At 41.5% G+C, this 40,997-nt stretch carries 43 protein-coding genes; 39 read left to right on the forward strand and 4 right to left on the reverse strand.

Features of this window, described 5'->3' with window-relative positions:
* Positions 1–143: 143 nt before the first annotated feature.
* Positions 144–713 (forward strand): cell wall hydrolase, encoded by a 570-nt coding sequence (locus tag ACFSW4_RS06665; protein WP_377328253.1) that lies wholly within the window; start codon positions 144–146, stop codon positions 711–713.
* Positions 714–866: 153 nt separating this feature from the next.
* On the opposite strand, the gene ACFSW4_RS06670 is transcribed toward ACFSW4_RS06665, so the two are convergent.
* Positions 867–3,062: a YhgE/Pip family protein gene (locus ACFSW4_RS06670; protein WP_377328255.1), complete on the reverse strand. Its 2,196-nt coding sequence runs from the start codon at positions 3,060–3,062 to the stop codon at positions 867–869.
* Positions 3,063–3,763: 701 nt separating this feature from the next.
* Here ACFSW4_RS06670 and ACFSW4_RS06680 point away from each other — a divergent pair.
* The 6 genes from ACFSW4_RS06680 (at position 3,764) to prmC (ending at position 9,772) form a co-directional block, all read left to right on the forward strand.
* Positions 3,764–4,732, forward strand: coding sequence for a nuclease-related domain-containing protein (locus ACFSW4_RS06680; RefSeq protein WP_377328259.1), 969 nt, complete (start codon positions 3,764–3,766; stop codon positions 4,730–4,732).
* Between the two features lie 293 nt (positions 4,733–5,025).
* Positions 5,026–6,306 (forward strand): transcription termination factor Rho, encoded by a 1,281-nt coding sequence (rho, locus tag ACFSW4_RS06685; RefSeq protein WP_377328261.1) that lies wholly within the window; start codon positions 5,026–5,028, stop codon positions 6,304–6,306.
* Between the two features lie 126 nt (positions 6,307–6,432).
* Positions 6,433–6,678 carry a type B 50S ribosomal protein L31 gene (locus ACFSW4_RS06690; RefSeq protein ID WP_054754793.1) on the forward strand — a complete coding sequence of 82 codons (246 nt, stop codon included), beginning with the start codon at positions 6,433–6,435 and terminating at the stop codon, positions 6,676–6,678.
* A 432-nt stretch (positions 6,679–7,110) separates the two neighbouring features.
* Positions 7,111–7,737, forward strand: a complete 627-nt coding sequence (locus ACFSW4_RS06695) for a thymidine kinase (RefSeq protein WP_054754800.1) — start codon at positions 7,111–7,113, stop codon at positions 7,735–7,737.
* A gap of 138 nt (positions 7,738–7,875) precedes the next feature.
* Positions 7,876–8,946 carry a peptide chain release factor 1 gene (gene prfA, locus ACFSW4_RS06700; RefSeq protein WP_054754792.1) on the forward strand — a complete coding sequence of 357 codons (1,071 nt, stop codon included), beginning with the start codon at positions 7,876–7,878 and terminating at the stop codon, positions 8,944–8,946.
* Positions 8,947–8,953: 7 nt separating this feature from the next.
* On the forward strand, positions 8,954–9,772 hold the full coding sequence (gene prmC, locus ACFSW4_RS06705; RefSeq protein ID WP_054754799.1) for a peptide chain release factor N(5)-glutamine methyltransferase: 819 nt from the start codon (positions 8,954–8,956) through the stop codon (positions 9,770–9,772).
* Positions 9,773–9,948: 176 nt separating this feature from the next.
* Here prmC and ACFSW4_RS06710 read toward each other — a convergent pair whose 3' ends face one another.
* A complete protein-coding gene (locus ACFSW4_RS06710) occupies positions 9,949–10,500 on the reverse strand; it encodes a GNAT family N-acetyltransferase (RefSeq protein WP_054754791.1) in 552 nt (183 codons plus the stop codon).
* A 143-nt stretch (positions 10,501–10,643) separates the two neighbouring features.
* On the opposite strand from ACFSW4_RS06710, the gene spoIIR reads away from it, so the two are divergent.
* The 27 genes from spoIIR to spoIIID all read left to right on the forward strand — a co-directional run bounded on the left by spoIIR (position 10,644) and on the right by spoIIID (position 34,122).
* Positions 10,644–11,249, forward strand: a complete 606-nt coding sequence (gene spoIIR / locus ACFSW4_RS06715; RefSeq protein WP_054754790.1) for a stage II sporulation protein R — start codon at positions 10,644–10,646, stop codon at positions 11,247–11,249.
* 99 nt (positions 11,250–11,348) lie between these two features.
* Positions 11,349–11,753 carry a hypothetical protein gene (locus tag ACFSW4_RS06720; RefSeq protein ID WP_377328263.1) on the forward strand — a complete coding sequence of 135 codons (405 nt, stop codon included), beginning with the start codon at positions 11,349–11,351 and terminating at the stop codon, positions 11,751–11,753.
* A gap of 64 nt (positions 11,754–11,817) precedes the next feature.
* The gene (locus ACFSW4_RS06725) at positions 11,818–12,816 is read left to right on the forward strand and encodes an L-threonylcarbamoyladenylate synthase (RefSeq protein WP_377328265.1); all 999 of its coding nucleotides are present in this window, start codon (positions 11,818–11,820) and stop codon (positions 12,814–12,816) included.
* A gap of 80 nt (positions 12,817–12,896) precedes the next feature.
* Positions 12,897–13,442: a manganese efflux pump MntP gene (locus ACFSW4_RS06730; RefSeq protein ID WP_377328267.1), complete on the forward strand. Its 546-nt coding sequence runs from the start codon at positions 12,897–12,899 to the stop codon at positions 13,440–13,442.
* Positions 13,443–13,731: 289 nt separating this feature from the next.
* Positions 13,732–14,181: a low molecular weight protein arginine phosphatase gene (locus ACFSW4_RS06735; protein WP_377328269.1), complete on the forward strand. Its 450-nt coding sequence runs from the start codon at positions 13,732–13,734 to the stop codon at positions 14,179–14,181.
* Positions 14,178–14,618: a ribose 5-phosphate isomerase B gene (gene rpiB, locus ACFSW4_RS06740; protein ID WP_054754785.1), complete on the forward strand. Its 441-nt coding sequence runs from the start codon at positions 14,178–14,180 to the stop codon at positions 14,616–14,618. Before ACFSW4_RS06735 ends, rpiB begins: the two co-directional genes overlap by 4 nt.
* 58 nt (positions 14,619–14,676) lie before the next feature.
* Positions 14,677–15,222, forward strand: a complete 546-nt coding sequence (locus ACFSW4_RS06745) for a TIGR01440 family protein (RefSeq protein ID WP_377328271.1) — start codon at positions 14,677–14,679, stop codon at positions 15,220–15,222.
* Between the two features lie 39 nt (positions 15,223–15,261).
* Positions 15,262–16,509, forward strand: coding sequence for a serine hydroxymethyltransferase (locus ACFSW4_RS06750; RefSeq protein WP_377328273.1), 1,248 nt, complete (start codon positions 15,262–15,264; stop codon positions 16,507–16,509).
* Between the two features lie 150 nt (positions 16,510–16,659).
* Positions 16,660–17,289, forward strand: coding sequence for a uracil phosphoribosyltransferase (gene upp, locus ACFSW4_RS06755; RefSeq protein WP_377328275.1), 630 nt, complete (start codon positions 16,660–16,662; stop codon positions 17,287–17,289).
* Between the two features lie 12 nt (positions 17,290–17,301).
* Positions 17,302–18,441 (forward strand): non-hydrolyzing UDP-N-acetylglucosamine 2-epimerase, encoded by a 1,140-nt coding sequence (gene wecB, locus ACFSW4_RS06760; RefSeq protein ID WP_377328277.1) that lies wholly within the window; start codon positions 17,302–17,304, stop codon positions 18,439–18,441.
* 527 nt (positions 18,442–18,968) lie between these two features.
* Positions 18,969–21,104 (forward strand): S8 family serine peptidase, encoded by a 2,136-nt coding sequence (locus tag ACFSW4_RS06765; RefSeq protein ID WP_377328279.1) that lies wholly within the window; start codon positions 18,969–18,971, stop codon positions 21,102–21,104.
* Positions 21,105–21,343: 239 nt separating this feature from the next.
* Positions 21,344–21,532, forward strand: coding sequence for an AtpZ/AtpI family protein (locus tag ACFSW4_RS06770; RefSeq protein ID WP_054754781.1), 189 nt, complete (start codon positions 21,344–21,346; stop codon positions 21,530–21,532).
* 1 nt (position 21,533) lies between these two features.
* Positions 21,534–21,926, forward strand: coding sequence for an ATP synthase subunit I (locus tag ACFSW4_RS06775; RefSeq protein ID WP_054754780.1), 393 nt, complete (start codon positions 21,534–21,536; stop codon positions 21,924–21,926).
* Between the two features lies 1 nt (position 21,927).
* Positions 21,928–22,653 (forward strand): F0F1 ATP synthase subunit A, encoded by a 726-nt coding sequence (gene atpB / locus ACFSW4_RS06780; protein WP_054754797.1) that lies wholly within the window; start codon positions 21,928–21,930, stop codon positions 22,651–22,653.
* Between the two features lie 112 nt (positions 22,654–22,765).
* Positions 22,766–22,966, forward strand: coding sequence for a F0F1 ATP synthase subunit C (gene atpE, locus ACFSW4_RS06785; protein ID WP_054754779.1), 201 nt, complete (start codon positions 22,766–22,768; stop codon positions 22,964–22,966).
* Positions 22,967–23,273: 307 nt separating this feature from the next.
* Positions 23,274–23,789: a F0F1 ATP synthase subunit B gene (gene atpF, locus ACFSW4_RS06790; RefSeq protein WP_279401950.1), complete on the forward strand. Its 516-nt coding sequence runs from the start codon at positions 23,274–23,276 to the stop codon at positions 23,787–23,789.
* Complete coding sequence (locus ACFSW4_RS06795; RefSeq protein ID WP_054754778.1) at positions 23,786–24,331, forward strand: F0F1 ATP synthase subunit delta; 546 nt, start codon at positions 23,786–23,788, stop codon at positions 24,329–24,331. The genes atpF and ACFSW4_RS06795 overlap by 4 nt, the downstream gene beginning before the upstream one ends.
* Positions 24,332–24,348: 17 nt before the next feature.
* Positions 24,349–25,857 (forward strand): F0F1 ATP synthase subunit alpha, encoded by a 1,509-nt coding sequence (atpA, locus tag ACFSW4_RS06800; protein WP_054754777.1) that lies wholly within the window; start codon positions 24,349–24,351, stop codon positions 25,855–25,857.
* Positions 25,858–25,893: 36 nt separating this feature from the next.
* Positions 25,894–26,754 (forward strand): ATP synthase F1 subunit gamma, encoded by an 861-nt coding sequence (atpG, locus tag ACFSW4_RS06805; protein WP_377328281.1) that lies wholly within the window; start codon positions 25,894–25,896, stop codon positions 26,752–26,754.
* Between the two features lie 32 nt (positions 26,755–26,786).
* Positions 26,787–28,187: a F0F1 ATP synthase subunit beta gene (gene atpD / locus ACFSW4_RS06810; RefSeq protein ID WP_377328283.1), complete on the forward strand. Its 1,401-nt coding sequence runs from the start codon at positions 26,787–26,789 to the stop codon at positions 28,185–28,187.
* A 59-nt stretch (positions 28,188–28,246) separates the two neighbouring features.
* Positions 28,247–28,651 (forward strand): F0F1 ATP synthase subunit epsilon, encoded by a 405-nt coding sequence (locus ACFSW4_RS06815; protein ID WP_054754776.1) that lies wholly within the window; start codon positions 28,247–28,249, stop codon positions 28,649–28,651.
* A 227-nt stretch (positions 28,652–28,878) separates the two neighbouring features.
* Positions 28,879–29,112, forward strand: coding sequence for a DUF1146 family protein (locus tag ACFSW4_RS06820; protein WP_054754775.1), 234 nt, complete (start codon positions 28,879–28,881; stop codon positions 29,110–29,112).
* Positions 29,113–29,183: 71 nt separating this feature from the next.
* Complete coding sequence (locus ACFSW4_RS06825; protein WP_377328285.1) at positions 29,184–29,831, forward strand: YwmB family TATA-box binding protein; 648 nt, start codon at positions 29,184–29,186, stop codon at positions 29,829–29,831.
* A 35-nt stretch (positions 29,832–29,866) separates the two neighbouring features.
* On the forward strand, positions 29,867–31,177 hold the full coding sequence (gene murA / locus ACFSW4_RS06830; protein ID WP_377328287.1) for a UDP-N-acetylglucosamine 1-carboxyvinyltransferase: 1,311 nt from the start codon (positions 29,867–29,869) through the stop codon (positions 31,175–31,177).
* Between the two features lie 173 nt (positions 31,178–31,350).
* Entirely contained in the window at positions 31,351–32,346 is a 996-nt protein-coding gene (spoIID, locus tag ACFSW4_RS06835; protein ID WP_377328289.1) for a stage II sporulation protein D, read from the forward strand.
* Positions 32,347–32,655: 309 nt separating this feature from the next.
* Positions 32,656–33,324, forward strand: coding sequence for a M23 family metallopeptidase (locus ACFSW4_RS06840; RefSeq protein WP_054754773.1), 669 nt, complete (start codon positions 32,656–32,658; stop codon positions 33,322–33,324).
* Positions 33,325–33,864: 540 nt separating this feature from the next.
* Positions 33,865–34,122, forward strand: a complete 258-nt coding sequence (gene spoIIID, locus ACFSW4_RS06845) for a sporulation transcriptional regulator SpoIIID (RefSeq protein WP_054754772.1) — start codon at positions 33,865–33,867, stop codon at positions 34,120–34,122.
* Positions 34,123–34,202: 80 nt separating this feature from the next.
* Here spoIIID and ACFSW4_RS06850 read toward each other — a convergent pair whose 3' ends face one another.
* Positions 34,203–34,682, reverse strand: coding sequence for a hypothetical protein (locus ACFSW4_RS06850; protein WP_054754771.1), 480 nt, complete (start codon positions 34,680–34,682; stop codon positions 34,203–34,205).
* Between the two features lie 106 nt (positions 34,683–34,788).
* A complete protein-coding gene (locus ACFSW4_RS06855) occupies positions 34,789–36,393 on the reverse strand; it encodes an acyl-CoA synthetase (protein WP_054754770.1) in 1,605 nt (534 codons plus the stop codon).
* A 465-nt stretch (positions 36,394–36,858) separates the two neighbouring features.
* Between ACFSW4_RS06855 and mreB the strand changes: the two genes are divergently transcribed.
* From mreB to fabZ, 5 genes are all read left to right on the forward strand, one after another.
* Positions 36,859–37,854: a rod shape-determining protein gene (gene mreB / locus ACFSW4_RS06860; protein WP_377328291.1), complete on the forward strand. Its 996-nt coding sequence runs from the start codon at positions 36,859–36,861 to the stop codon at positions 37,852–37,854.
* 291 nt (positions 37,855–38,145) lie between these two features.
* Positions 38,146–38,964 carry a flagellar hook-basal body protein gene (locus ACFSW4_RS06865; protein ID WP_054754769.1) on the forward strand — a complete coding sequence of 273 codons (819 nt, stop codon included), beginning with the start codon at positions 38,146–38,148 and terminating at the stop codon, positions 38,962–38,964.
* An 11-nt stretch (positions 38,965–38,975) separates the two neighbouring features.
* A complete protein-coding gene (locus ACFSW4_RS06870) occupies positions 38,976–39,806 on the forward strand; it encodes a flagellar hook-basal body protein (RefSeq protein WP_054754768.1) in 831 nt (276 codons plus the stop codon).
* 91 nt (positions 39,807–39,897) lie between these two features.
* Positions 39,898–40,209 carry a DNA-directed RNA polymerase subunit beta gene (locus ACFSW4_RS06875; protein WP_054754767.1) on the forward strand — a complete coding sequence of 104 codons (312 nt, stop codon included), beginning with the start codon at positions 39,898–39,900 and terminating at the stop codon, positions 40,207–40,209.
* 22 nt (positions 40,210–40,231) lie between these two features.
* On the forward strand, positions 40,232–40,669 hold the full coding sequence (gene fabZ, locus ACFSW4_RS06880) for a 3-hydroxyacyl-ACP dehydratase FabZ (protein ID WP_377328293.1): 438 nt from the start codon (positions 40,232–40,234) through the stop codon (positions 40,667–40,669).
* The last annotated feature ends 328 nt before the right edge of the window (positions 40,670–40,997 follow it).

Here is a 40,997-nt window from a genome sequence, read left to right on the forward strand (position 1 = left end):
AAATCTATTTTTACCCATAAAGAAAAACACCTCCTAAATTGTCGATTAATATTACATACGACTTAGGGGGTGTTTTTTCCTGTCTCATATTATTGGGTCACTCTAGTTTTTACGTCCGGTTTTTCTTATTAGGAATGTTGTTAATGGGAAATGATACCGAGGTTCAGGCATCGACTACTTTAGAATATGGAAATACGGGACAAGAAGTACAAGATCTTCAAGGGAAATTGTATAGAATGGGATATTTAAACGTCGAACCTACGGGATATTTCGGCCCTTTAACCGAAAGAGCGGTTAAAGATTTCCAATATGATGCCAATCTTTGGGTGGACGGAATTGTTGGAACTAAGACGCGATATCAAATTGACAATGTTGAGATAATGGCAAGGGTTGTACATGGTGAAGCAAGAGGTGAATCCTATGAGGGTAAGGTGGCCGTGGCAGCCGTTATTTTAAACCGAGAAGGTTCAGTTCACTTCCCTAATACGATTCGCAATGTTATATTACAACAGAATGCTTTCACTGCCGTCCATGATGGACAATATAATCTTCCACCAAGTCCCGTTGCTTATCAAGCTGTAATGGACGCGGTTAATGGTTATGACCCAACACAAGGTTCAACCTATTATTATAATCCTGATATAGCTACCAATGAGTGGATTTTTACTCGTGAGACAGTCACTGAAATTGGAAATCATACATTTGCAGAATAATAAACTTGAATTAATGATAAACATAGAAAAACCTAGTAATAGACTTTTAAACGATCATATATAATGGAAATGAGAAAAATGGGCTACCAACTGTTAAGGTAGCCCATTCTTTAACTTACTTATTATTTTCAGTTATTAAAAATTCATTTAAAGTTAATGAAACAATCCCGTTTCTCTCGACTTCTTCATTAATTGGTGTGTATACTTGTTCAAACGCGCTTTAAATAGGGCGCCCACAAGTAATGCCACTAGTCCAAATGTCGAAAGGATCGCTGCATCATGTTGTACTTTAGTCCAAACAATTCCTCCCACAGCTTCACGCATCAAGTTAATCGCATAGGTGAAAGGAAGGAAAGAATGAATGGATTGAAAGAATTCTGGTAATAAATCCACTGGATACGTTCCTCCAGCACCTGCGATTTGTAAAACAAGGAAAACAATAGCTAAAGCTTTTCCAATATCACCAAACACCGACACTAAAGTATAAACAATGGTGATAAACACAAAGCTCGATAAAAGCCCAAATAATATAAACCAAACTGGTTCTTGGACATTTACACCCAGTAGATACATATCACCTAATGTCACAATGATGGTTTGAATCATGCCAATCGTGACAAAGGTCAATAATCTGCCAAAGTAAATCTGTCTTCCTGTATACGGTTCTATGTGATGCGGATCGGTTGCCAATAAAGAAACCAATAATAATCCACCAACCCATATCGCCAATACGGTATAAAACGGTGTCATGCCTGTACCATAATTTTCAATAGGAAACAGTTTGTTTTGATTCAGCTTGACGGGTTCTTCAAAAAAGCTTTCCTCTGCTTCAGGATCGTTTTCTAATAGCTCGATAATTTCCTCTAAATCCGTTTCTCCTTGGATCTGACGGATCTCATCAGCCAGTTCATTTATTTTCGTATTAATATACGGATATTCCGCTAAAACACTCTCTAATAAATCTTCACCATCTGCTAAATTAGTTGCGGTTCGATTTAATATGTTTTGTGCTTCTGGAATCGTATTTTGAACCTTGGTTAAAATGCTTTTCGCCGATTCTAATGAACTTTTTGCATGTTGAATTTCTTCTCTAACACGAGGTTCAATCGTTTCTTTATATTCGGTAATAAAAGCATCCAATCGCTCATTCGTGAATTGAGCCGTTTCTCGTAAGTTAGCCATCATATCTTCTAACTCTTGATTATGTTCCGCAATCATCTCATCAACTTGATTAAGTTGTTTTTGCAATTCTTGTAAGGTAGCTTTCATTGCTGCCAGTTCATTTAATGCATTTTCAATCTGTTCTTGATTATTCTCTTCTGATTGACCTGAATCTTCTCCCGAATCCTCACCAGATTCCTGTTCTTCTTGAATTTGTTGTAAAATTTCCTCTACTGTTTCAATAGATGTAACCGTACTATTAATTTGTTCATTCCAATTGTTCATTTGCTCGTTCATATCCAGTAAATCCATTGAAGATGGTTCAACGGATTCTAAAAACTCATTCGTATCTTGAATGGCCTGTTGGATGGTGTTCAAATCCTCGTTCACTCGTGGTGCTATCTCATCTAAACGTTCTTCTGCATCATTAATAAAATTCAAGGTCTCGTTTACTGTCGAAAGCCCTTGATTAGACGCTTCTTCTACGCGTGGAATAAGGTTAAGAGCATCATGGATCATGACCTCGGCGTTTTCAGCATCAGAGAGTGATTCGTCCAAAACCTCTTTTATTTCAGGTAACTTTTCTTCAATTGTAAAAACATAATCCTCGAATTGCCTTATATCAGGTAGAGAGCTTTGTAATTCATGGCCAAGTTGATTAAACATATCAAAAATTACGCCATTGACAGTTGAGATAAAGCTTGAGCTTATTTCCTCAACGATTGTGGTAGCTCCTTTATCGGTAATCTTCGGAGCAATCGCGTTAATTTTTTCATTCACATAATAATTAACTTCGGCTTTTGTGGGTTGATCATTAATCACAGTCCCCAATTTCTCAGAAAAGTCATCGGGAATCACAATGACGGCATAGTAGTCTCCATATTCTACTTTATCCATGGCTGTCTCTTCATCGACAAACTGCCAGTCCATTGAATCATTATCTTTTAGTTGTTCGACTAATTCATTTCCTACATGGATCTCTTCATCACGCACTGTAGACCCTGTATCATTATTGACAACACCGACTTTAATTTGATCCGTCTGTCCATATGGGTCCCAAGATGCTTCAATATTCATCCACGCATACAATGACGGAAGTATCATTAATCCACCAATTAAAATCGCGGCTACCCAGTTTGTTGAAATGTTTTTTAAGTCTTTCAAGTATAAATGCATACTGTTCTTCATATATTTCGCCTTCTCCTTGTAGTTAAAAATCCACATAAACATTATACCGAATTCGGCTAGTCACACTTAAATGTATTGCTTTGGGCTTAACATTATTGCATCTTATTTTTGCCCGAATTTCAATAATAAAACATAAAAAAGAACCGGATTAACCGGCTCTTTTTAAGTGGTTAGCTCACCTGCTCAGGTGAGTTTACTTAATAAATTTTAATGGACAACAAATAATTTATAGAATTTACTTAACTATGACATTTAAAGAGGTGTGCAGAGTATGTTATTAATATTTATCATTGTTATTTTAATTGTGTTTTTATTTGATATGACGAAGTTCAGAAAGCAGAATGATGAATTGATTGAACAAAATGAGAAAATTATTTCGTTATTGGAAGAGGTCTATAAGANTGCGCGAATGTCTCATATTTGAACTCGAATGTCCTATAAATCCGTTTCAATGTCTCATAAATTAGGACGAATGCCCATTTTCGACAAAATTCGATTCCTCATCTAACGTACCAATGTCTCATAAACTGATCTTAATGTCCCGAAAAATTTACTGTTTTCCAATTTTCTAATTATATAAGGCTAATAAGACTGCTTATTTAGTTAAATTCTTGCATTTTTTAATTAGAGAAAATTGAAATTTCCCTCTTTTGTGTCAAACAATTTAAATTGATAAAACAGACGTAAGAGGAGGGATTTATATGTTACCTATTAAATTATTAAGAACCATTGCTTACTTGCGTAACCTTGAATCGTCACATCCAACTTACTCTAATTTGAATCAGGATTTTAAGCGATCTGTTGCGGGTATGCAAGGTGAGAAGTCAATTAGTTATTATTTATATCCGATTATTGAAAAGGACTATCGAGTTTTTTATAATGTACGGCTTTTTATAAATGGTCAGTATTTTGAAATTGATGTGCTGCTGATTAGCCGAAATTTTATTCTAATAATCGAAGTCAAGAATCTTAAAGGTAGAATAATGTTTGACCATAAGTCTGGAGGTATGATTCAAAGCAAAGATGGAGACTTTCAAACGTACCAAGATCCAGTCTTACAAATAAGTAGGCAAGAAGCTCTACTGTCCAATTGGTTAAAAGAACGCGGCATCCATATTCCTGTTAAATCAGTTGCCTGTTTTGTTAATCGTCATGTCATCCTTGAACCTGGTGAACATACTGATTCTCGTATTATTTATGGCTATAAATTACCGCTAGTTTATGAGCGGTTTCAAAGTGAGTTTAAGAGTCATCCCCAGGCTATATCGGAAAATTTCCTTTATAATATATTAATTAGGGAAAACCAACCTTTAGATATTAAACTCATGAATAAATATGGCTTAACCAAGCAAGACTTTAAGCCAGGTCTCTCTTGTATCCACTGTTCAAAAAAAGGGTTAGTACGTATGCGCAACGTTTGGGTTTGTAAAAATTGCTCAAAAGAAGATGCAGATGGTGCTTTAAATGCACTAAAAGATTTCTTTTTAATATATGGCAGTATAATCAATAATGAAATGGCAAGACATTGGTTACAAGAAACAGATCGTAAATATGTCACTAGAGTGCTTGAACGCACAGGGTCAAAAATCGGTAAAGGAAAAGGAGCCAGTTATGTTTTGGACTTTGATTATGAAAAAGACTTTAAACATTACAGTTATTTTATTAAGTAATGTCTCATATTTGAGTCCGAATGTCCTATAAATCGGTTTCAATGTCTCATAAATTAAGACCAATACCCCTTTTCGACAAAATTCGATTCCTCATCTTGAAAGCTATTGTCCCATATATTGATTTCAATGTCCCAAAAACAGCTGTTTTCAAAATCTCACTTGTAACCTCACTCAAAAAAGGATAGAATAGAGAAGTACCAACCTCAATGGATCCCTTAATCTCACTTCAAGAGACATTTCCAAGTATTAATCCAATTGAAAATAAATTATAAAAAATAAATAGAGGTGTAATTGTGGCAGATCAGACTTTGACGATTGCAGAATTAGAAACGAAAACGTTGAAGGAGCTGTATGCTCTTGCGCGTGATTATGGTGTTTCTTATTATGCAAAACTGAATAAGAAAGAATTAATTTTTGCGATTTTAAAGGCGCAGGCTGAAAAAGATGGGAAAATGTTCGTCGATGGTGTGTTAGAAATCATTCCGAATGAAGGTTTTGGTTTCCTAAGACCGATTAACTATGCGCCTAGCCCTGAGGATATTTACATATCGGCATCACAAATTCGCCGTTTTGATTTAAGAAACGGGGACTTGGTGTCTGGTAAAGCGCGTCCTCCGAAGGAAAACGAGCGTTACTTTGGGCTTCTTCACGTGGATGCAGTTAACGGAGACGACCCTGAAAGTGCCAAAGAGCGAATTCACTTCCCAGGTTTAACTGCACTATATCCTGATCGCAAGATGGCATTAGAAACGAAAAGCAATATGCTATCGACGCGGATCATTGATATGATGGCGCCAGTTGGTTTTGGGCAGCGTGGATTAATCGTTGCGCCGCCAAAAGCGGGGAAAACAACAATCCTTAAAGAAGTGGCGAACAGTATTACGGAAAAGCATCCTGATACGAAACTAATTATTTTACTTATCGATGAGCGTCCGGAAGAAGTAACGGATATCGAGCGTTCGGTCGGGGACGATGTGGATGTCGTCAGCTCAACTTTTGATGAAGTACCAGAAAACCATATTAAAGTCTCGGAGCTTGTTCTAGAGCGCGCGATGCGTTTAGTAGAGCATAAGCAAGATGTCGTGATTTTACTTGATTCCATTACAAGACTTGCTCGTGCGTATAACTTAGTTATCCCGCCAAGTGGCCGTACGCTATCAGGTGGTATTGATCCAGCGTCTTTCCACCGTCCGAAGCGATTCTTTGGTGCCGCGCGTAATATCGAAGAAGGCGGTAGCTTAACCGTACTCGCAACAGCGCTGGTTGATACAGGTTCTCGTATGGATGATGTGATCTACGAAGAATTCAAAGGTACAGGTAACATGGAGCTTCATTTAGACCGTCACTTAGCGAACCGCAGAATTTTCCCAGCAATCGATGTACTTCGTTCTGGTACAAGAAAAGAAGAGCTTTTACTACCAAAAGAGCAGCTGGATAAAATGTGGGCGATTCGCAAGACGATGCAAGATCAAAATGATTTCTTAGAGCGGTTCTTACGCCGCCTACGTCAGTCGAAAACGAACCTAGAATTTTTCAAAATCATGGATGATGAAATGAAAGGTTCTCGTAGATAAAAACTTCTTGCATAAATCGACGGCAGTTGATATAATCACTCTGTATGAAAAGATAGTTTTCTCCCGTCTATGACGGTTAAACAACTCTGTTTCCACAGGATTCAGGGCAAGAAGGAGTGTAATAGCATGAAAAACGATATCCATCCAGAATACCGTAAAGTAGTATTCTTAGACACAAGCTCTGATTTCAAATTCTTAACAGGTTCAACTTTAGAATCTGAAGAGACAATCGAATGGGAAGACGGTAACACGTACCCATTAATCCGTGTTGAAATCAGTTCAGCTTCTCACCCGTTCTACACTGGTAAGCAAAAAGCTGACAAAGTTGGTGGACGTGTAGATCGATTCAAGAAGAAATACAACCTTAACTAATTTAAGGTGTTTTAAAAATGAGGCTGGCCGTTCACAATTGCTGAACACCATCGTAAACGTTATAACAAGATATAACCTTACACGTGGTGACTTGGCAAGAACGGTCAGTTTTTTAATTTTAACAATATTTTTATTGAAAAATAAGCAAGGGCGGCGACTCCTGCGGGAACAGCACGAGTCTCAAGACCCCACAGGCAGTGCTTTTCTGCCGAGTGATGCGCCTGCGATTACTCGGCGCAAGGGACTGGGAAGATTACTCGGTGTAGTTCCCTGGCTTGAGCCGTGCCCGCGGAAAGCGTCCGCCTGCTGCTTTAGAAATTTTTTAGCTTCACCCTCATCGGTGGAGCCAAATTTTTCTTATCAAAAAAATTAGTACATAGGACTCATGTGAATCATAATAACAATAACGAATATAAAGAGGTGCCCCTTATGATGTATGTGATGGAACACAAAGGCTGGCTAGAAGTCATTTGTGGCAGTATGTTTTCTGGAAAATCTGAAGAGCTCATTCGTCGCGCTCGCCGTGCGACTTATGGAAATCAAAAAGTGATTGTGTTTAAACCTGCATTGGACAACCGTTACGATGATGAATCAGTCGTGTCGCACAACGGTGACTCTGTCGTAGCTCGTCCGATCGACGACTCTAGCGAGATTGAACAATACATCACAGAAGAAATCGACATCGTTGGCATTGATGAAGCGCAGTTTTTTGATGACGGGATTGTTAATGTTGCGCAAAACTTAGCAGACCGAGGCATCCGCGTCATTGCAGCAGGACTTGACCAGGATTTCCGAGGGGAGCCATTCGGTCCGATGCCTGACTTAATGGCCTTTAGTGAACAGGTGACAAAACTTAATGCGATTTGCCCAGTTTGCGGGTCACCAGCAAGCCGTACGCAGCGCTTAATCAATGGTGAGCCTGCATCTTATGACGACCCGATTATTTTAGTCGGCGCATCCGAATCGTACGAGCCACGCTGTCGCCATCACCACGAAGTTCCAAATCATCCTAGATCGACCAAGCGCGTTTACTCCAAGCGTGCCAGTTACAAAGCTTAAATGCCGTTTTTGGCGTTTAAGCTTTTTTCAACACCGAGATGTCTCGTTAAAACTTTTACCGCCATTATAAGAAATATTTTTCTCATTTGTGATATGATATAATGTGGAGTATGTATAGTAAAGCAGAGGTGTACGGAAATGTTCGATAAACTACAGCACATTGAAGATCGTTATAACAAATTAACAGAACTATTGATGGACCCAGAAGTCATCAATGATTCGAAAAAATTACGTGACTATTCTAAAGAACAATCGGACCTACAAGAGGTCGTTGAAAAATATCGCCGTTATAAAGAAGTGACGGATTCCATTAAAGAATCTAAAACCATTTTAGAAGACGAGTCAGATGAGGATCTTCGCGAAATGGCACGTGAAGAACTTGATGAGCTTGAGCCTGAAGTTGAGACGCTTGAACAAGAAATGAAGCTTCTGCTCATTCCAAAAGACCCGAACGATGATAAAAACGTAATCTTTGAAATCCGTGGTGCAGCAGGTGGTGAGGAAGCGGCGTTATTCGCAGCGAACCTTTACCGCATGTATTCTCGCTATGCGGAAAGCCAAGGCTGGAAGACAGAAGTAATCGAGTACCATGAAGCTGACATGGGTGGCTATAAAGAGATTATCTTTATGATTAACGGTCGCGGGGCTTATTCAAAATTAAAATATGAAAACGGTGCTCACCGCGTGCAACGTGTGCCTGAAACTGAATCAGGCGGACGTATCCACACGTCAACAGCAACCGTTGCGGTTTTACCTGAAGCAGAAGAAGTTGAAGTTGATATAAATGAAAAAGATATTCGTGTTGACACGTTCGCATCATCAGGACCAGGTGGCCAAAGTGTAAATACAACGATGTCTGCCGTTCGTTTAACGCATGAACCAACTGGAGTAGTAGTGTCATGTCAGGATGAAAAGTCCCAGATTAAGAACAAAGAAAAAGCGATGAAGGTTCTGCGCGCACGTATTTATGAAAAATTCCAGCAAGAAGCGCAAGCAGAATATGATGAAAACCGTAAATCAGCGGTAGGTACTGGTGACCGTTCGGAGCGTATCCGTACGTACAACTACCCTCAAAGCCGTGTGACGGATCACCGCATCGGCCTTACAATCAATAAATTGGACCAAGTGATGCAGGGTAATTTGGATGAAATCATTGATTCTTTAATTATCGATGAACAAACGAAGAAACTTGAAGAAGTCGGTGAATAATTTGAGTATGACAGTTAGAGAGGCCCGCAGGTGGGCTTCTTCTTTTTTAGAACAACATAATCGTGAGGCACGCGTTGCTGACCTTTTGCTAATGCATCTTTTAGATGTGGAACTAGCTGATTTTTTACTCATGCAGCAAGAAAAGTTAAGCGAATGGAGCACGTTTGAAGACTGGGTGCGTGATCATGCGGATACCGGCAAGCCGCTCGAGCACTTTACAGGTGTTTCGGAATTTTATGGCCGCAAGTTTAGTGTTAGTGAGCACGTTCTCATTCCGCGCCCTGAAACAGAAGAGCTTATCGAGGCAGTCAAACCATTTATTCAGCCTAATGATACAATTGTCGATGTCGGCACGGGCAGCGGAATCATTGCCGTAACATTGAAAAAAGAACATCCACAACTATCGATGTTCGCAACCGATATAAGTCCGGATGCGCTTAAAGTGGCCAGTGGAAACGCTGAGAGGTTAGGAGCTGATGTCGAGTTCAAGCAAGGCAATTTTTTAGAACCTGTCATAAATGAACCCATCGATATTGTGATCTCAAATCCGCCATATGTTCCAGAGAGCGACCGACCTGAACTATCAGAAACGGTGATGCACGACCCTGAGTTAGCACTATTTGCGGATGACCATGGTCTTGCGGCTTACCGCGAAATCATTCGCCAAATTGGTCTTTTGAGAAAACCTCCTCGGCTTGTGGCGTTTGAAATTGGTTATGATCAAGGCGAGTCTGTGCCTAAGTTAATTCAGCAGGCTGATCCCGAGGCGGTTGTTCAAGTTTTGCAAGACATTAATGGCAAAGATCGTATGGTTCTTTGGAGTTGAATTCGCATGCATTGTCTCAAAAACGAGTGTCAATGTCCTATAAATCAAGCTCAATGTCTCAAAAAACGCCTTGAATACCCTTTTTCGACAAAATTCGAGTCCTTATCAGAGACCAAAATGTCCCAAAAAGCATCCCCAATGTCTCAAAAAAAGCATTTGCGGCAAATCCGCAAATGCTATCTTATTAATTTCTCCCATTCTTCTTTCAGCATGCCGTAGACGATGTGGTCCACATAGTGGTCATAAAGCCATTCGCGGCTTCGAATTTTGCCTTCCTCTGTAAACCCGAGGCGTTCTGGAATCGAACGGCTTCCACGGTTGTGCTCAGCGGCTGTTATATCAACTTTATTCATGCCAAGGTCACGGATTGCGTAATCAGTCAGCGCCCCAGCCGCGCGAGTCATGATTCCTTTTCCCGTAAAATCGACCCCGAGCCAGTAGCCGATATACGCGATACGATTCGTCCAGTCAAGTTCATTAAAACCCACAACACCGGCAGTCTTTCCATTATACAGCACCACTGTGTTCATACCCTCATGATTCGCATAGGCCTTTTTACTAAACTTAATATAATTTTCGGTGTCCTTTAGCTCCTTCGTGTGATCTAGCCAAGGCAGCCACGTACGAAGATGGTCGCGCGAACGATCCGTAAGCTGAAACAACTCTTCAGCATCCCCAAGATCAACTAGCTTTAGCGAAACTTCTTCATCCACTTGATGTACAAACATAAAAACTCCCCCTATAAGTTTTTAAAATCTATCATAACACATTCTTCCAAAACGACAACTCTTTTTATCAATTATGTATAAACTCTATTAACCCTGTCCATAATGTTCATAAAATTACTAGATTACGAGAAAGGTTGATTGAGATGAAATACATTATGATGGGGATTGCATTAGTTTTAGTTATTCAATTCGTCTATATGGAGTCGGTTGCTGAATCGAAGCCAGCGACTGAAGCAGGGTATCAAGTCATTCCTGATGAAGCCATTCGTCTTCGCATATTAGCGAATTCAAATAGTGATGAAGATCAAGAGATTAAGCGTGAAGTTAGAGACAATGTGAATGCGGAAATTACGGAATGGGTAGAAGATCTTACATCCATTGAAGATGCACGCTCGCATATTCAACAAAACTTAGGCGAAATTGAAGCGATTGTAGCTGATACGGTTGGCAATCAATCTTTTTCAGTAAAATACGGTGAGGTTGAGTTTCCCGATAAAGTGTATGATCGTTTTGTTTATCCTGGCGGCACATACGAAGCGATTTTAATTACGATCGGTGAGGGAGCCGGTGACAACTGGTGGTGCGTCTTGTTCCCACCGTTATGCTTCGTTGACTTTGAAAGCGGAACAACAGTGTTAGAGCATGACGAAGAAGAGGCCGAAAAAGATACTAAGCAGGAGCAAGAAGAAGAGGAAGACGTTGAAGTGTCATTCTTTTTATGGGACTGGCTGAAAGGAATGTTTGCCTGATCAGTAGGACAAACTATTAAATTTTTCTACTAAATCATCATAATCACGAAACCTTGCACATAAATTAATAGAGATACTAGATTTGAGGAGAGTGAGATGATGGTTAACATTACGCCGGTAAAAGAACAGTCCCCGAAGGATTACGATACGTTTTTTAAAAAAGCAAAGGATCAAGAGTTGTTTAACGAATCTTGGGTAAAAGAACACGGATACTTTTTAGAACTAGATGGTCAGCAGCTTGGATTTTTTGTGCTCTACCCAATTAATGATAAAAAGGTTTGGCTCAGGCGCTTAGTGATGAGTGAACAGACGAACCCAGCCATGCTCATTATGGTGTTTGATTGGATTGCCGAGAAAGCAAGGTCTGAGAAGTATAAAGAGCTCTTTGTGCATGTTCAAGATGCTAAAACGTCTCCACTTCTCGAAATGAACCAGTTTAAGGAAACCTTTGAGCCTCCTGTCCACGACCCGAGCGATGTCGATTGGTTCGTGAAGGAGCTATAAGTTTACGGGCCATACGTGATATAATATGATGAGTGATAGACCCATCAGCAAAGGAGAACCACGTATGGCTCGAATGTTTACTAAACACCAAATCAACGAAGCAGCCGAACTATTAATGTCAGGGCAGACGGTCGCTTTTCCGACAGAGACAGTTTACGGTCTTGGCGCAGATGCAACGAACGAGCAGGCGGTCCAGGCGATTTTTGATGCAAAAGGTCGCCCTGCTGACAACCCGCTCATCGTGCATATCGGTCAGGCTGATCTAATAAAAAAATATGTGACTCATAAACCGGAAACAGCATCCAAATTGATGGATGCTTTTTGGCCTGGGCCGCTAACGATTATACTTCCTTCAAACGGAACACTTGCAAAGAATGTAACGGCAGGCCTTGATTCGGTTGGAATCAGGATGCCAGATCATCCAGTTGCCCTTGAATTATTAAAAACGTGCCAGCTTCCGGTTGCGGCCCCGAGTGCTAATCGATCGGGTAAACCAAGCCCGACAACGGCTGATCATGTAGCGCATGATTTAACAGGCCGAATCGCCGGGATTGTCGACGGCGGGAAAACGGGCGTCGGTGTTGAATCAACCGTTATTGATTGTACAATAGACAAGCCGATGATTTTACGTCCGGGTGGCGTGACGAAATCGGATATTGAAGCGGTCATCGGACCAATCGATGTTGCTTCTTCTAAAGTGAAAAGAGACGAGCAGCCACGCTCACCAGGTATGAAGTATAAACACTACGCGCCTGATGCCCCAATCTGGATTGTGCGCGGTGATGCTTCACAGATGCGTAAGGTTGCGGATGAAGCAGCAGAGCGCGGTGAGTCCGTTCAAGTTTTAGTAAGTAAAGAGCGAGCTAACGAACTCGGGTTTAGCGATGCTGTGATTCTCGGCTCTCGCTCAGATTTAACGGGGATTACAAGTAATCTATATGATGCACTACGTCAAATTGACGACCTCGATGTCGACCTTGTTTTGGCGGAAAGTTTTTCAAAAGAAGGAATTGGCGAGGCGCTCATGAACCGATTAGAACGAGCTGCGACTAGGATTATATAAAAAACGTCACAGGTTTACTTCTATTTACCATTGGACTTGCATAAAGTTAACTAGCATGTCCAAGGCTAGGAGGTACGCTTGTGACGTATTTTTATGAAAGTATAATTCCAATCGTCTTATTATCTGTTGCTATCGGAATGGATGCCTTTTCGGTCAGCTTATCAGTTGGCCTAATGAGGACTAGATTATGCATGATTGCCACGTTTATTTTACTCGTCGGCTTATTTCACGTCATCATGCCACTAGCGGGGGTTACGTTAGGCCACTTACTTTCCCATAAACTCGGTATAATCACACAAAGTATCGGTGGATGGATCCTAATTATCATCGGCGCTCAAATGATGGTTGCGACAATGCTCGAGAAGGAAACAGACCGCACCCTGCATCTAGCTGGATTTACAATATTAGCCTTCACCGTCAGTCTCGACAGCTTCTCCGTAGGCCTCAGCCTCGGAATGTTCGGCCTTAACCAATTTGCGATTATCATGCTGTTTGGCATCATGAGTATGTTCCTAGCAACCATGGGAATTATTTTTGCTAGAAAAGGAAAAACCCTTCTCGGCAGATACTCCGAAGCCCTCGGCGGAATCGTGTTAATCATGATCGGCATACAAATGGCTTTATAAATGTGAAAACTTTTGCCACGCGCAAAAGTTTTCTTTTTTGTTGCGTCAGAGCGTGATTTGTTCGCATCCCGAGGAGAACTGTCCGCATATCGGAGAGAACTGTTCGCATCGCCGGGAGAAGTGTTCGCGTCACGAGGAGAACTGTTCGCATTTTCGGATAAATTGTCCGCATCCGAGCCAAAATTGTCCGCATTCCAATAAAACGGTCCTCCAAAAAGCCGAAAATCTATCACTTACCCCCTGACTTATGGTATATTTCAATTGAAGAGTCTTGAAGGAGGTTTCTTAGTTGAAACGCGTGTTGTTTGTCTGTACTGGAAATACTTGTCGCTCACCAATGGCTGAAGCGATTTTAAAACATAAAAGGCCTGACCTTGAAGTGAAGTCGGCCGGCATTTTCGCAGGGTTCGGCCAAGAGGCGAATCCGAAGGCAGCCCAAGTCTTGAGCGATAAAGGAATTGATTGCGATCACAAGTCGCAGCCCCTGACCGATGACCTACTCGACTGGGCTGATGTGGTGCTCACGATGACGGCACATCATAAGCTCAACATCGAAATGGATTACCCGAAGTATCGCAAAAAAGTTTTTACCTTAAAAGAATTCACTAGACATAAGGATGATGAAGATCTGAACCCAGATATAGCGGATCCAATCGGGTTGTCGAATGAGACGTATAAACAAACGATGAATGAAATTGAAACATATATCGACCGAATCAAAAAGGGGGATGAACAATGAAAATAGTATTAACGTCAGATCATGGTGGCGTGAATATTCGTAACGAGATTGCGTCATTATTAGATGAAATGAATATTGAGTATGATGATTTAGGCTGCGAGGGCGACTGCTCAGTAGATTATCCTGATTACGGGATTCCAGCTGCAGAAAAAGTCGCTCAAGGAGAGTACGATTTTGGCATTCTAGTTTGCGGGACAGGAATTGGTATGTCGATGTCGGCCAACAAAGTTAAAGGTGTACGCTGCGCACTCGTGCACGATGTGTTTAGTGCAAAAATGACGCGCCAGCATAATAACGCAAATGTGATCGCATTAGGTGAACGCGTGATTGGCCCAGGCCTTGCCCGTGAAGTGGTAAAAGCATTTCTCGAGTCAGAATTCGAAGGTGGGCGTCACGAAAATCGTGTGAGCAAAATGATGGCTTACGAACAAAATTAGAATGTGCCTGTTCCGATATGGGACAGGTATTTTTTCAAATAGAAAAGGGGTGAAAATTTTGAATATAGAGAAGATAAGAAACGAAATTCATGTTATAATGAATCAGTGGAAAGACCAAAATATTGTGCGTTCAAATGGCATTTTTATGCTAGGTTGTTCGACGAGTGAAATTGCTGGTGAACGAATCGGCACATCTGGTAGCACAGAGATTGCGGGAGCTATTTTTAATGAATTAAAAGCGTTTCAGGTTGAGACAGGCGTTGAACTAGCATTTCAGTGCTGCGAGCATTTGAATCGTGCCGTTGTCGTCGAACGTCAAACGATGGAACGATTAAACTTAGATGAAGTAATTGCTGTTCCGCATCCGAAAGCAGGTGGCTCGATGGCGTCACATGCATATAAACAGCTAAATGACCCTGTTTTAGTCGAGTTTATTAAAGCTGACTACGGCATGGACTTAGGTGATACGCTGATCGGCATGCATCTAAAGCATGTAGCCGTACCAATGAGGCTAAGCCAAACGTCAGTTGGACAAGCTCATGCGACATTTGCCTACACAAGACCGAAACTAATCGGCGGAGAGCGTGCGATGTACCAGAAGTAGATGAAATTTTATTTTGACATACATAAGGAGGCTTTCTCGATGACACATTTATCGAACCAATTACACGAAGTTGACAAGGAAATGCTGGAAGCGATTAATTTAGAAAAAGGTCGCCAAAACGACAAAATTGAATTAATCGCATCTGAAAACTTTGTCTCTGAAGCGGTGATGCAAGCTGCTGGGTCTGTATTAACGAATAAATATGCAGAAGGTTACCCAGGCCGTCGTTATTATGGTGGCTGTGAATATGTGGATATTGCTGAAAACTTAGCGCGCGATCGTGCGAAAAAGCTATTTGACGCTGACCATGCCAACGTGCAGCCGCACTCAGGCGCGCAGGCAAACATGGCGGTTTATTTTTCAGTACTTGAACCAGGTGACACAATCCTTGGCATGAACTTAAACCATGGTGGCCACTTAACGCACGGTAGTCCGGTTAACTTTAGTGGTAAGCTATATAACGTGGTCGATTACGGCGTTGAGGAAGATACTGAAGTTTTAGATTACGATAAAGTATTAGAAAAAGCGAAAGAAGTGAAGCCGAAGCTAATTGTAGCTGGCGCATCGGCATATCCTCGTTCGCTTGATTTTAAAAAGTTCCGCGAGATTGCGGATGAAGTGGATGCTTATCTATTAGTAGATATGGCGCATATCGCAGGACTTGTGGCGACAGGTCTTCACCCAAGCCCAGTGCCGCATGCGCATTTTGTAACAACAACCACTCACAAAACATTACGCGGCCCTCGTGGCGGGATGATTTTATGTAAAGAAGAATTTGCGAAAAAAGTAGATAAAAACGTGTTCCCTGGTATGCAGGGTGGACCTCTTATGCACGTGATTGCAGCTAAAGGTGTCGCGTTCCAAGAAGCGCTTCAACCAGAGTTTAAAGATTACACGCAAAAAATTATCGACAACGCTAAACGCTTAGGTGAATCATTAGTTAAAGAAGGAGTTCGCCTTGTATCTGGCGGAACAGACAATCACTTACTATTATTAGACGTTCGTCCGTTAGGCTTAACAGGTAAAGTGGCTGAAAAAGCACTTGACGATATCGGTGTGACAACGAATAAAAATACGATTCCATTTGATCCAGAAAGTCCATTTGTAACAAGCGGAATTCGCATTGGAACAGCAGCTGTGACATCTCGCGGATTCGGTTTAGAGGAAATGGATGAAGTAGCAGCAATTATCGCGTTTACGCTTAAGCACCATGAAGATGAAGGTAAGCTTGAAGAAGCAAAAGAACGCGTGAAAAAGCTGACGGATCGTTTTCCAATGTATCAATAAGTAGCGGAATTCCCGCTACTTTTTTCATGCGGTTTGAAATTTGGGGAAAATTAAGTTTTGCAAATACTTAACAATCGACTGATTACTATTGCAACATTGTTCATATTTCGCTACAATTCAATAGATTATAAATAAAGGAGAGATTGGCTCGTGGGTAAAGTATATGTTTTTGATCATCCTTTAATACAGCACAAATTAACGATTATTCGTGATAAAAACACAGGTACTAAAGCGTTTCGTGAACTGACGGATGAGGTCGCGACGCTAATGATGTATGAAATTACACGCGAACTTCCATTAGAAGAAGTTGAGGTTGAAACACCAGTCGCAACGGCTAAGTCAAAAGTTTTAGCAGGTAAAAAACTTGGAGTCATCCCAATTTTACGTGCTGGCCTTGGCATGGTTGATGGCATCGTGAAATTGATTCCAGCTGCGAAAATTGGACACGTCGGGTTATATCGTGATCCTGAAACTCTAAAACCAGTAGAATATTACATTAAATTACCATCAGATATTGAAGAGCGTGAATTAATCGTGACGGACCCAATGCTAGCAACAGGTGGGTCGGCCATTGAAGCGATTAACTCGATTAAAAAGCGCGGCGCTAAGCAGATTAGCTTAATGTGCTTAATTGCAGCACCTGAAGGCGTTGAAGCCGTAAAAGAAGCACACCCAGACATTAACATTTATGTAGCAGGTTTGGATGAAAAGCTAAACGAAAAAGGCTACATCATCCCTGGGTTAGGGGATGCAGGAGACAGATTATTCGGTACCAAATAACGGGGTGAATTTATGAGTAAGTTAAAAGTCATGACGATTTTCGGTACAAGACCTGAAGCGATAAAAATGGCACCACTTGTCTTGGAACTTCAGAAACGATCGGATGAGTTTGAGCCGATTGTAACGGTCACGGCTCAGCACAGAGAGATGCTCGATCAAGTTTTATCCATATTCGATATTAAACCTGATTTTGACTTAAATATTATGAAAAAGAAGCAGTCATTAGCGCAGATTACGACTCGTGCCCTTGAAGGTTTAGATGAGGTCATGAAGGAAGCGAAGCCAGATATCGTGCTCGTGCACGGTGACACGACGACAACATTTGCGGCGAGTTTAGCTGCGTTTTATAACGAAATTCCGGTTGGTCACGTTGAGGCAGGTCTTCGTACGTGGAATAAATACTCACCATTTCCAGAAGAAATTAACCGACAAGCAACGGGCGTCGTGGCAGATTTACACTTTGCGCCAACGACTCAGTCTAAACAAAATTTACTTCAAGAAAATAAATCTGAGGATCAAATTTTTATAACTGGTAACACAGCGATTGACGCGCTTCAGACAACCGTATCTGCTGATTATGAGCATGATGTTTTGAAAAAAGCTGAAGGCAAACGCTTAGTGCTCATGACCGCGCACCGCCGTGAGAACCAGGGCGATAACATGGACCAAATGTTTAGAGCAATTCGCCGTTTGGCCGACAAGCACGAAGATGTGGAAATGGTTTATCCTGTGCACCTGAATCCAGTTGTACAAGAAACAGCGAAAAAGTGGCTTGGCGATCACGACCGAATCCAGCTAATCGAACCGCTTGAAGTAATTGACTTCCATAACTTCGCATCGAATGCTCACTTGATCCTAACTGACTCTGGCGGCGTTCAGGAAGAAGCACCTTCTTTAGGTGTGCCGGTACTCGTGCTTCGTGATACAACAGAGCGACCAGAAGGCATCGAAGCAGGTACACTCAAACTTGCTGGAACCGACGAAGAGAATATCTTTGAAATGGCTGACTTATTGTTGTCAGATGACGGCGAACATAAAAAAATGTCCCGGGCATCGAATCCGTACGGCGACGGACAGGCATCCCGACGGATAGCAGACGCCATCAGGTACTATTTTAAGCAAGCGGGCGAAAAACCAGATGAATTTTTATAAGATTAAATTTGGAAGCTTTTGCGTACGCGCAAAAGCTTCTTATTGTTTGATAGATGTCCTTTTGTTCGTATGGGGGTGAATTGTCCGCATTCGGGGCTAAACTGTTCACGTGAGGAGGGGAACTGTTCGTATATCAGGATGAATTGTCCGCATCCTGGGCTAAACTGTTCACGTGAGGAGGAAAACTGTTCGTATTTCACGGTGAAGTGTCCGCGTTCGGGGCTAAACTGTTCACGTGAGGAGGAGAACTGTTCGTATTTCACGGTGAAGTGTCCGCATCCTGGGCTAAACTGTTCGCGTGAGAAGGAGAACTGTTCGTATGTCAGGGTGAAGTGTCCGCATCCTGGACTAAACTGATCGCGTGAGGAGGAGAAATGTTCGCATTCCAGAGAAAACTGTTCGCATCCGAGGTCAAACTGTCCACGTCCCGGGCCAAACCGTCAACCCCAAAACTTTTTCCCCATCCCAAGCATGACTTCCCTATTTTTCCACACAATAAAACTAAAACAACTGAAGAGGTGCGAGCTATGAGGCTAATCTTTGCAATAATACTTATCATCATGACACCAATCTATCTACAAGCGGAAGAAATGACCTTTATAATGGAAGTGGATCAAGATCCGCATGAGACGAAAGAATACATTGAAAAATATTATCCGTTAGTCGAAGTTGAGTATGTCTATGATACGCTCATGCAGGCTCTAGCTGTAACGGGGAAGCAGCGCCACATAAAGAGTTTGCACGAAGAAGAGTTTGTCAGTAAGGTGAGCCCAGTCCAGACGTACTCAGTGCCGCAAACAAAAGCAAACACCAATGAGGACCTTCACCCTGAGATGGCACGTTATCATCCAAAAAACCTACCCTTCACAGGCAAAGGTGTTCAAGTCGGAGTCATCGATACTGGAATTGACCATGAACACCCCGACCTTGAAAAAAGTTACCATGGTGGGTTTGATCTAGTTGATTTTGACAAAGACCCAATGGAAACAACGCCCGAACAGGGGATGCCGACGCTTCACGGAACCCACGTCTCTGGTATCATCGCAGGTAACGGAACCATGCAGGGAGTTGCACCTGAAGCGGACCTCTATGCTTATCGTGCACTTGGCCCAGGCGGAACGGGGACGACCGCGCAAATCATAGCTGCTCTCGAGCAAGCTGTTAACGACGATATGGAGATCATCAATATGTCGCTTGGAAGCGAAACGAATAGCCCTGATGATCCGATGACGCGCGCCGTTAATAAAGCAGTCGAGCTCGGCAAAATTGTCGTTGTAGCAAATGGGAATAGCGGACCTGAAGACTGGACGGTTGGTTCGCCGGCAACGTCAGAAAAAGCGATTTCAGTCGGGGCGGCGATTACGAAGCAAAAGCTTGCCCAAGTATACACTCAAAAGGAACAAGTCGTGCCGATCCGCCAGCTCCCACTATCAGAAAAATGGAACCTGAAACGAGATCAGCCTTTAGTTATACCTAATTCATTAGACACCTTAGAACAAACCATTCACGACCGAGTCGTTTTAATAAAAAAAGGAGACACACCGTATTACGAACTCATTCAGCAGCTAGATGAAAAGGGGGCAACAGCTGCACTCATCTATAACGGACCTGAAGATGACCCAAACGAATGGGAGTGGGTAGAAGCTCCATTTCCAACGGCTTACATTACAGAAGAAGAGGCAGAACTGCTCATGCAAGGTGACGGCTGGTTAAAAACGAACTACCAAACGATACGTAATGCATTAGCCCCATTCAGTTCACGCGGACCTGTCGCTTCATCATGGACTATCAAACCTGACCTCATTGCACCAGGAGTTGAGATTGTGAGCACGGTGCCAGAAGGGTATGCCTCACTTCAAGGAACAAGCATGGCATCACCTTACGTGGCAGGCGTTACGGCTCTGTTAAAACAAGCATACCCACACGATACACCAGAACAAATTAAAGCTCGCTTACTATCATCTACTGATCTATTCAAAATGGGAGAAGAAGAGCTTTCGCCATCTGAACAAGGAACCGGTTTTATTAATATGAACAAAGCCCTAACCCAAAGTTACATCATAGACCACAACCGGCTTAATTTTGGTAAGATAGAAAAAGGGTTAAAAAAAGTAGATCAAACGATTACTATTAAGAACCTTTCAAGGAAACCTCTTGACATTAAATGGAATATTCCAAAAAGGGAGAATGGAATCGTATGGGACCTGCCGCTCAATTCAACGATTGGCCCTAACGAAAAACGACGATTCAAGGTAGGTGCACAAATCAATTCAAGACGTACTGAAAAAGGAACGCGTGAGGGCTATATAGAGGTATCACTTAATCAGCAACAAAAACACTTGCCGTACTTATTTATTAACGAAACATCCGATTATCCAAGAATTACCGGCATGGAATTGGACATGGCACCTTTTCAAACGGAGCATTTGACATTAAGATTTTATGTGAACGAACCAATTGAAAAACTTACAGCCACTTTAATCGATCCAAAAGACCTACACGCACAACCGCTGTTCACTCAAGAAAACGTGTCTAAAGGCGTATTTGAAAAAGAATTTAAAATCAGCGACCTGCCAGAGGGCGAGTATAAAGTCGTTTTTGAAATGACACAAGACGATGAAACTTTATATGAAGAAAAAGAAATTTATCTGCCTGAATTTTAGGCAGATAAAGCGTTTTCAACATAAATGTGATTTTTGTCACAAAGTTGTTTTAATTTCTGCATATTTACAATTGACTTTAAAATACTCGTATTGTAATCTAATTTAGTGTGGGCAAATGTTTTAAGAGATTTTATTTTTGAAGATTTGCCTCTGCAAGATTTGTCGATATCGTTTGATAAATCTTTTCCACTGAAATCACGATTGGAGTGGTTAACCTGAATAAACGCCCACTTCAAGGAATGGCAATCACAGCGAGTATATTAAGTTACTTATCCGGTTCGACAATTGTCGGAATTCTGCTTGGAAGGTGGCTTGATGGTTACTTAGGCACGTCCCCTCTTTTCCTGATCATTGGTTTACTTTTAGGTTTGGCATCAGGCGTGTATGGTATGATTTTACTTGTCAAAAAGTTTCTAGGAGACGATTAGAATGGACAATTATACATACATGGTCAGCCGCCAGCTCAAATGGATGTTCTATATCCTAGCGATTTTTGTCATAGGATGGGGATTCACAGACTATCAAACCATATTTGCCGGTCTAATTCTAGGTGCTGGAATCAGCACGTTTAATTTATGGCTTCTTCAAGTCAAAATTAATCGATTAGGACAAGGTGTTGTCGAACGAGATGAGAAGAGACGCACGCTGGGAATGTTAACTCGGTTTGCGACAGCCGCACTTGCAGCCGCTATAGGCTTGCAATATCCGGAAGTTTTCAACATGATTGCCGTAATGATTGGTTTAATGACACCTTATTTGGTCATTATCATAGATTATTTTCTTACACAAACCGAACTAACCACGAGGAAGAGAGGTGAATGAAGTGGATCACAAAAGTCCAATGTTAAATGACTTATTTGGAATCTCATGGCTTGATTTCAATATGTCAAACGTACTTATGATGTTGGTTGCATCAACGATTGTATTTATACTCGCAGTTGTAGCTAGTAAGAATCTACAACGTAGACCAACAGGCTTCCAGAACTTCATGGAGTGGATCGTAGAATTCGTGAAAGATATCATTGGAAACACAATGGACTACGAGACAGGGCGACGCTTTATGGGGTTAGGATTAACATTATTATTGTACATCTTCGTCTCCAACATGCTTGGGGTTATCACAATGGTGTCATTTGATCATTACTTATGGTGGAAATCACCGACATCTGACCCGGGTATTACATTGACACTCGCAACAATGGTGGTTGTATTAACACACTACTATGGTGTCAAGATGAAAGGATCGAAGGAATATACAAAAGAATTCTTCAAACCATTACCGTTCTTATTCCCACTAAAAATCATCGAGGAATTTGCGAATACGTTGACACTAGGTCTACGTCTTTACGGTAACATTTACGCTGGTGAGATTTTATTAACTCTACTAGCTGGTCTAGTAGCATCAGGCTCAATCGCGGGGTTAGTAGGTGGATTTATCCCGATGATCGCTTGGCAAGGATTTAGTATTTTCATCGGTGCAATTCAAGCATTTATCTTTACCATGTTAACGATGGTTTACATGTCTCACAAAGTGAGCGAAGATCATTAATTTATGTGAATTAGTACTTAGCATTAGCTGAGTATTTTAATAAAATTCATTCGTCTTTAATGGCGAGAAAAATCAAACTAATTTATAAATATATTTTGAGGAGGAATTTATTATGTTAGCAGCTGCAATCGCAGTAGGATTAGGTGCATTAGGTGCAGGTATTGGTAACGGTTTAATCGTAAACGGAACAGTAAATGGTATCGCTCGTCAACCAGAGCTTCGCGGTACTCTACAAACAACAATGTTCATCGGGGTAGCGTTAGTTGAGGCGCTTCCGATCATCGCAGTCGTAATCGCATTTATGTCTATGTAGTTTTTTACGACGAACAATTGAATGGCGAAGTTATGATGGACATACTTCGCCATTCCTTTATGTGCATGTTTAGTTATTGATGTTTTGCGAGAAATCCGCGAGACTCCTGGTCGGCTAAAAACGGTCACGTCCTGTGACCAACGCCGACACTTGAACGTCGTGTTCTTCGTGGGAATAGCGAGCCGAACAAGACCCCGCAACGAGGGACGAGTGAGGAGGCTTGTGGATCGCCCACGGAAAGCGAGTGGATTTCTTAAAACTAAACATTTTATAAAATGTGAGGAGTTAGCCGAAAGGAGTGAAGGCTGTGTTAGGTACCAACTTGGTTTTAGGTGCAGCAGGATTTAACGTTGGTGATATGCTCGCTCAATTAGTTATCTTCATCATTCTATTGGCTCTTTTAGCAAAATTCGCTTGGGGACCACTAATGAAAGTGATGAAAGAGCGTGAAGATCACATTGCGAATGAAATAGATACTGCAGAGCAAAACCGTCAAGAAGCAGAACGCTTTATGAACGAAGCAAATGCAGAACTTAAAGAAGCACGTCAAAACGCACATCAAATCATTGAAGATGCCAAACAAACGGCAAAAACACAAGAGTCTTCCATCTTAGATGATGCAAGACAAGAAGCAGAGCGCATTAAAGAAAGTGCTCGCGAAGAAATCGCCCAAGAACGCGACAAAGCAGTTCAGGCATTACAAGAACAAGTGGCTACGCTTTCTGTTCAAATTGCTAGCAAGGTTATTGAAAAAGAACTTTCTGCAAATGAACAAGATGAACTCATTCAACAATACCTTAAAGAAGTAGGCGAATCGAAATGAGTCAATCAGTAGTAGCAAAGCGTTATGCCGTAGCCTTGTTTGAAATTGGAAAAGGAAAATCAAATCTAGATCAGCTAGAAGAAGAGCTTTTAGTTGTAAGAAGTGTTTTCCTAAATGATGAATCATTACAAGAGTTCTTAGGTAACCCTCGTTTATCAAGCGAGCAGAAAAAAGAACTAATTCGTAACGTTTTTAAAGACGTCTCAAAAGAAACACGAAATACATTATTACTATTAGTAGACAAACGCCGTTCTGACATGATTGCAGATCTAGTCGATGAGTTTGTCAAAATGAAGAACGAAGCAAGAGGAATTGCAGAAGCTGATGTTTATTCTGTTCGTGAATTAACTGAAGAAGAAACAAAACAGATCCAAGATGTGTTTGCGAATAAAATGATGATTAACACCCTTCGAATCAACAATATCGTAGACCCATCTGTACTTGGTGGAATTAAGATTCGTATTGGAAATCAAATTTACGATGGAACTGTTAAGACACAACTTAAACGTTTAGAACAGAATTTAGTAACTGCAAACAAGTAAAGATAGGGGTGAAATGGATGAGCATCAAAGCAGAAGAAATTAGTGCGCTAATTAAACAGCAGATCGAAAATTATGATTCTGAAGTTGAAGCAAACGAAGTCGGTACAGTTATCGAAATCGGTGACGGTATCGCACGTGTTCACGGCCTTGATAACGTAATGGCTGGTGAGCTTGTTGAGTTTTCAAACGGTGTAATGGGTATGGCGCAAAACCTAGAAGAAAACAACGTAGGTATCGTCATCCTTGGACCATTTACAGAAATTCGTGAAGGCGATGAAGTTCGTCGTACTGGACGCATCATGCAGGTTCCAGTTGGTAAAGAATTATTAGGACGTGTTGTTAATCCATTAGGTCAACCAGTTGACGGTTTAGGACCAATTGAAACGAGCAAAACTCGTCCAATTGAATCACCAGCACCTGGTGTAATGGCACGTAAATCAGTACACGAGCCACTACAAACAGGTATTAAAGTTATCGACTCAATGGTACCAATCGGTCGTGGTCAGCGTGAGTTAATTATCGGTGACCGTCAGACTGGTAAAACATCGATCGCGATGGACACAATTATTAACCAAAAAGAAACTGGCGTAATTTGTATTTACGTAGCAATCGGCCAAAAAGAATCGACAGTTCGTGGATTCGTTGAAACACTACGTAAAAACGGTGCGTTAGAATACTCTATTATCATTAACGCAGGTGCTTCTGACCCAGCTCCATTACTATTCCTAGCTCCATATGCAGGTGTATCAATGGGTGAGGAGTTCATGTACAACGGTGAACACGTTCTAGTTGCATATGATGACCTTTCTAAACAGGCAGCAGCTTACCGTGAACTTTCACTACTATTACGTCGCCCACCAGGTCGTGAAGCATTCCCAGGGGATGTATTCTACCTACACTCTCGTTTACTAGAGCGTGCGGCGAAACTAAATGACGATTTAGGTGGCGGTTCATTAACAGCTCTACCTTTCGTTGAAACGCAAGCAGGGGACATCGGTGCGTACATCCCTACAAACGTTATCTCAATCACAGACGGACAGATCTTCTTACAATCAGATCTATTCCACTCTGGTGTACGTCCAGCAATCAACCCAGGTCTATCGGTATCACGTGTTGGTGGTTCCGCACAGATCAAAGCGATGAAGAAGGTAGCAGGTACGCTACGTCTAGACCTAGCTTCATTCCGTGAGCTAGAATCATTCGCACAGTTCGGTTCAGACCTTGATAAAGCGACACAAGCGAAACTAAATCGTGGTCAGCGTACGGTTGAAGTACTAAAACAGGGTCTAAACAAACCACAACCAGTTGAATACCAAGTTGCGATTATTTACGCACTTGTTAACGGTTATCTAGATGATATTCCAGTAGAAGATATCCAGCGCTTTGAAGCAGATCTACATGCATACTTAGATCAGCATGCGTCTGAGTTACTAGCACACATTCGTGATACTGGAAACTTACCAGAAAAAGAAGATTTCAATAAAGCAATTGAAGACTTTAAAAACACATTTGCTGTAAGTGAGTAATGATGATGAAGTCTCGAAAAAAGGTGGTGAGACGTAGTGGCATCGCTTCGTGACATTAAAAATCGAATTAATTCGACGAAAAGTACACAAAAGATTACGAGCGCAATGGAAATGGTGTCTGCTTCTAAATTAAACAGAGCAGAGCAAAACGCCAAAAAGTTCGTTCCATATATGGAGAAAATTCAAGAAGTTGTTGCTAGTATTGCTGGCGGTAACACTGGTGCAGACCACCCGATGTTGCAATCGAGACCCGTTAAGAAAACAGGTTACATTGTGATTACATCAGACCGTGGTCTAGCAGGTCCTTACAACAGTAACGTTTTACGTGCCCTTTACCAAAAAGTGCAAAAGGAACATGCATCTAAAGATGAATACACCGTATTACCAATCGGTAAAGTCGGACGCGATTTTTGTAAGAAAAATGGTATGCCAATCGTTAAAGATGTAACGGGTTTACCAGACCAACCAGATTTCGCTGAGATTAAAGAAATCGCAAGCTATGCAGTTAAACTTTTTGCTGACGGTGAAATAGATGAATTACACATCTTCTACAACCATTTCATCAGTGCGATTTCTCAAGAAGTAACTGAGAAAAAAGTATTGCCATTAACGGACATTGATACGGAAGGCAAGAAATTGACAAGTTACGAATATGAACCAGATGAAGAAGAAATTTTAAAAGTACTATTGCCACAATACGCGGAAAGCATTGTTTACGGTGCATTATTAGACGGTAAAGCAAGTGAGCACGCATCACGTATGACAGCTATGCGTAACGCAACTGATAACGCAGGTGAGCTCATTGATGACTTAACACTTTCTTACAACCGTGCACGTCAGGCAGCAATCACACAAGAAATTTCCGAAATTAGTGCAGGTGCAGCAGCGCTAGAATAACGGCTTGAATGAATTCGTGAGGAGGGAAAAAGATGAGTAAAGGACGCGTAACACAGGTAATGGGTCCAGTTGTTGACGTAAAATTCGACAGTGGCGACTTACCTGAAATATATAACGCCCTAGTAATCGCTGGTGATGAGAACCGCGATGAACTAACACTTGAAGTTGCTCTTCACCTAGGTGATAACTCAGTACGTACAGTTGCGATGGGTTCTACAGACGGACTTGTTCGTGGTGCTGAAGTAACGAACACAACTAACCCAATCTCTGTACCAGTAGGTGAAGCAACACTAGGTCGTGTGTTTAACGTACTAGGTGATCACATTGATTTAGGTGAAGAAATTCCAGAAGAGGTTCGCCGTGACCCTATTCACCGTGAACCACCTAAGTTTGAAAACTTAGCGACAGAAACAGAAATCTTAGAAACAGGAATTAAAGTAGTAGACTTATTAGCACCATACGTAAAAGGTGGTAAAGTAGGTCTATTCGGTGGTGCGGGTGTAGGTAAAACCGTACTAATCCAGGAGCTTATTAACAACATCGCTCAAGAGCACAGCGGGATCTCAGTATTCGCAGGTGTAGGTGAGCGTACTCGTGAAGGTAACGACCTTTACCACGAAATGAGCGACTCTGGAGTAATTAACCAAACTGCTATGGTATTCGGTCAGATGAACGAGCCACCAGGTTCACGTATGCGTGTTGCATTAACTGGACTAACAATGGCAGAGTACTTCCGTGACGAACAAGGTCAGGACGTACTATTATTCATCGACAACATTTTCCGTTTTACACAAGCAGGTACTGAGGTATCGGCACTACTTGGCCGTATGCCATCAGCCGTTGGTTACCAGCCAACACTTGCTACGGAAATGGGTCAATTACAGGAACGTATCACTTCTACGGATAAAGGTTCAATCACTTCAATCCAAGCTGTATACGTACCTGCCGATGACTACACAGACCCGTCACCGGCAACAACATTCGCTCACTTAGATGCGACAACAAACTTAGAGCGTAGCTTATCTGAGCAAGGGATCTACCCAGCGGTGGACCCACTATCATCAACTTCTCGTGCTCTAGACCCTAACATCGTAGGTGAAGAACACTATGAAGTAGCTCGTGAAGTTCAGCGTACGCTACAACGTTATAAAGAACTACAAGACATTATCGCAATTCTAGGTATGGATGAATTATCAGACGAGGATAAGCTAACAGTTGCTCGTGCTCGTCGTGTACAATTCTTCCTATCTCAGAACTTCCACGTTGCGGAACAGTTTACAGGTCAACCAGGTTCTTACGTACAAGTTGAAGAAACAATCAAAGGATTCAAAGAAATCCTATCTGGTAAATATGACGACCTACCTGAAGATGCGTTCCGTCTAGTTGGACGTATTGAAGAAGTAGTGGAAAAAGCAAAGGAAATGGAACAATAAAAATGGGAACGTAGGCGGTGATTTGTCGCCGCCTTACGCGTGCCCGAGGAGGGGTAAGGTTGAAAACACTAAATGTGAGTGTTGTCACTCCTGACGGCCCTGCACTTGAAGGCTCATATGAAATGGTCAGTGTTAGAGCAGAGAGTGGAGAGCTTGGTATATTACCAGGTCACATCCCATTAGTTGCTCCATTAACCATTAGTGCAGTACGTTTAAAAAAGGAAGGTCAGACTGAATTACTTGCTGTTAGCGGCGGATTTGTTGAAGTCAGACCAGAACAAGTGACAATCCTAGCACAAGCAGCAGAACAACCTTCCGAAATCGACGTTGATCGTGCGAAGCAAGCTAAAGAACGCGCAGAACAACGTCTCAACATGGCAAAATCTGAAGACATTGATCAAAAACGTGCGGAATTAGCTTTACAACGCGCTATCAACCGTATTGACATTTCGGAAAATAGATAAGCTTATGTACAGGAAGACTCGGCAGATACGTCGAGTCTTTTGTTTGTACTGTAGAATGTGTAGGCTACTTGCAGGTATAGTTAAAAAACTTGCAGATAAGAGTTAATTAAACAATATTATTAAGCTATCATGACACTTTTTAACGAACAATTAAAGATTTTATGAAATTTTAGGTTTAGTGTCGATATTACCCGGGAAATGTTGAAATAGGAATTAGAGGTGTAAACATGTTTACAGATCTCGCGATTGACTCAATTATTTTTATGTTCATGCACATTATGTTTATCATACTAGCATGGAAAGTGCTCGAGGCTGTACAACTCGAGCAGATTTTTAAAAAGAATAGAGTTGTAGAAAGCCGAATACTATTTATTATGTTATCCATTACAATCGGCTCTACTGTCAGCAACTTCTTTATTGACTTCATTCAATGGTCCAGACAGTTACAACATCTACTCTAAATTCACATGTATAACTTCGTAAGGCTTTGTCCATCCTTTTACTAAATGATTTTTCCAAGGGGGAGAAAGCCATGCGATGGGTTTCCGTAGTAGTATTATTTTTATTAAGTATTTCTTTATTCTATCAATCTAGTAATTCATTACTCGCCGACGTTTCAACGATTGATCAGTTAGAGGAGTTTTTTATCAAGGAAGGCTTGGATATTTCAAGCGTTAATGTTACAATCCTAACGGTCACAGATAAAAAACAGGCGAAAGCTTTTACTCAAAATCAGAAAAAAGTAACCCAAAAAAATAAAAACATCACCGAATCATTTAATATGGTTTATTTATCTGATAACAGGGTAAAAGTCATATATGAATTTAAAGGCGCCGATTGGAATAAAGAGATCAAAAAAGTGTTACAAAATCGTATGTTAAATGCGGAATTTCGACATTTTTTTGAAAACAGTCGAATATACTCTTGTTTTCAATCACGAACAGATGTTAAAATTAATAGTAATTTTATGATTGAGAAAATCATCAATCATTACGATGTAGAAACGACAAATGTATTGGACGAAGAAAAATTCAAAGTTGTGAGCGGAGAAAGCGATCAATTCGAGCAATATATACCATTAAAAAACGACGAAATAAACATACAATTTTCGGTTAGGGAACAAGAGAATGGTCTAAATACCATAACGATTGGAACACCTATCCTTGTTATTGAATATTAAATAACATACGGAATATCGACACGGAGGGAAAAACCTTGGAAAAAATCATAGTATCTGGTGGAAACCAATTACGTGGTACGGTGAAGGTAGAGGGAGCAAAGAATGCCGTATTACCAGTAATTGCAGCAAGTATAATGGCTAGTGAAGGAAAAAGTACATTAAAGCAAGTTCCTCATTTAGCTGATGTTGATACAATTAGTGAAGTTTTACGTTATATGAATATTAATGTCTTACAATCTGAAAACCAATTAGTTATAGATGCTTCTAATCAATTAAAAACTGAAACGCCTTTTGAATATGTTCGTAAAATGAGAGCCTCAGTTCTTGTTTTAGGACCTCTATTAGCACGCTTCGGTCATGCAAAAGTGGCTATGCCAGGTGGTTGTGCAATTGGTTCTCGTCCAATTGATCAGCATTTAAAAGGCTTTGAAGCAATGGGTGCGAAGATTCATGTTGGAAATGGTTATGTAGAAGCACATGTTCCTGAAAAACTAGTAGGAGCTCGCATTTATTTAGATTTTCCTAGTGTAGGTGCAACTGAAAACTTAATTATGGCAGCAGCTCTAGCAGAAGGTACAACAGTCATTGAGAACTGTGCTAGAGAGCCAGAAATAGTAGATTTAGCAAATTATATTAATCAAATGGGTGGAAAAGTTGTTGGCGCTGGTACGGAGACGATTCGTATTGAAGGTGTCCCAACTTTACATGGCGTAGAGCACAACATCATTCCTGATCGTATTGAAGCTGGAACATTTATGGTTGCAGCAGCGATTACAGGCGGAGATGTCGTCGTAGAAGGCGCTATTCCAGACCATTTACGTTCTCTTATTGCTAAAATGGGAGAAATGGGCGTTAAGATTGAAGAATATGAAAATAGTGTGCGCGTAATTGGTAACGGTGAACTAAAAGGAGTAGATATTAAAACTCTACCATACCCTGGGTTCCCAACTGACTTACAATCACAGTTTATGGCTTTGGCTATGAGATCTAGAGGCACAAGCGTGATTTCCGAAACTGTTTTTGAAAATCGTTTCATGCACGTTGAAGAATTCAGACGCATGAATGCAGTTGCAAAAATTGAAGGACGTAGTGCTATTATTGAAGGCCCTTCAGAACTACAAGGCGCAGAAGTTGCAGCGACAGACTTACGTGCTGCAGCAGCGTTAATCATTGCAGGTCTTGTTGCTGAAGGACGTACAACTGTGACTGAACTTAAACATTTAGATCGTGGCTATGTAAACTTTGAAGGTAAATTAAGAGATTTAGGTGCTGACATCGAGCGCGTTTACGAGGAAACTGAAAAAGTCGACCAAGTTATTAACGACTCAATGGCACAATCTAGTTAATATGTATGTTAAAAGCGGCGGCAATCGCCGCTTTTTTTATGCCAAATTGTACATATGTCTATAATAGACAGCCTCTGCAACTTCAAATAAATCTACTTTTTGGTTCTATCAAAAATAATTTGGGAATAATTATATTGATAGATACAGATTTTATCAAAGGAGGAGCTGTCGCTATGAACATAAAACATGAATTCCTTATCATTGGAGCAGTCTTGATCTCAGTGATTACCGTTCTTCCAGCTGCCATCGTTGTACCATTTTCTAATGCATCGACAGAAACAGTTGACATGAATGAAACAGTAGAGGTTGATTTAGAAACGAGCGATCAACCAGTGGTTCAAGTGATGAGAAGCGCAACGGAAAAAGTCGAAGAGGTCCCACTGGAAGAGTACGTCGTGTCAGTGGTCGCATCGGAAGTCCCTGCTAGTTTTGAAATGGAAGCAATTAAAGCACAAGCCTTAGCTGCAAGGACATATGTCGCACAAATATTAAAAAAGGGCGGGGCTGCTAAAAACTACGATGTTACCGATACTGTCCAGCACCAAGTTTACAAGAGTTTAGAAGAATTGCGAAAGGCATGGGGCGTCGATTATTCATGGAAGATTAATAAAATCACTAAAGCAGTTAAGGAAACCAAAGGTCAAATCATCACATACAGTGGTGACCCAATTACAGCTCAATTTTTCTCAACGAGTAATGGTTACACAGAAAATGCCGAGGATTACTGGCAAAATGAAGTCCCATACTTAAAAATGGTCAACAGTCCATGGGATAAAAAGTCGCCAGAATATCTGGAACAACAAATTTTACCTAGAAGCGAAGTGGTACAAAAGCTCGGTTTAGATTCTAGTGTTATTGAAGTAACCAACACAGTTAGAACGGAAAGCCAGCGCATTAAGAAAATGACCATTAACGGAAAGAATTTTACAGGACGAGAAATTCGAGAAACGCTAGGATTACGCTCAAACGACTTCACTATTGAAGCGAAAGGCGACCACATCATCTTTACAACAAGAGGATACGGACACGGCGTCGGCATGAGTCAGTACGGCGCAAACGGCATGGCCCAACAAGGAAAAACCTATCGTGAAATTGTTAAACACTACTACCAAGGTGTCGACATCTCTACTATTCAAGACGTGGTCGGATCACTAAGTGCGATGAATTAGCTGCCTCTATATGAGGTGGCTTTTTTATTTGAAAGATTAAGAGTGAAGGTAGGACAATTTGTGTGTAACTCTATTTATCTTCAAAATAAAAATTTTTCTAGTTCGTGGATAGGTGAATAACTCCCTCCCAAAATGTGAATAACTCGTTATATCCACATGTGCATAACTAGTCAGAGATTCACTTTTCCACATAAAAAATTTCTTTAGTTTACCCTAAAAATCAAAATTCATCACCATTTTTTGAAAAATTTTCGACTTTGATGTATATATTCTTCATTTTTCGTTCAGAATGTTGCTGAGGTGATGAAAATGAATGAAAAAGAAAAGCAATTAATGCGCCAATCTAAGTGGAAGCGCCTGACGCGCCAACGCTGGTTTTACCCAGTCCTTTACATCACTCTAGTTGCTGTGATTTTAGCGGGGGTTATGGTCTACCAATTCCAAGCATCTGATGTGACGGAAGACGGTAATCAAACTAATGAGGAAAACCCAAGCCAAGTTGCAGATAACAACGGTGAAGAGGAGTCTGTACCAGTCACAGCGGAACAGGAAGATTTAGTGATGCCGACTCTGTTAGGGGATCAAGCTGAAATCATTACAAAATTTTATGACGCCGAAGCAACAGAAGAAGAACAAGAAGATGCACTTATTTTCTACAACAACACGTATTACCAGAGTAAAGGTGTCGACATTACTTCTAAGGATGGACAACCATTCGAAGTAATCGCTGCCCTTAGCGGAACGGTGACGAAGGTTTATAAGGATGATTTAGAAGGTCAAGTAGTTGAGATTGAGCATGACGATACGCGTTCGACTTTCTACGGAAGCTTATCTGAGGCTTCAGTAAAAGAAGGCGACGAAGTATCTCAAGGTGATGTGATTGGCGTATCAGGTACGAACGTCTACGGAGATGAAGAAGTGACTAAAGTCCACTTCAGACTCCTAGAAGAAGGCAAACCTGTTAATCCTAACTTTTAATCAGTAAGGTAAAAAATTCTCGCCTGAGAACGGGCGAGAATTTTTTTGGTTTAATCGAATATGGTAAATACAAACGTGCTGTAATGGAATACGGACAGCCCACGTCATAATGCGAACAGTTTTCCATGAAATACGGACAGTTTATGGCCTGATGTGAACAGTTTGTCATGAAATACGGACAGATCACTGCTAGATACGAACAGATCAAGACCAAATATGAACAGTTTACCTCAAAATGCGGACAAAACTCAGCTGTATGCGAACAGATTAACTGAAAATGCGGACAGATATCCACTCCATACGAACAATTGACCTAAGAATACGGACAAAACTACAGCCAATATGAACAATTCTCATGAAGATACGAACAGATCAGTCAAAATACGAACAAATCACCCGCACATGGAGATAATTCCGCCCACTTCAATCACGCACGAGGCCTTACCTAACAACAACTCTCCAACTTCCTAACATATTTACTCGTTTTCCTGAATAAACTGTACCATCACATCTTTAGAGGTACATCAGGAGGCGAGGAGTTTGCACGATTACATCAAAGAAAGAACGATCCGAATCGCGGAGCATCTATTAGAGACAAAGAAAACGGTACGCGTGATTGCTAAAGATTTCGGCGTATCGAAAAGTACTGTGCACAAAGATTTAACCGAAAGGCTCCCAACAATTAACCCAGCCTTAGCTAAAGAGGTCAAGGAAGTGTTAGAGTTTCATAAGTCCATAAGACATATAAGAGGTGGGGAGGCGACGCGTAAAAAGTACCGAGAACAAACTAAGGTTTAGACAACCAAACGCCTGTCACCTATACATAACCCATTAAGCCTCATATTCTGGATATCAATACACCTGTGACGGGCACTTTTTTACTTTTTGCGAAGTTCATACAAAACGATTTCCTCTGTTTGATACTCACCGCTTGCTCCAGGCCACTCAATTTCTGCGTGAATTTTTTCAATATCTTGAAACATAACGGGATCTCCGTTCGGTTTAAAGACATTATTATCAACAAATCCAATATTAACCGTACTTGCATCTAACGGTTCGTGAATCGATTCAGACTGCAGCGTGACTTCAACTCCATCGACGAGTGCGTAAGTTTGAAAATTTAAGCTATCAACAATGGGTCCCCGCTCTCCGTTAAAGTGAAGTGTTCCACCGCCTGCTGTATGACTAGTTGGCACAAACTCTACTTTATATTGATTCAAATCCCAATTCTCAGATTCTCCATCTAAATTAAATACATAATAATGGTTGGATTGATCATTATCATCTTGGTTGAACCACCATGTGGCAGCAGCAACGACGATGACTAAGATAACAAGCCCTATACTCTTTTTGTCCATTTGTCTCCTCCTAATCGGGTGCGCCGATTTTTCTCTATAAAAACTCTAGCATAAAACGTTTCAGAAAAAAACATCCTCGCAGGGTAATGACGAGGATGTTAGTTAATTATTTTTGATTTAAATCGTTGAACTGTTCTCGTAAATCACGCTTGAGCACTTTTCCGCTAGGATTCTTCGGAAGTTCATCGGTGAAGGCAACGTGTTTTGGAACTTTGAACTTGGACAATTTATCTTGGCAAAAGTCAATCACTTGCTGCTCAGTTAGATTAGTTTCAAGCTTTGGCACGACAATCGCAGTGACGGCCTCAATCCAGTAATTATCTGGAATGCCGATAACTGCAACTTCAGAAACACCCTCAAGCTGATAGATCATCTCTTCAACTTCCCGGCTCGAAACGTTAACACCGCCTGTTTTAATCATATCCTTCTTACGATCAACAATCGTAATGTAGCCATCTTCATCCATCACACCAAGGTCCCCGCTGTGGAACCAGCCATTTTTAAACGCTTCAGCGGTCTTTTTAGGATCATGAAGATAACCCTTCATCGCATGCGGCGTGCGGTGGACGATTTCACCTACTTCACCGCGCGCGACTTCGACGTCATTATCATCCACAATTCTTGTTTGCATGTTTAAAGTCGGCTTCCCTGCAGAACCTAATTTAGTTAACTGTTCATCAGGGCCAAGAGCCGTTGCGAGTGGTGCAACTTCCGTTTGGCCGTAGAAATTGTAAAAGCGGGCTTGCGGAAGGCGCTCCGATAGTTCCTTTAAAATTTCACGAGGCATAATCGCTGCACCGTAATAACATTTTTCTAAAGTCGAAAGGTCACGACTGTCAAAATCAGGGTGACGAAGTAGAGCAATCCACACAGTCGGTGGGCAGAAAAGCTGAGTGATTTGTTCACGTTCAATTGTTTCTAAAATGACCTCTGGTGAAGCGGCATCCAATATGATTCCACTCGAACCAAGGTAAATACTCGGGCCAAGGAAGCAGTGAAGCTGAGCACTATGATAAAGCGGCAGCGCGTGAATGCAAACATCTTTATCCGACATCTCACCATTCACCACACAGCTTACATACTCACTGACAATACTTTTATGAGTGAGCATCACTCCTTTAGGACGAGACTCCGTACCACTCGTATATAGCACGTGAGCCAAATCATCATCGTCAAGATCCTCATCAACGAGATCAGTTGGCTGACCTGCCTGCAAATGAGACAGAGGCTTCCAGTCTTGTAAAACTTCAGAAACACGCTGATTGTTTGGAAACTCCATTAAGTAGCGGAATTTAATTTCAAGGTTACCTTTAGATTTTTCTAAAATCGGCGCGAACTCCTCAGGTGCAATGAAACCCGTAACACCCGCATGATTTAAAATATAAGCCACATCATCTTCCGTTAACATGTAGTTAATCGGAATCATGACAGCTCCAAGCCGGGCCAGCGCAAAGTTCACGACAACAAAATCAAGACTATTTTTAGACATAACCGTGATCATGTCACCTTTCTGAACCCCATCCCGGCGAAACGCATGCGCCGTCTGATTCACCAAATCATCTAGCTCCTGATACGTCAGACGTTGATCACGATAAGCAATCGCAAACTTATCCGGATAACGCTCCCTTGTCCTCGTCAAAAGATCCCCAAGCGTTTGACGACGAGCCCTAGTCAATACCCCATCCAGTTGATCCAACACCTTTGTTTTCAATGTAAAACCTCCCCTTACAGAATTTTCTGTATTTTTAGTTTATTATGTTTTGCACTTGAAGACAAGCCCCTGCGTAAGAAGGAGGAATTTCGACAAAATTCATAGATTGGAAGGGTATTGATGGGCAATTGTCATTAAGGAAGCTGCAAATGTCGGTAGGGACGCTCAGTCATGAATCTAAATAGGGGGGAGTTTAACAGCAATAGGGAAGCAATTAGTCGCAATAGTGACGTGTTGAACCGCAATAGGGAAACACTGAACCGAAATTGGAAGACCATCAGCGCATTAAATAACTCCTCATGACCTAACTTCCAGAGAATTTGACACTTAATATAAAAATAAAACAAATTTCAATAAAAAAACAAACTCTTAACCAAAAAACAAAGTGACATGGTGGTTGAAAAGTGATAAAATATGTCAATAGAGTACTATTATTTTTGCACGTGTAGGGGGAGTCATTAATTCATGTTTGCTAGAGATATTGGAATCGATTTAGGTACAGCCAATGTGCTGATTCATGTAAAAGGAAAAGGAATCGTATTAGATGAACCATCCGTTGTTGCGATGGATAAAAATTCAGGGAAAGTATTAGAAGTCGGAATGGCTGCACGCCGCATGGTCGGCCGTACGCCAGGAAATATAGAAGCGATCCGCCCGCTTAAAGACGGCGTCATCGCTGACTTTGACGTAACCGAAGCAATGTTAAGATATTTCATCGGAAAAATCAACGTTAAAGGAATGTTCTCAAAGCCGCGTATTCTAGTATGCTGCCCAACAAACATAACAAAAGTTGAACAAAAAGCCATCCGTGAAGCAGCTGAAAAAAGCGGAGGTAAGAAAGTTTACTTAGAAGAAGAACCAAAAGTAGCCGCAGTGGGTGCTGGTATGGATATTTTCCAACCAAGCGGTAACATGGTTATTGATATCGGTGGAGGAACAACAGATATTGCCGTTCTATCCATGGGCGATATCGTCACATCTGAATCTATTAAACTTGCAGGTGACAAGCTTGATCAAGAAATCTTACAATACATCAAACGCAAGTATAAACTACTAATCGGTGACCGCACAGCAGAAGACATCAAAGTCAACATCGCGACTGTCTTCCCAGGTAACCGTAACGAAACAATTGACATTCGCGGACGTGACTTAGTTTCAGGCTTGCCGCGTACGATTACGATCGGATCTGAAGAAATAGAAGAAGCACTACGCGAACAAGTCGCACTCGTGGTTCAAGCAGCGAAACAAGTTCTTGAGAACACACCACCAGAACTATCTGCTGACATCATCGACCGCGGTGTCATCCTAACAGGCGGCGGCGCATTACTAGACGGACTCGATCAGCTCATGGCTGAAGAACTCAAAGTCCCAGTCTTCATCGCCGAAGAACCAATGCACTGCGTCGCAAAAGGCACAGGTATCATGCTAGAAAACATCGACAAAATCGAGAAGATTGGTTAATTTTTGTGTATGCAAGGCTCTTAGGAATGAAAAATGTGAGACTCCTAAGGGAACAGCGGCCAATGCAAGACCCCGCAAAGCGAGGTACGAGCTTGAGGAGGCTTGCTGGTCGCCCTAGGAAAGCGAACATTTTTCATCTTTTTGAAAAAGTCTTGCAAGCTAATTCGTAGAAGTCAAAAGACGAGCCAAGGCAGCCGAGAAGGAAACCCATAGCATCTGCATGGGACCCCAAGCCTTGGCTTATACATAAACCACTGGTTGGACCACCAACCGAAAAGGAGGCGCAAACAAATGCTCAGAGGCTATAACGCAGCAGGAGCCGGCATGATTGCGCAACAACGTTACCAAGACGCACTATCAAATAATATGTCGAACGCATTAACACCTGGCTATAAATCAGACCGTTCAACGTTTCGCGCATTTCCAGAAATGTTGATCAACGCATACGACGGGTACAACCTTCCAACTCAAAACGAACCGAGAATACCAAACAACCACCGAGTTGGAGCTATTAACACAGGCGTTTACATGCAGGAAAATACACCGCATTTCAATCAAGGTGACCTAAGAGACACAGGAATCTCAACTGACCTAGCACTCGTAAACGGCAACATGCCTGATGAAGACGGATTTACTTTTTTCACAGTTGCTAACGAAGACGGAGCATTACGCTACACGCGGAACGGGAATTTTACCGTTGATGCAGAAGGATTTTTAACGACATCACAAGGTCACTACGTTTTGGATCAAAACAATAACCGAATCCAAACAGGCACGGAACAGTTCGAAGTTACTGAAAACGGACAAGTTATCTCGCCGTTTGACAATACCCTTTTAGGCATCGCCTATCAACCGAATGCTAATGACATGGTGAAAGAAGGCGACAACCTTTTTCGAAATGAAGGAGTTGCTATTCAAAACGCACGAGAAGTAGCAGGGACTGAGTTCAGTGTCAATCAAGGACAGCTGGAACGATCGAATGTTGACCCGCAGCACATGATGACGGAAATGATGAGGTCTTACCGATTATTTGAGATTAATCAGCAGGTCGTTAAGACGTACGATAAAAGTATGGACATGGCCGCCAATCAGGTCGGGCGCATAAATTAGGGGGCTAAACAATGCGTAATATGCTAAACGCTGCCACCACCATGAATCAACTACAACAAAGAATGGATTTAACATCTAATAACTTAGCAAATTCGAATACATTTGGATATAAAGCGAAGAGTGCACAGTTTTCATCGTTGTTGTTCCAACAGGTGAATAACATTAATAACGGAGATGCGGAGGCGCCACGTCTAACGCCAGAAGGTATCCGCGTTGGGTCAGGAGCTAAAATGGCACATACTAGCATGCATATGGACTCTGGTACCATCCAGCAAACTGGCCGTGCGCTTGATATCGCAACGCAAAATGGCGAACGATTTTTCGTCGTTAACGCTCCACTACAAGGCGGCGGGAACGAACTTCGCTATACAAAAGCTGGGAACTTTTACTTGCAGCCTGTTAATGACGGTGCTGGGGTCATGTTGACGACGAGTGAAGGTTTACCTGTTCAAGGTCAGAACGGGCCAATCATTTTAGAAAGTAATTTTGACGACATATCGTTTACTGAAAATGGTGAAGTGCGAGTAACTCGCGGTGAGGAAACACAAGTCGAAGGAACATTACAACTGGTTGACATCACGATGCCACGTGCACTTGAGGCAACTGGCGGGAATTTGTTTAGAATCGATGAAGCTGGTTTGGGAGTTGCAACTGAAGACATCACGGCTAACGTTGCACCAGATGAAGCGGGCTTGATTCCAGGCTCGTTAGAACAATCCAACGTCAATATCGGTAAAGAAATGACCGACTTACTAGAAGCACAGCGCGCTTATTCATTTAACGCCAAGTCTATTTCAATCGGCGACCAAATGATGGGGCTCATCGGAAGCATGCGTTCTTAATCTAATGCCTCTGCAATTAAAACTTGACGAAATCAAAAGTTTTTTTCACAATAAAAGCGGAAGATCATGAGCTTAGAATTGAGGTTTAAATATGGCTTCAGAAGAGAAGAAGAAGAAAACAACAACTGAAGGGCAATCGAAAGAGAACTCGAAGAAGCAGCAAAAGCGTAAAGAAGCTAAGAAAGAACGTAAGCAACAGGGACCAATCAAGCGGTTTATAAATTCCAGAATCCGCTTTATTCCTGTATGGCTTCGCGTCGTGTTATTTATCGTACTGTGTTTTATCGCTTTTTATATTGGCTTAGATGTCGGATATACTAAACTCGGTGACGGGGACGATGCCGATACCGTACGTAGCTTAGATTTTTGGAAAGACATGTGGAACTACATTAAAGGTAAGTAACCACCGCTTAAGGAGGAAAACCATGTTAGATATCGAACAAATCAAATCGATTATCCCACACCGTTATCCATTTTTACTAGTCGATCAAGTCGAGGAACTTGAAGAAGGAAAACGCGCAGTCGGTTATAAGAACGTTACTGCTAACGAACCGTTCTTCCAAGGCCATTTTCCAGAATACATGGTCATGCCAGGCGTCTTAATTGTCGAAGCTTTAGCTCAAGTCGGTGCCGTTGCCATTTTGCAAAAAGAAGAGAACAAAGGTAAGCTTGGAATGTTTACAGGCATTGATAAATGCCGTTTCAAACGCCAAGTCAAACCAGGTGACCGCCTAAAGCTTGACGTAGAAATGCTTCGCCTTAAAGGCCCAATCGGAAAAGCTAAGGCAGTCGCAACGGTCGATGGCGACATGGCCTGCGAAGCTGAAATCATGTTCGCTGTAGTTGATCCAAATAAAGAATAATTAGTGATTAAAACTTGTCGCAGATGCTGCGGCAAGTTTTTTTATGTTGCGTATTAGTTCATATTTGTTTAGAAAATGTTTGTATTTCTAAGTGAAGTGTTTGTATTTGAGCGGAAAATGTTCACATTTTATGGAGTATTGATCGTATTTGAACGAAAACTGTTCGTATTTCTAGGAAAAGTGTACGCATTCTGATGAAAAGTGTTCGTATCTCCAAGTGAACTGGAGTTAGTATAAAAAGTGGACACGTGAGATTGAGTAGTTTTTTTAATACAATAGACTATTAAGGAGCGTGTTTACCTTGCCAAAACGATCTGAAAATTATCCT

Source organism: Piscibacillus salipiscarius (genome assembly GCF_042685285.1).
GTDB classification, from domain to species: domain Bacteria; phylum Bacillota; class Bacilli; order Bacillales; family Alkalibacillaceae; genus Piscibacillus; species Piscibacillus salipiscarius.

Excerpts from the sequence above, each read along its gene's own strand:
- ACFSW4_RS06665 (WP_377328253.1), top strand. The coding sequence starts at position 144 with ATGGGAAATGATACCGAGGTTCAGGCATCGACTACTTTAGAATATGGA.
- ACFSW4_RS06670 (WP_377328255.1), bottom strand. The coding sequence starts at position 3,062 with ATGAAGAACAGTATGCATTTATACTTGAAAGACTTAAAAAACATTTCA.
- ACFSW4_RS06680 (WP_377328259.1), top strand. The coding sequence starts at position 3,764 with ATGTTACCTATTAAATTATTAAGAACCATTGCTTACTTGCGTAACCTT.
- ACFSW4_RS06690 (WP_054754793.1), top strand. The coding sequence starts at position 6,433 with ATGAAAAACGATATCCATCCAGAATACCGTAAAGTAGTATTCTTAGAC.
- ACFSW4_RS06695 (WP_054754800.1), top strand. The coding sequence starts at position 7,111 with ATGTATGTGATGGAACACAAAGGCTGGCTAGAAGTCATTTGTGGCAGT.
- prfA (WP_054754792.1), top strand. The coding sequence starts at position 7,876 with ATGTTCGATAAACTACAGCACATTGAAGATCGTTATAACAAATTAACA.
- prmC (WP_054754799.1), top strand. The coding sequence starts at position 8,954 with ATGACAGTTAGAGAGGCCCGCAGGTGGGCTTCTTCTTTTTTAGAACAA.
- ACFSW4_RS06710 (WP_054754791.1), bottom strand. The coding sequence starts at position 10,500 with ATGTTTGTACATCAAGTGGATGAAGAAGTTTCGCTAAAGCTAGTTGAT.
- spoIIR (WP_054754790.1), top strand. The coding sequence starts at position 10,644 with ATGAAATACATTATGATGGGGATTGCATTAGTTTTAGTTATTCAATTC.
- ACFSW4_RS06720 (WP_377328263.1), top strand. The coding sequence starts at position 11,349 with ATGGTTAACATTACGCCGGTAAAAGAACAGTCCCCGAAGGATTACGAT.
- ACFSW4_RS06725 (WP_377328265.1), top strand. The coding sequence starts at position 11,818 with ATGGCTCGAATGTTTACTAAACACCAAATCAACGAAGCAGCCGAACTA.
- rpiB (WP_054754785.1), top strand. The coding sequence starts at position 14,178 with ATGAAAATAGTATTAACGTCAGATCATGGTGGCGTGAATATTCGTAAC.
- ACFSW4_RS06750 (WP_377328273.1), top strand. The coding sequence starts at position 15,262 with ATGACACATTTATCGAACCAATTACACGAAGTTGACAAGGAAATGCTG.
- wecB (WP_377328277.1), top strand. The coding sequence starts at position 17,302 with ATGAGTAAGTTAAAAGTCATGACGATTTTCGGTACAAGACCTGAAGCG.
- ACFSW4_RS06765 (WP_377328279.1), top strand. The coding sequence starts at position 18,969 with ATGAGGCTAATCTTTGCAATAATACTTATCATCATGACACCAATCTAT.
- ACFSW4_RS06770 (WP_054754781.1), top strand. The coding sequence starts at position 21,344 with ATGGCAATCACAGCGAGTATATTAAGTTACTTATCCGGTTCGACAATT.
- ACFSW4_RS06775 (WP_054754780.1), top strand. The coding sequence starts at position 21,534 with ATGGACAATTATACATACATGGTCAGCCGCCAGCTCAAATGGATGTTC.
- atpE (WP_054754779.1), top strand. The coding sequence starts at position 22,766 with ATGTTAGCAGCTGCAATCGCAGTAGGATTAGGTGCATTAGGTGCAGGT.
- ACFSW4_RS06795 (WP_054754778.1), top strand. The coding sequence starts at position 23,786 with ATGAGTCAATCAGTAGTAGCAAAGCGTTATGCCGTAGCCTTGTTTGAA.
- atpA (WP_054754777.1), top strand. The coding sequence starts at position 24,349 with ATGAGCATCAAAGCAGAAGAAATTAGTGCGCTAATTAAACAGCAGATC.
- atpD (WP_377328283.1), top strand. The coding sequence starts at position 26,787 with ATGAGTAAAGGACGCGTAACACAGGTAATGGGTCCAGTTGTTGACGTA.
- ACFSW4_RS06820 (WP_054754775.1), top strand. The coding sequence starts at position 28,879 with ATGTTTACAGATCTCGCGATTGACTCAATTATTTTTATGTTCATGCAC.
- ACFSW4_RS06825 (WP_377328285.1), top strand. The coding sequence starts at position 29,184 with ATGCGATGGGTTTCCGTAGTAGTATTATTTTTATTAAGTATTTCTTTA.
- spoIID (WP_377328289.1), top strand. The coding sequence starts at position 31,351 with ATGAACATAAAACATGAATTCCTTATCATTGGAGCAGTCTTGATCTCA.
- ACFSW4_RS06840 (WP_054754773.1), top strand. The coding sequence starts at position 32,656 with ATGAATGAAAAAGAAAAGCAATTAATGCGCCAATCTAAGTGGAAGCGC.
- ACFSW4_RS06850 (WP_054754771.1), bottom strand. The coding sequence starts at position 34,682 with ATGGACAAAAAGAGTATAGGGCTTGTTATCTTAGTCATCGTCGTTGCT.
- mreB (WP_377328291.1), top strand. The coding sequence starts at position 36,859 with ATGTTTGCTAGAGATATTGGAATCGATTTAGGTACAGCCAATGTGCTG.
- ACFSW4_RS06865 (WP_054754769.1), top strand. The coding sequence starts at position 38,146 with ATGCTCAGAGGCTATAACGCAGCAGGAGCCGGCATGATTGCGCAACAA.
- ACFSW4_RS06870 (WP_054754768.1), top strand. The coding sequence starts at position 38,976 with ATGCGTAATATGCTAAACGCTGCCACCACCATGAATCAACTACAACAA.
- ACFSW4_RS06875 (WP_054754767.1), top strand. The coding sequence starts at position 39,898 with ATGGCTTCAGAAGAGAAGAAGAAGAAAACAACAACTGAAGGGCAATCG.
- fabZ (WP_377328293.1), top strand. The coding sequence starts at position 40,232 with ATGTTAGATATCGAACAAATCAAATCGATTATCCCACACCGTTATCCA.